A 57,671-nucleotide genomic window follows, 5' to 3' on the forward strand; every position below is an offset into this window, starting at 1 on the left:
GACAGTTTATATCAACAGTTTATCGATAAAGCAATTGATTCTCAAAATTTAGCTCATAAAGAATCTATTCAACTACCTAAAGGCGACGACACTTTTAACCACACCTATGAATATGTTGCACCAGCTATTGAAAAAGGTCGTTATGTGGTGATGGCAAAAACCGATAAAGCTGATGAAGTGAAATACGCACATACTTTTATAACAGTGACTAATCTGACTTTGTTTAAAAAAGATAGCGAACTAGGAACAGCATTACTTATAAAAGATAGAACTACCGGTAAGCCTATAGAAGGAGCTGTTATTCAAGTAACTTATAATAAAAAATCAAGGAATTTTAAATCAGATCGTGACGGCATAGCGATGTATAATATAAAAAGCATTAGAGGTCGTCAAGAAGTTTTAATTAGCAATAATGGAGATAGTTTATCAACAAACTACTATGGATATTATCGTGATAAAAATGATGTAGCTGTAGATCAAGAAATTTTTGATGTAAAGACATTTACTTACCTAGATCGAGCGATTTATAGACCAGGACAAACGGTTTATTTTAAAGCGATTCTATTAAAGAAAAAAGAAAGTGATAAGCAATCGAGTGTTGTCTCAAATGAACTTCTAGAAATCTATGCCGAAGATGTCAATGGGACAGAGATTTATAGAACTAAGTTAAAGACTAATGAGTTTGGTAGTATTCATGGATCTTTTGAAATTCCTAAAGATGTACTTACCGGAGAGTTTACTCTATATATTGACGAGCCTGATGAAGAAACGGCTTTTTACAATACAGTAAATGATTGGGAAGATGGTGAAATCAACTTTAAAGTAGAGGAATATAAACGTCCTACTTTTGAAGTAGATTTTAACGAAATCACTGAAACTTATAAGTTGGGTGATAGTGTTACGGTTTCTGGATTTGGGAAAGCCTTTTTGGGTAGTAATGTAACTAACGCAACAGTAACCTATAAAGTAATAAGAAGCTATAATTATGCAAGATGGCGCAGTGGTTATTACGGGAATAGTGAAAAAGTGATTTTACAAGGAGAAACCACCACAGATGCAGATGGAGTTTTTAAAATAAAATTCCTAGCCGAAAACGATAAAGATGCCGACTCAGAATATCAACCGCTGTACACCTATAAAATAGAAGCAGATCTTACTGATCTTAATGGAGAAACTAGAAGTGCTAGCACAACCATGCGAGTGGGAACAAATGCTATTCAAATAGCTTCTCAATTGCCTTATCAATTTACAACAGAAAAAAACACTTTAAAGGTAGGCGTTAAAAACTTGAACGGTCAGTTTGTCAATGGTAAACTTATCGTGGAATTACGCAAGCAACCGCAAGCATCTCATGTTATAATAGCTTCAGGATTACCGCAAGTCGAGTTTCAAGAACTAGATGATAAGACTTACCGCAACACATTCCCGTATGCCGAGTTAAGAAAAGACGAATTAGAAACCGACTGGAAAAAAGCACCTATTGTTTTCAAAAAAGAGCTCACTACAGATTCGTTAACAACTGTAGAGCTTCCAATAACAGAGAACTGGGATAATGGTGCTTATTATGTTTACATAAAAGCTGTAGAATCGGATCAAAGTTTTGATAATGAAGATGATGTAATAGATTCTAGAACAGAAAAGACAATTTGGGCAAATTTAGAGCTGCCATTAAAACCTGAAATTATTTCTGTATATAGTGACTACACAGAGGAAGCCGCTATTTTTAATGCCTTTACTTCCATGAACGGTGTTTATGCAACTCTTACCTTATGGACGGATAAAGAGTTGATAGAAGAAAAACTCATTTTCCTTAAAAAAGGAAAAACAGAATTAAAATATCCATGGTCTCAAATTAACGGAAAGCAAATAAGTATTCAATTACAAGTTCAAAAAGAAAATGGATTTGAACAAACTAATATGGCTACCGTCGAAAAACCAGTAGATCCAGTAGCTCAGTATCAAATCAAAACACAAAGCTTTAGAAATAAATTACAACCTGGTGGCGAAGAAACTTGGTCATTTACCATAAAAGATGATAATCAAATTCCTATGCAGGCTGAGGTGCTAGCGAGTATGTATGATAAGAGTCTGGATGAGTTTGCAACGGCAAATTGGAGTGCGCCGTTTATTAGAAATAATCAGTATTCTTTTTCTCCTAGTCTTTATCAAAACACTTCTTATAATAGATCTCAATCGCTCTATGTTCAGTTTCCTAGAAATAATAATTACAATAGCTCTTTATGTTATGATTCATTTAATTTTTTTGGATTAAGTTTTAATAATTTTTATGGCAACTATAATTATTATAAAGAAATTACTAGAAGAAAATTTAAAAAACTGGAGGCTAAAAAGGGTTTTATCACGGGTCAAGTTATGGATACCACTGGCGAGCCTGTTTTAGGAGCTACCATATTAATTAAGGGTTCTGAACGTGCTGTAACTACTGACTTTGACGGTGTGTTTTCTATCCAAGCTATTCCAGAAGATGTATTAGCGTTTTCGTTTGCTGGGTACACTCCTCAAGAAATTACAGTGGGAAGTCAGGAAGTTGTCAATGTTGTTATGAAAGAAAGTTTAAATGCAGTAATCGTAACGGCATATGGAACAGCAATGATGTCTAGTGAAATGATTCAAAATGAGCCTGTTGGTGATTTTGAGATGATTATAGATGGCAAAGCTCCAGGATTATTAGTAAATGCAGGTTCAGGTCAACCTGTTGTAGCTGCCAAAGTAAGAATAAGAGGAACTGTAAGTATAGATGGTGCAAATGATCCACTATACATTGTAGATGGTGAAGTAGTTACAGGTGGGGAATTTGCAAAAATGAATGCTAATAGTTTCAATTCGGTTAGTGTTTTAAAAGATGCACAAGCCACTGCTCTTTACGGTAGTAGAGCTGCGGCTGGTGTTATAGTTATTTCTACTAAAGATGGAGTCACTTCAAATGATTTGATTCTACGAGAAATGAATTTAAATAATGTTCAAGCCCGCAAAAACCTTCAAGAAACCGCTTTCTTTTTTCCTGAATTAAGAACTGATAAAAAAGGGTATTTAAAATTCTCATTCACTTCTCCAGAGACATTAACCCAATGGAAACTACGACTACTAGCGCACGATAAAAAAGGAAAAACAGCACAATTAGAACAACTTGTGGTGACTCAAAAGGAACTCAACGTTATTCCTAATGCGCCACGTTTTTTAAGAGAAACAGACACCATACGTTTCTCTGCAAAAATCGCAAATTTGTCAGACGCTGCTATGGATGGAACAGCGCGACTGCAGCTCTTTGACGCCATGACTATGAAAGCGATTGATGTAGAATTAGGCAACGTAAATAACAACAGAGATTTTACCATAGAAAAAGATGGCAACACCTCAGTAAACTGGACTTTTAGAATTCCGCTAGGGACGCAAGCGGTGACGTATCGAGTGGTGGCTGCTGCAGGAAACTTTTCTGACGGAGAAGAAAATACATTGCCAGTACTATCTAACCGCATGCTGGTGAGTGAGTCGAGAGCGCTTTGGGTACGTGCTGGTGAAACTAAAACAGCCGTTATGGACAACTTGTCAGCGAGCGATTCTGGTACGATGGCACATCATCAAATGGTGTTTGAATACACTTCTAACCCGTCTTGGTATGCGATTAAATCATTGCCGTATTTAATGGAATATGAACATGAATGTGCAGAGCAAACTTTTTCTCGCTACTATGCAAACGCTATGGCACATCATATTTTAACGAGTAATCCTAAGGTGAAAATGGTTTTTGATAGTTGGGCACAAAACGGCACCAATGTAAGTGCGCTTGAGAAAAATGAGGAGTTAAAAACAGTGATGTTATCGCACACGCCATGGCTGCGTGATGCACAAAGTGAAGCGCAAAAACAACAGCGAATCGCCACATTATTTGATCTGGCCGAAACTGCCAAACAGAAAAAGAAAACACTTGCAAAATTAGAAAAGCTGCAAGGTGATTCTGGTGGTTTCCCATGGTTTAATGGTGGATATACTAATGAGTATATCACGCGTCACATTGCCGCTGGATTAGGTCACATGAAAAAATTAGGTATTAAAAATGATGACACGCCACAGACCGATCGCATGTATAAAAATGCGATAGATGCACTGGATACAGAGTGGAAAAAAAGATTTAATCGCTATCTAGAAAACCATCAAACACTTAAAGATTATAGTTATGGAAATGCGTTTTGGCATTATCAGTATGCGAGAAGTTTTGATGTTTCTATTACAGAAAACAGTGACGAAGTATTAGAGAAGGCTATGGAGTACGCTTTCGCGAAAGCGGAAAAATCATATTCCTCACAGCCACTATATACTAAGTTGCTTATGGCCATCACACTGCATCGCAATGGTAAGACCAAACTAGCCAGCTCCATCATGGAAGGATTGAAACAAACTGCCGTTAAAAGCGATGAAAATGGAATGTACTGGAAAGAAAATAAAAATAGCTGGTACTGGTACAGTAGCGATATCCAGACGCAAGCTCTTGCCATAGAGGCATTTCAAGAAGTCACCGCCGATTTAAATAGTATCGAAGAACTTAAAATATGGTTACTTAAAAATAAAAGAACTAACCAGTGGAAATCCACAAAAGCAACTGCCGATGCTACATATGCATTATTGCTACAAGGTGGAAAATGGCTGGACGTTGAAGAAAATAACAAAATCACATGGGGAAATAAACCATTGCCAGTAGATAAGATGAAAGCAGTAGAGAAAGAAGCCGGAACGGGTTACTTTAAAATCACCATGAATGCGCCTGAGGTTTATAAGGAATTTGGAACGGTAACGGTAAAAAACAAGAGTGATGTAACAGGTTATGGTGCGCTTTACTGGCAGTATTTTGAGGATCTAGATAAGATTAAAGTAGATGATGATTTGCCATTATCTGTAAAGAAAAAACTCTTCAAAAAAGTAATGACCGATAGTGGAGAGAAGCTAGAGGAAATAACTAGTGAAGATCCTTTAAAAATAGGCGATCTAATCACAGTCAGATTGATTATTAAAACAAATGCTGATATGGATTTTGTCCATTTAAAAGACATGCGTGCCAGTGGTTTTGAACCTGTAGATGTGATTTCAAAATATAAATGGCAAGATGGATTAGGCTATTATCAAAGCACTAAAGATGTAGCAACGCATTTCTTTTTTGATCAGATGAATAAAGGAACTTATGTTTTTGAATACGACGTGCGAGCCAGCAATGCTGGACAATTTTCTAATGGTATTACACAACTAGAATGTATGTATGCTCCAGAATTCTCAAGTCACAGTGAAGGAATGAGAGTGAAGATCGAGGAATGATTTTAAAACATCTTAAAATAAAAGCAACATGAACTTGGACGTCGTATTTCGAGTGTCTCAATGCTCACTTAATTGAACTTGAAGAGCCACGTTAAGCAAGTAGTGGGCAGTTGGAAGAATAATATTTAGGTTGACCAACGGTTTTTTAAAATTTAAAAATAAAATTTTTCACCAATTACCAAATCTAAACTACCTCTTCATCTAGCCTCATAGGCTCTGTAGTAATAGGGCTTATCGTAGGATAGTAATTGCGTTTATAGTGATCGCGTTCATCTTCGCCTAGTTTTTTGATTACTTGATTAGCAAGGTTTTTAGTTACGAGCACTTCTTCTTGATTTGGGAAGTGTGGGAACTTTACTTTCCAGCCTAGTATTTTTTTAGATTTACGTTTAATGTATTCCTGAGGAGTGAATTGCTCATGGTATGCATGTATAAACTCATGACCTAGAAGAGAAGCGCTGGAAACTCTACCTGTATTATGTTTAGACCACGGTTTTCTTAAGTTTTTACGAAACATTGCTCCGTCAGTATCAAAAAAAGTTATCGTATCTGTTGATGGGCTATAAGTGTTTTTTTCTCCGTCACGTATAGTGATGCTTTTTCCGTGTCGCTGGATAAACTCTTCTAAAATGTTGACTGTTTTGCCATCATTAAATTCTACTTCTAGTGCTTTAGTTTCATACAGAAAGTCTAATGTCATCATGCAATTATTGTAAAACAATGTTGCATTAGCATCTGGTTGACGATTTGGATAATAGTGATATGGCGAGGTGTGCCACTGCTTTCCATCGTGCCATAAAATTTTAATATTGCTTTCTAACATGATACTCATAAATGCTATGTATTATTTCCCGTATTTACGGATGGCTTCTTTAATGCGTTCAACACGGTTTTCTGGATCTGGATGTGTGCTTTGAAACTCTGGAGCACGATTGGGTCCAGCGGCATTTTTTAAAATTTCCATGACGCCTATCATTTCATAAGGGTCATAACCGGCGTCTATCATCATTTTAACACCTAGATCATCACTCTGTAATTCGTCATCACGTCCATATTTCATGGTTAGCATTTGAGCGATAGAGGCTGCTGCCTCGCCGCCGCCATCTGTCCCAACACTTACACCAGTGATAACGCCTTGTGCCAGTCCTTGCTGGCTCATACGCTCTGCACTATGTCTTGCAATGACGTGACCTATTTCGTGTCCCATGACGCCTGCTAGTTGATCTTCATTTTCTAGCTGACTATAAAGAGCTGCAGTAATGAAACACTGTCCACCAGGTAATGCAAATGCGTTTATTGTTCTGTCATCTGCGAGGAGATGAAAGTCGTATTGATAGTCTGTATTTCTACCTATGCTGCTATTGACTAACTTTTTACCTACACGGTCTAGTTGAGCTTGTGCATTTTGATCTGGATGCAAGCCGCCGTATTCAGCAATCATACTAGGAGCAGCACTTAATCCCATGGCGATTTCTTGATCTGTACTCAAGTCTACATATTGGGTTTCGCCAGTGAAGTTGTTCGTTTCTGCACTTGAGCAATATTTAAGAACAGCAAAAGCAACAATGGCTAGTCCTATAAATAATCTGATTTTTCCTGATCCGCCTCTCATGATGGTTAGTTTTATAACATGCCTAAATTAGAAAAAAAATAACGGAATCATTTTTTTATTGAAGTGAAGGATTCACTCCTTTAATGTGTTCGTTATAATACCTTAATAAACGTTCATCGCTTATTTTTTCCATCCCTAGAATGTCTTGACTTCTTAAAAAGATCAAGAAGTCGGTTTCTGAAAGGTATTCTTTGAGCAACTTACGCGAAAGCGGTGCATAGCTATAATGCCATGGTTCATATTTAAAACCTGTTCGATTTTCATTTAGTGTATAGACCAGTTCAAAACCATAGGTGGCTGCGTGTTGTTCCATCCAGTCTTTCATCTTGCAAAAAGGTCCTTCTCCGTGGAATTTATTGGGTACTAGTACATCACCGCTGTATGAAGCGCCTTGATCTATAATGTCCATGTCTGTTCCCCAGTGATGTCTACTCGTTCCTGGAACGGTTGAATATTCTACGATTTTATCAAATATAGCATCTGGAGCAAGGCTTTGAGCGGCATATTTTTTATATTTTCTATTCCAGATTTGCCGCTGTCTATTAAAACTACGATACCCAGAGACGATTTTTAGATCGATACCATCTTTAAGTGCAGCGGCTCGCATTTTATTGAACGCACTTTGTGCATCTGACTCTAGCGCATTCTCAACATTTGTAGTTTGTCCAGTAAGTTGCTGAGTGCTTATTTGCGCAGTAGTGCTTGCAAAGAGGAATAAAAAGAATATGGTTGTTAAATTCATAATGCTTTATACATTTTATAATGGATACCTACTGTAGCAATTTCAAATGGTTCACTTACTATTTGATATCCTTTTTTCTTATAAAAAGATACCGCGCTTTCACGAGCGTTGAACCATAATGCGAGCACATTTTTATTTTTCAGCATTTCTTCGGCATGATTAATTAGTTGACTACCTAGTTGTTGACCTTGAATTTCTGCCTTTATCGCCATTCCTCTTAATTGATAACACTGTTGATGTTCTAGCGAAATTAATTCTTCAATATTAAGATCTTTATTCATTAAAAATGTTGCAACGCCATGGAGTCGTTCTTCTACAAAGATGCCTAAATGAATGGTCGTATTTAAATCATCGCCCTCAAAATAACAATCTGTTATAGGTCTACCAGCTCTTAAGACTGGATGACGTACTGGATAAGTCTCAATACCAGAAATATTACGAATTTCTAAATTCATTATTTGTGATTTTATAGCATCGCGCAGGTTTAACTCCAGACCATAAAAATCGATGGTCTAACTTCATTTTTAATCGTTGTGCTACTTTTTGTGAACCATAATTATGCTCATGTATATGAGCTTCAACAACTTTTAAATGATGATCTTCAAATGCGTGTTGTAATACGCGTCTAGTTGATTCTGTTGCATATCCTTTACCCCAATATTTTTTCATAAAACGATAGCCAGTATCCACAAAGTCGCCGTCTACATGATATTTTAGTCCCGTCCAGCCTATAAATACATCATCTTCCTTACGTATCACAGCCAGTCTACCCATATGATATTTTCTAATCTGACCTTGAGGATTATTACTGTAGTCTATAGCAAATTTGCGTGCGTCTTCTACATCTTTAAAAGGTATGTCACCTGTGTAACGCATGACCTCTTCATCATCATTAAGTTCAAATAAATAGGGTGCATCAGACTCTTCAAAAGGCCTTAGAATTAATCGATCTGTTTCAAATCTTAGTATCATACACGAGTATCACTCCAGTCACTATGTCTGTCAAAAACAACTTCGGCAAATGGACATAATGGATTGATTTTTAAGTTTTCCGCTTTCGCGAAAGTATAACTTGCTTCTATCAATTTACTACCTAAACCATTACCTTCCATACTTGGGTTAACTTCAGTATGATCAATGGTCATGATTTGATTTTCTAAGGTGTAAGTTAGTTCAGCAACAGTGTTGCCGTCCTTCTTCATGTAAAAGATTCCTCTTTTATCGTTCTGTTTATGTTGAATAGGAAAGTCCATTATTTTTATTTTAAAATTACTTTATTACACTAATTGCGCAAAATTATATCCGGTTTTCACTTCTAGAGGCTCTTGATCTTTAAGGAATACACGAGCTGTATGTGGTCCATGTAAAATTTCTTGGTCATTTTTCACTCTAATATAACTACCTTCTCTAAGTCCTATTACTGGAATGGCGTTGTAAAAATGAAATTCCTTAATACGTTGCTCGCGTGTTTCTCCCATATGCGTAGAGCCTTCAATAGGGTCTAGATAATGTGGATTAATGTTGTATCCTAGGGCACCTGTGGTTTTAAAGGTTGCAGGTTCTACAATAGGCATGTCATTTGTTGTGCGCATGTTAAGACCACAAATGTTACTACCAGCACTAGTTCCCATGTAAAAGGTACCATTAAAAATAACTTTTCTTAATGATGTCATTAATTCTAGATCGTGAAGCGCTTTTACTAGTTGAAATGTATTACCACCACCTGTAAAAATTGCTGTTGCTTGCAATAGCGCATCTTCTTTATCTTCTGCGGTATGTAGGCCAGTAACACTGATTCCGTGAGGTTGTAAAACTTGGTGTACTTTTTGAGTATACGCATCATGTGATATGCCACCTGGTCTTGCAAATGGAATAAACAATAGGTCTGTGATATTTTCTTCTTTAAAAACAGTTAGTAAATCTTCTAGCAAATATTGAAGGTAACCACTGCCATGTATGGTTGATGTACTTGCAACAATCATGTTTCTCATAAGAAAGCTTTTGAGCAAAGGTATTTAACAATTAATTGGATAATGTTATCGTTATCTAAAAGGCAATTTGATTTAAATTGCTTAACATAAATTCAACTATGAAAAATTTCATTTACATATTTCTGTTTTTGGGAATGTTATCTAATGCCCAAGTACAACGTGTACAGATCAAAGGAACCATAAGTTCAGAACTAAATACAGATTTAAGCGGTATTACAATTTTTAACAACAGTTCTCTAGAAGGTACAGTTACAAACGATAGTGGAGTGTTTTATATCGATGTAAAAAAAGGAGATCAACTATCCTTTAAGGCAATTCAATTTGAATCATTCTCTTTAAACGTGTCTGAAAAGGTTGTTGAAGAAAAGAGAATTGATTTAGGTCTTAATCCAGACGTTAAAGATTTAGAGACCGTTAATTTAAGCACCACTAGTTTTATGATTCCGGTTAAAAGAATAGAAACCGTAGATTCTGGATTAGAGAAAGTGTCTCTTGAAAATATTAAAACAGCAGCAGTTGATCGTATCGATAACACATTTTCTAATCGTGTGAGACAACCAGAAGAGTACGAGGTGCGTGCAGAAGCCTTTCAGCAAAGTCAGCCACGATTTAATATGGTAGGTCTTTCAACTACTATAAATACTGCTAATATTGCGAGAAGCCTTGATGTAAAGAATATATCTAAAGATGATAGTGTGCCCATTGAGACTAATGCGCTAGTATTACTCAAAAATAAATACAGTAAAGAATACCTTTTAAATTATCTAGATTTGGAAGAAAAAGACTTTATTGAATATGGGTATTTTGTGCAAGATAATGGTCTTACTAAAGATCTTGTTCAGGCCGATAATGAATTAGATCTTTTAGAGTTTCTATCTCAGCAAGCTGTTATATTTAAAAAGCGTAAAAAGAGAACAAATGAATAAGTTTCTACTTTTGTTTTTGATCTCTTATATGGCCATAGGCCAGCAAGAGCGCGTTCAGATTTCTGGTTATATTCAAAATGAGCTAGATGAACCTGTTGAAGGGATTACTATTTTCAATGAAAACAGTTATGAGGTAACAGTAACATCTGCAACAGGTTCTTATCGAATAGATGTTATGGCTGGCGACAAAATTGTTTTTAAATCTGTTGATCATGAGCCGGTCACACTTATAGTTACAGATCGTACCATAAAAGAAAAAGTAGTTGCAATTACATTAGGTAGTGGAGTGAATGTGCTGGATGAGGTACTCTTAGAAGGTGATCAAAACATCAGCTTAAACCTCAAAAGACTTGAAACGGCAGACACTAGACTCGAAAAAATTTCTGGACAAAACATGTGGACACCAGCAATCGATAGAACTGAGAATACATTGTCTGATATGGTGCGCCAGCCAGAAGATTATGATTTACGCCATGAGGCTATGATGCAATCCCAGCCACGTTACAACATGTTTAATCTGGTAGGTTTGCTAGCAGCAGTAGTATTAAACACGGCACTTAATGCTATTAATTTTGATTTTGGATCAGCAAACACGGTTGAAGAACGTTTTGATGTTGCAGTTTTGAAAAATCAGTTTGATGCAGATTATCTAGTAGAGTTTTTAGATATTGATAAAGAGAATCTTTACGATTTCATTTATTTTGCAACAGATCGAGGATTGAATAATCAACTCATGCAACCAGAAAATGAACTCGTTTTACTGCAGTTCTTGTCAGACACTGCAACAGCCTATAAAGAAAGAAAGCAATAATTAAAAGATACAATGATGAAAAAAATAACCACATTATTATTCATGGCAGTTGCCTTGGTAATGACGACATCCTGCGATAGTGATGATGACTTACCGGTCTCGCAACCTATTCAAGTAAATACTTTTTGCTATGGAGACCAGACGACTGATTTTGAAACCATAGGTGCCATTAGAGAAGAGCCTCAACTTAGTGGTGGCACAGGCGTATTAACAGAAGTTACCGTATTAGGTGACGGGTTACAACTCAACGATATGGATGAAATAGAAGGAGCTGGCGTTTTGATGCGAATCAATTTTTATGGTAATTCTGTAGATAATTTTCAAACAGGACTCTATCAGATTGCAAGCACTGAAGAGCCAGTAGACGCATCCCTAAGTTACAGTCTTGATTTTGATTCAACTTCAATGTTAAATGCTTCAGTTGCATTAGAAAGCGGATTCATAAGAGTGGAGACTTATCAAACTGGATATGCTATTACGGTAGATGGACTAGATACAAACGGTGATGAATTTCATGGTGTTTATCTAGGAAACGTAGCTCTTTTACAATAGACTAATTTTAAAAGGATTAAATCCTTACTTCTATATGAAATATATATTCCTATTCTTATTGATGCCATTTCTATCACAGGCATCTTATGGAAATCATGATGCTGATGAATTACACTTTCGCGAAAGCGTAAACATTACAGCTCATAAATATTACTTGTCAGTATCAAATCTAAAGTATAATGCAAAGGCCGGAGCACTTCAAATGACCTCTCGTTTTTTTATTGATGATTTAGAAGATGTACTGTCTGCAAGAGCAGATGAGAATATCATACTGACGGAAGATGGTAACTTAACAAAGCATAAACAATTAATAGGTGATTACTTTACTTCTAGATTACGTGTCAAAGTTGATGGAGATTTAATACCTATCGATTACTTAGGGTCGGAGATAGATAACGATCAATTAGTATTATACATTGAGATACCTGTAGATCGAGAACCTTTAGAAATCGAGATGCGATTTACAGCACTTATGGAGCTATTTGAAGATCAAAAAAATATGGTTCATCTTAAAATAAGAGGTGAACGTAAGACATTACTTATGGTTGCAAAAAAGAAAATAGACTCTGTGAAGTTTTAGTTAAATTTCTTTTGAGTAATCTATTATTCTTATTTTAGCAACTCTATAAACTAAATCAAAAAAATGAAAGCTATTAAACTATTGTTTATCAGTATGTTGATGGTTTCTTTTTCAGGTTTTGCTCAAGAAGCAGAACAAGCAGAAGAGCCTAAGGCAGAAGAACATTACAACATTAACAAATTCCGCCAGCTATATCAGGAGTTTTCTACTCCTAATCAATATCGTAGTGCTAGTGGTGCTCCAGGTCCTAAATATTACCAGCAACGTGCTGATTATGAAATGGATATTAGATTAGATGATGAGAATCACCACATCTATGGTTATGAAACCATTACTTATACTAACAATTCTCCAGATGTTTTAGATTATCTATGGGTACAGTTAGATCAAAATATGCGTGCTAAAGATTCTAAAACACCTTTAATTGAAGGTGGTGGAGTAGCTCCATTTGCACAGCCTGCAGGTTTTGTAGGTGAGTATCTTTCAGAGCCTTTTGATGGTGGATTTAATATTAAAAAGGTTTTGGACTCAAAGGGTAATCCTTTAAAGTACATGATCAATCAGACCATGATGAGAGTTGAAATGCCTAAAGCACTTGCTCCAGGTAAGAAATTTGAATTTGATATCGAATGGGATTATAATGTTAATAATCATGTTGAAGGTCGTGGTCGTAGTGGTTATGAAGAATTTCCTGATGGACACAGAGCTTATGTGATTGCACAATTCTATCCACGTATGTGTGTTTATAATGATGTTGAAGGATGGCAAAACAGCCAGTTCTGGGGACGTGATGAATTTGCATTACCATTCGGTTCTTTTGAAGTTAATATCACAGTACCAGAAGATCACTGGTTAGATGGAACAGGTAAATTGACTAACCGTAAAGATGTTTACAGTAGTGAAGAGTTGAGAAGATATGAAATGGCTCAACGTACTTATGATGAGCCTGTAGTGATACGCACGCAACAAGAGGCTGAAAAGCTAGCGATGATGCCAGGTGCAACTAAGATGAAAACTTGGAAGTTAAAAGCAGATTATGTTCGTGACTTTGGGTGGACTTCTTCTCGCCGCTATATTGCAGATGCTATGGCTGTAAAAGTAGGAGATAAAGATGTGATGGCTGTATCTATATATGCACCAGAAGGTAATCCTTTATGGGAGCAATGGTCTACTAAGGCTGTAGCTCAAACATTAAAGTCTTATTCTAGAATGACATTCGACTATCCTTATCACAAGGCGATATCAGTTCACGCAAAAAATCAAGGAATGGAATATCCTATGATTTGTTGGAACTATGGACGTCCAGATGCAGAAGGAAACTACAGTGATCGTGTTAAGTTTGGTATGATATCAGTTATTATACATGAAGTAGGTCATAACTATTTCCCTATGATTGTGAATAGTGATGAACGCCAGTGGACATGGATGGATGAAGGATTGAATACATTTGTTCAATATGTTGCAGAGCAGGATATGGGAGAAAATTATCCAGCGTCTATTGAAGGATTGGATGCATATCCATCTCGTCGTGGACCTGCAGCAGCAATTGTTCCTTACATGGCAGGAGATCAAAGGTATATTGCTCCTATAATGAGTAAAGGTTTGAATACTTATCAGTTTGGTTCTAATGCTTATGGTAAGCCAGGTACCGCTTTAAATATTTTACGTGAAACGGTAATGGGACGTGAGTTATTTGATTACTCTTTCCGTACTTATTCTCAACGATGGATGTTTAAGCACCCAACACCAGAGGATTTCTTCCGTACTATGGAAGATGCAAGTGCAATGGACCTAGACTGGTTCTGGAGAGGTTGGTTCTATACCACTCAATTCAATGATATGGGAATTAAGTCTGTAGATAAATTTTATGTATCTGCGGATATGAATCAAGAGATGAAAGACTACCTTGAAGAAAGAAATATTCCTAAAGATCGAGTTCCACAACTTGTTTACATGGTTAAAGAAGGTAGTGAAGACTATAAAGAAGAAATGAAAGGAAAAGCTCCTAGTGAAGTTGTAAGCGATTTAAAAGATTATCTGATGGACAACTTTACTGCAGAGCAACGTGCTGCAATGAAAGAGCCTAAGTATTTCTATCAAATCACGGTTGAAAAGCCAGGTGGATTAGTAATGCCTATTATCATTGAGTACACTTATGCTGACGGTACTACTGAAACAGCTACTCATCCAGCAGAAATCTGGAGATTGAATGATAAAGAAGTAAGTCTATCTAAAGCGACTCAAAAAGAGATTGTAGGAATCGTTATCGATCCTAAGTTAGAGACTGCAGATATTGATACCTCTAATAACTCATGGCCACAAGAACCAAAAGTGGATAAGTTTGAAGAGATGAAACAATAAGAAGTATTTAATTAATATTTTTAAAAACCAGATTCACAATGAATCTGGTTTTTTTGTGTTATAAGGTTAAGCATTATATTCGTCATATGAAGTACAGCATTATTTTTATACTCAGTTTTTTCATATTTAGTTGTGATGATCCATCATTAGAGGATCCAAATTCTGGTATAGATGAGGTAATAGAGCCTAAACAAGACTTAAGGCAGCTATCTTCAATACAGGTAGCTATCAATACACCAACTAACATTACTCGTGACATAAATTTTATATATAATGGGCTAGATTTACTTTCTAGTATAATGGAGACAGGTAACCTTAATCAATCTACAACTGCCAATTATAGTAACGGTAATAAATTAGAAAACTTAATTATCGAGGAAGCTGTAGTGCCTGCGGTTAATGTTAATGTAGCTTACGGAAACGATGACAGTGTGCAAGCCATATCAACTGTTGAGTTAAGCTATATAGACATGGCAGGTGTTACGCATCATAAAACTTTGTATATAGATCCGCAAAATAGATTTAATAGGGTAGTGACTACAGAAACTGATCTGTCTGGCGTTACATCACAAGTTGAGGAGTTGAGACTTGAATATTCTCAAAATTTTAATGTTTTACGTATTGAAGAAATTGCAAATGATGGCTTTACTATAACGGGATATTCTGATTTCACTTATAACTTTAATAATAATCCGTTTACAGATATGAATGATATCATCAGGCTTTATATGTTTGATGAGTTTGTTCCTTATAGTCGTTATTTGCCAGCAACTCGTTTAGATTACGATCTTTCTACTGGCACTGCTATATTAGAGCGCAGTATTGATTATCAATATGTACTAGATTCTGAAGGTTATCCAGTTTCTAGAGAGCTATCCGTGACAGAAGGGTTAATGTTTACTTTTTACTTTGAATTCTTTAATTATCGATGATAAATTATAACATTCTTAAATAACTATGAATGGTGCAAATAGTATATTTGCAATATGATAAGTCTACCTCTTTTTATCAGTACACCAGAGCTTATGATAGTAGGCCTAGTGGTTATTTTGGTCTTTGGGTCAGATAAACTTCCAGAGATCGCTCGTGGAATTGCTCGCGCAATGAATACGGTGCGTAATGCCACAGATGATATTAAGAACGAAATTTCTAAAACGGCAGATGAGCACGGCTTTACAGAAGACGTAAAACAAATCACCTCTAAAATAGAAGAAGTAAAGGACCAAATCGAAGAAACTGGCTCTATTAAAAGAAGGTTTTAATGTGGGAATGGCTTGTTGAATTAGATCAGCAAATTTTTAGATACATTAATGGTTCTTATTTTAATCGATTTGATGCCTTCTGGCTATTTGTGACAAGCTTAGAAACTTGGTTGCCGCTATATATTACCTTTTTTATTTTACTTATTGTAAAATTACCTAAGCGGTTAAACTACATCGCTTCACTAACTGTTATTGTAGCAACCCTTACTGCGATAGGCTTAACAGACCTAGTTAAAAATGCTGTTGCACGGTTAAGACCTAATAATGAGCCTATTTTACTGGATAGTATTAATATTTTACAGCGACCAGAGAATTTTAGCTTCTGGTCTGGACATACTGCAGTAAGCATGACGGTAAGTTTACTTATGTATTTGATATTGTCAAAATATAAGAAGTCCAAGATGTGGTTGTTGTTTTTTATATGGCCTTTACTATTTGCCACATCGCGCATTTTTGTAGGTGTTCACTATCCATTAGATGTGCTTGTAGGGGCTCTTGTTGGATTGTTTTTGGGAGCTGTCTTTTATAAGTTGTTGATGACTTTATTTAATCGATTACAACACACGACTTAAAGTTAATCCATCTCTGATAGAAAAAAGTACGGTCTGCAGACGAGGATCTTCCTTTAGTAGTTGATTAAACTCTAGTAAAATAGGAGTAGAATTATCTTTAGGATTAACCGTTTCTACAACCTTTCCATGCCATAGCACGTTGTCAGATAATATTAAAGCGCCAGGATTAACTTTCTCCATAATGGCGTGAAAATAATTGATGTAATTAGGCTTATCAGCATCTATAAAAACCATATCAAACTTACCTTCTAACGATGGGATAATGTCTAATGCTGGACCTACTTTCTGTGTAATAGTGATGCTGTGATTTGCGCTTTCGCAGAAGCGTGTAAAATATCCTCCTGCCAGATCTTCAAGCTCTTCATTAATATCTATTGTTATGAGCTCACTGCCAGCAGGCATACCTTCAGCAATACAAAGTGCTGAGTAGCCTGTAAAAGTTCCTAATTCTAGGACACGCATTGGTGCTTTTAAATGGGAAATCATACTCAGTACACGTCCTTGATAAGCTCCAGATAACATAATGGCCTGTAAGACCTTTTGATGTGTCTCGCGAGTAAGATCTTTTAAAATTTGTGGCTCATCTTGGGTATGCGCTACAATGTAATCGTCTAGGTCGGTTGGTAGGAAAAACATGTTTATTCTCTAACTTGAATTGTATTATTGGAAATGGTTAGTAAGTATCTACAAATGTTTAATATCAATCTATCCAGTAATCCTATTGTAAAACTCTTTTTTGGCGGTGTCGTTATCTCCAAATAACCATCGCACCACATGTTCATCCCACATGCCATCATAATCTTCTTGACTTATGATTTTACGATCCATAGCAAGGTCTAAAATTTTACCAGGATAACTAGATTGTTTTTCGCTATCCATTTCTCCTAATGGGTAAGGATCATCTAGTCCCATAAGAACTTGTTTTGCTCCTTGATTTTCTACCAGTAGTTTCAGTGAACCAGTGTCGTGTACTAACGTGTCAAAAAAGATATTAGGATGACCTACTGATTTACGTGGATGTGTTTTACCTTCAAACAAATCAGGTCTACCGTCAAAACCTTGAATTCTACGACCGAGGTTCATTTGCGCAAGCTGTCCACCATGGGCAAAGCATATGCGCATACCTGGATATTTAAAAGCATACCCATTCAAAGTTAGAAAGTGGTAAGCATCTGCACACTGAGCGAGCATCCATATCAAATGAAAACGCCAAGAGGTATTTTGTAATTTGATAAATTTCTCACCATCATAAGGGTGAATTTCTACAGCTAGATTTAGTTCGCTAGCTAATTCAAAAATGGGTTCGTTTTCCTCATCAAAAATACATCGCCAGGTACCTATTGTATCCATGTAGTGTGTTGGTAAACAAAGCAGTTTCATGCCTAGCACTTTTACACAACGTTCTATTTCCCATAAAGCACCTCTTACAAAACCTGGGTGAACCACAAAACCACTCGTGAATTTAGAAGGATGATCATGTTGCACCTTTGCATTAAAATCATTTTGAAAACGCAAGGCCTGTTTCATTTCTTCTAGGCGCAAACCGTTTCCATATAGCTGGCTTAGATTCAAGATAACAGCATGATCTATTTTGTACTTATCCATCCATTCTAGTTTTTCATCTAGAAAAAAGCTGGAATCCGTAACAGGACGTGACCAATCCTTTTGTAACATGTTCTTGCGTTCAGGATCTACCCAAAAAATTCCTTTTTCACGCATGAAATCCGGAATCTGCTCTGGATATGGAAGTAAATGCGAGTGACCGTTAATGCGTAGTTTTTTTGACATGTTGCTAATTTAATACTATTCTTAATACCTTGAAATATGAATCTACAATAGGTTCATAAGAAGAAAAGAGTTCGTCATCAATAGTGTCTAAGTTTAACTTTTTTTCTATTTCTATTAGAATCTCTGTTTGCTCTGCTCCGTGGTTGCTGATCAGTAGATCGTTATAAATATGGTCTTCGGGAAACAAGGCTTCTTTTGCTACGGCAGAATAATCTTGAATACTTGTTTTAACGGCATCTATTTGCTGCTGATGAAATCCTTGGGCTAGATAATGATTGTTAAATTCATCCCAGTCGTAATTCATAAGTTGACGTTCTTCAACGTACCCATTAATGAGTTTCTTACGTCTTTTAAATTCTCTATTTCTTCTGTAACTAAAAAGAAGAAGTAGAACTGCAACTAGGATAAAGTAAATCATCGTTTAAAATCTGCTTTGTATTTTACGCCTTGCCTTATTGGGCTATAAAAAATAGTGCTGAAAAATTGTAAAATCTCTTTATTAAAGACTTTTAGTTCTTCCTCCATCCACAGGTAAATTAATACCATTGATATAAGAAGCTTTTTCACTTGCTAGAAATGTGATGGCATTTGCCACCTCATCAGCTTCTGCAAATCTTCTTACTGGCACATAACTTTTCATTATGGCTGCAGCTTCATCTTCACTATGATTAGCACGTTGTGCTTTACCTTTGATAATAGCGTCTAGACGTTCCGTCGCTGTAAAACCTGGTAGTACATTGTTAACAGTAATACCATGAGGTCCTAGTTCGTTGGATAAAGTCTTAGCCCAATTTGCTACCGCGCCGCGTATAACATTAGAAACTCCTAGAAAGTCGATAGGTGCTTTCACGCTAGTGGAAATAATATTGATAATACGTCCATATCCAGCTTCTTTCATGCTAGGGAAACAAGCTTTAGCCAGAATTTGGTTGCATTTTATATGTTGTGTAAATCCTGATTCTAGCGCACTCACCTCTGCATCGATAAGCCATCCAGCGGCAGGTCCACCAGTGTTATTGATAAGGATGTGTATAGGGTTCGCTTTCGCGAAAGCGTTTATTACATCACTTAACTCATCTGGTTTTGAAAAATCAGCTACTAGGTAATCGTGGTTTTGACCGTGTGATTGATCTAGTGTTTTTAAAACATCCTTAAGCTTATCTTCATTACGAGCTAAAAGTATTACTCGTGCACCAGCACTTGCAAATTGTTGCGCTGTCGCTTTTCCTATTCCGGCGCTGCTACCGCAAACTAATGCCGTTTTATTGTGTAAATTAATCTCCATGCCGCTAAGATAATGATTTGGGCATACTGGACTCAAAAACGAGGTGCTTAATTGTTCTAGAAATAATGTGATTTACATTCCTGTACGTATCGCCTCTACTGGATCTAAGCGAGACGCAGTTATTGCGGGAATAATTCCTGCAATAAGACCTATAATAGCACTCACGCTAGTACCTAGAATGATGTTTTTAGTAGATAGGATAAAGTTAAAGTCTTCAACCATTGAGTTTGCGACTACAGTACCTAGCCACACAAATAGAAGACCAAATAAACCACCAAATAATGCTAAAATCACAGCTTCAAATAAGAATTGAAATAATATGAAGCTATTTTTTGCGCCTAGTGATTTTTGAATACCAATCAAGTTAGTACGTTCTTTTACACTTACAAACATGATGTTTGCAATCCCAAATCCACCAACTAACATAGAGAATCCAGAAATGATTAGACCTATAATAGTGAGTGTTCCTGTAACCTGATCAAGAAAGTCTGCAAAACCTTTTAATGGATTGATAAAAAAGGTACTGATTTCATCATTTTTCAAACCTCGATAATTACGTAGTTTTTGCTCTAGTGTTGCAATAAACTCATCTTGATCCACACCTTTTTTAGGTTTTAATATCAGTGCAGTCGTCTTAGACTTATTGTTGTCACCATAAATTTTTCTAACAAAATTTACAGGGATAAACGCACTTTCGTCCTTAGGAGCACCTAAGTCTAGACCAGATCCTTGCTTACTGATCACGCCTATAATTGTAAATTTATTACCATACAGGCGTACTCTTTTGCCTAATGGATTAGTGTTTTTAAATAAATTTTGTGCCACCTCATAGCCTATAACAGCAACTGGTGCGCCGCTCACACTCTCGCTCTCACTGAAAAATCTACCTTGGTCTAGCTTTAGGTTTTCTAGATCATAAAACTCATTAGTGCCTGGTACGATGCTAACTCCGGTAGCTATTTTATCTTCATACTTAATGCTTTCTGGTGCAGAGAACATGGTAAAAGTCATGGCGTCTATGTCTTCCATACTGCGTTTAAGCATTTGAAACTCGTCATAAGAAACGTTAGGAAAGTTTTCATATTGATAGCGCTCGAGTTCAGTAGGTCCAAAAGAAACTTTTAAAACATAAATAGTAGAAATGTCTAGAGAACTTAATCCGTCGTTGATTTCTTGTTCTAAAGAATCTACAGCAGCAAGTACACCGATAATAGAGAAAATCCCAATGGTAACACCTAGTAATGAAAGAAAAGTGCGCAACAAGTTAGTGCGCAATGCACTCCATGCAAAAGAGAAACTTTCTTTTAAAAGACTTAAATAAATGAGCATTACTGCAGCCGGATTTTAGAATGGTTAAATCTACGTTATCTCATTGGACTATGATGTTGTAGAAATGTTACATAATTATACTTCTAAATGTGAAACTTGTTAAGTAATGGTGCAAAAGAAATGGCGCTTTGTTTTCCAATAAATAAATTAAAACCATAACAATCCATTACTTTTGCAACTTACTTTTTTAAGCATTTCACAACATGAGCAACATCACCGCAAAATCTGCATTAATTTCTGTTTTTCATAAAGACGGATTAGAACCTATTGTTAAGAAAATGAGCGAATTAGGAATCGCTATTTATTCAACAGGTGGTACTGAAAAATTTATCAACGACTTAGGGATACCTGTGATTCCAGTAGAGAATGTGACGTCATATCCATCCATTTTAGGTGGTCGAGTTAAGACATTACATCCTAAGGTGTTTGGAGGTATTTTAAATCGTCGTGATCATGAAGGTGATGTGGCTCAACTTGCAGAGTATGATATACCGCAAATTGATATTGTTATAGTCGATTTGTATCCCTTTGAAAAGACGGTAGCTAGTGGAGCACCAGAACAAGATATTATTGAAAAAATTGACATAGGTGGTATCTCACTTATACGCGCAGCTGCAAAAAACTTTAAAGACACACTTTGTGTATCTACCATGGATGATTATGGCAAGTTGTTAAACGTGCTAGAAGAAGGAAATGGAACAACAACTGTAGATCAGCGCAAAGAATTTGCCGCAACAGCCTTTGATATTTCTTCTCATTATGACAGTGCGATATATAATTATTTTGCTGGTGATTCTGTGAATAAGTCTCTTAAAATGAGTCAACAAGATGTCATGCCATTGCGTTACGGAGAAAATCCTCATCAACGTGGCTGGTTCTATGGTGATTTTGAAAGTATGTTTACTAAATTACATGGTAAGGCGCTTTCTTATAACAATTTACTAGATGTAGATGCCGCTGTTAATTTAATGAGTGAGTTTGTAGATGATGCTCCAACATTTGCAGTGTTTAAACATAATAATGCTTGTGGAGTTGCTCAAAGAGATTCAATTCACCAGGCATATGTAGACGCTCTTGCTGGTGATCCAGTATCTGCATTTGGAGGGATTTTAATATCTAATGTGGAGATTGATGTAGACACAGCGACAGAAATCCATAAACTTTTTTGCGAGGTGGTAATCGCACCTTCATTCGATCCTGCAGCACTTGAGATTTTAAAAGGTAAGAAGAATAGAATCATGCTGGAGCTTGTTGGAGATGCGCTTTCGCGAAAGCGTAATACTAACGCTCTAGAAGTAAGAGCTAGCTTAAATGGTTATCTAGTCCAAGATGCTAATCTAAAAACAGATACTAAGGAAGATTTAAAAACGGCAACTGAATTAGCTCCAACGGAAGCACAAATAGAAGATTTATTATTTGCTTCAAAGCTTTGTAAACATACTAAGTCTAATACCATAGTACTGGCAAAGAATAAACAATTGTGTGCTAGTGGAACCGGTCAGACGTCACGAGTTGATGCGTTAAATCAGGCAATTCATAAAGCGCAGTCTTTTAAATTTGATTTACAAGGTGCTGTGATGGCAAGTGATGCATTTTTCCCTTTTCCAGATTGTGTAGAAATTGCAGATAATGCAGGTGTTAAAGCCGTGATACAACCAGGTGGATCTATAAAAGATGAATTATCGATAGATTATTGCAATAAAAATGATATTGCGATGGTTTTCACCGGTACAAGACACTTTAAACACTAAGAATTGTGTTAGCTTTGTAAAGCTCAAGTAATTAAACCCTTTTTCCTCCTTAACACTTATGGGATTTTTTGATTTTCTAACAGAAGATATTGCTATCGATTTAGGTACGGCAAATACTCTTATAGTCCACAACGGTAAAGTCGTTGTAGACAGTCCATCTATTGTTGCACGCGATCGCACTACTGGAAAAATTATTGCAGTAGGTAAAGAAGCGGCAATGATGCAAGGAAAAACGCATGAGAACATCAAAACTATAAGACCATTGAAGGATGGCGTTATTGCAGATTTTGACGCAAGTGAGAAGATGATCTCGATGTTCATTAAAGAAATACCTGCGTTAAAAAAGAAGCTTTTTACTCCATCATTGCGCATGGTGATTTGTATTCCATCAGGTATTACAGAAGTGGAAATGCGTGCGGTAAAAGATAGTGCAGAGCGTGTTAATGGAAAAGAAGTTTATCTAATACACGAGCCTATGGCTGCGGCCATAGGTATAGGTGTTGATATCATGCAACCTAAAGGTAACATGATCGTTGATATAGGTGGTGGAACAACTGAGATTGCAGTAATCGCTTTAGGAGGAATTGTATGTGATAAGTCTGTAAAGATTGCAGGTGATGTATTTACTAATGACATTGTTTACTACATGCGTACACAACATAACTTATATGTTGGAGAACGTACTGCTGAGAAAATTAAAATACAAATAGGTGCCGCAACTGAAGATCTAGAGGTGCCGCCAGAAGAGATGAGCGTTCAAGGACGTGATTTACTTACTGGGAAGCCTAAAGAGGTTAAAATTGGATACAGAGAAATAGCCAAAGCTCTGGATAAATCAATTTTACGAGTAGAAGATGCTGTTATGGAGACGTTATCACAAACTCCACCTGAACTTGCTGCAGATATATATAATACAGGAATATATCTAGCAGGTGGTGGATCGATGTTGCGTGGTCTTGATAAGCGTCTTTCTCAAAAAACAGATTTACCTGTTTATATTGCAGAAGATCCACTACGAGCTGTAGTGCGTGGTACTGGTTTGACTCTTAAAAATATCGAGCGTTACAAAAGTGTATTAGCTAAATAAAAGTTACTAGATGCAGCAAATTATCAATTTTCTGATCAAGTACAGAAACTTGCTGCTCTACCTGAGCTTATTATTGATTGCACTTGTTTTTACGGTTCAATCGCATAGCTATCATCGCAATTCATTTGTACATTCTACAGGTAATATAACGGGTTCTTTTTTAAGTTCTCGTAGTGGAATTTATGATTACCTAAATCTAAAAGAAGAGAATGATAAACTGCGTAAAGAAAATGCGATGCTACGCATGAAAGCTTTAGTTACAGCAGATACCTTACTAGGTGATGAGACCACATTTTTATTTTCTGAAGATGTCCCTTATCGAGTATTTCCTTCTCGCGTGATTAAAAATGATTATTCAAAACGAGATAATTTTATCACGTTAGATATAGGAATTGATCAAGGTATAGAACCAGATATGGGTGTGGTTACTACTAATGGTATTTTGGGGATTATTGATATTTCAAGCAATCGTTTTTCAAGGGTAATCTCGATTTTAAACTCTGAAATTTCTCTAAACGCGCAAATTAAAGGTAGTAATGTCATAGGATCGTTGACATGGGATGGGAATGATCCTTATATGATGTCCTTAGTAGATGTCCCTAGACTTGCTAAAGTAACTAAAGGAGACACTATAGTTACAGGAAGACAAAGTACTACATTCCCTCCAGATATTCTTATAGGTACTATTAGAGATGCTCAACTGGTAGAAAATGGTAGTCGCTATAAAATAGATGTTGCTCTGTTTAATGATATGACAGATATAGGGACTGCATATGTGATTAAAAGTCGCGATGTGAAACCATTACAAATTATTGACACACTAACTATTAATGTCAATGAATAGCACATTGTTAAATAACGTCGTACGATTTATAGCCTTACTATTATTACAAGTATTTGTAATGGATGAAGTAAATTTTATGGGCTATATCAGTCCATTAGTTTATTTGTTATTTATTGTGTTGTATCCTGTTGATAATAACAGATGGTCTTTTTTAATTCTATCTTTTTTACTAGGCTTAATTGTTGATACTTTTCAAGACACCGGTGGTGCTCACGCCGCCGCTTCATTAACACTTGCATTCGTGAGACCAGTACTGCTTAAACTGGTTTATGGAGAAGGATATCTTACCAAGAACCTTAAAATCTTAAAATCACCATTAGATCGATTTTCTTTATTACTTGTACTAGGTGTTTTAATACATCATTTAATATTGTATTTGCTCATATATTTTAACATCAGTCAGGTACTTCAGGTGTTGCAAATGACGTTGTTTATAGGCTTGTCTTCTGTCTTTATGGGAGTCGTTTTGTTTGTTTTATTTGGATGGCGCAATAAATCATGAAAAGATTATTATTCTTTTTCTTAGTTACCATAGTGGGACTTACTTTGATAGGTAGGGTTTTCTATCTTCAAATAATTAAGGGTGATTCATATAAGCTTAAATCAGAATTAAATGCTGTTAAAAGTATTTATGACATCCCAGAACGAGGCTTTATTTACGATCGTGATGGAGATTTAATGGTTGCAAACCAAGTCGCTTACGATATCATGATGATTCCTAAGGAACTTAAAAAATTTGATACCCTACAATTATGCACGTTATTGCAAATGGATAAGACTAGATTAAAGTCTAAAATTCAGGATGCAAAAGATTGGTCATGGCAAAAAGGAAGCGTAATCGTTCCTCAACTCACACAAGAAGAGTTTGCGCCCTTGCAAGAGAAATTACGTAAGTTCCCTGGGTTTTATGCTCAGAAAAGATCCTTGCGTAAATATATGGTAGATCATAGCGCTAGTGTATTGGGCTATATACGTGAGGTAAGTCCTGAGAAAATTAAAAAAGATCCTCGATATCAATCTGGAGATTTATCTGGTAAAGCAGGAATTGAACTCCAATATGAGCAAGAATTAAGAGGTAAAAAAGGAGTGAAACACTTTATAAGAGATCACTATGGGCGACCTAAAGAATCTTATGAAAATGGTAGATATGATACCATACCTAATTCTGGATTAGACCTTACGGTAACATTAGATAATGACTTGCAGGCATATGCGGAATTATTGATGAAAAATAAACGAGGTGGAATAGTTGCGATTGAACCACAGACTGGTGAAATTCTAACTCTAGTTACTGCACCATATTATGATCCTGCACTGTTGATGGGACGTGATCGTTCTAAAAACTCTGTTCTGATTTTTAATGATACTATAAAAAAACCTGGCGTTAATAGAGCTCTTCAGGCAGAGTATGCACCAGGCTCACCTTTTAAAGTTATTAATGCGTTAGTAGGTCTACAAGAAGGTGTAATAACAACAACGGAGAAGTTGAGGTGTAATCATGGATATGATTATGGCGGTAGAAAACCATTAGGATGCCATAGTCATCAATCACCTCTTGCTTTAAATACCGGTATTGCCGAATCATGTAATGCTTATTTTGCACAGGTTTACCGACGTATTATAGAAAAAGGAAGCACTCCTGAAGAAGGAATGGATAATTGGAATAGGCATGTTACTAGTTTTGGTCTAGGGGATTATTTAGGTTACGATCTTCCGGTAGGTCGAGCAGGATTAATACCAGATGGCAAATACTATTCTAGCCGATATAAATATAAATGGTATGCACCTACTACGATTTCAAATGCGATAGGGCAAGGTGAGGTAATCACAACACCTATACAACTGGCTAATATGACGGCTGCGATAGCAAATCGTGGATATTTTTATAGACCACATATTATTAAAGCTATTGATGGCGAACCTATTGATAATCCAGATTATACAGTAAAAAATTACACCACCGTTGAAGCTCGACATTTTGAACCAGTAGTGGAAGGAATGACAGCCGTTTATAAAACTGGAACAGCAAAGTATGCACAAATCCCAGGAATAGAAATTTGTGGTAAGACTGGTACCGTAGAAAACTTTGTTAAGATTGATGGTAAACGCACACAACTTACAGATCATTCCGTATTTATAGCTTTTGCACCAAAGGATAATCCTCAAATAGCGATTGCAGTATTTGTTGAAAATGGTTATTGGGGTTCTCGATATGCTGCAAAGATTGCTAGTTTACTCATTGAAAAACATATCAAAGGTGAGATTACTCGTAAAGATTTAGAAGAATATTTACTTACGCATAGCTTAGAGTATGAGTATGAAAAGCAATATAGTGGCGAGCCCTTTGAAATAAACCCTAAAGTGGATAAAGGCCTTATTGCACCACAACCTAATGCTTTAAATCCGTAAAATGGGAATAGGAGATAAGCCTAAGTTTGATATCTATATCATTTTAATCTATCTAGCCTTACTATTGATAGGTTGGTTGACCATATACTCTGCTGCTCAAGTTTCTCAATACCATGGTATTCTAGATATGGATCAACTGTATGGCAAGCAAATCTTATGGATTGGATTAGCGTTTCTAATTATCAGCTTCATACTGGCAATGGATGTGAAGTTTTTTGAACGTTTTGGAAGTATTATTTATATTATTTCACTCTTATCATTATTAGGCTTGTTCGTTTTTGGTAAAGAGTTAAATGGAGCAAAGTCTTGGTACTCTTTAGGTAGTATGACCTTACAGCCAAGTGAATTTGCAAAGGCGGCAACAGCTCTAGCCGTCGCAAAATTTTTAAGTGGTATTAATATATCACTTAAAAATACTAAAGACTTACTACTAGTAGGTCTTATCATAGCATTACCAGCTTTGTTTATTATACCACAGCCAGATCCAGGAAGTGCACTAGTCTATGGCGCATTTTTCTTTGCTCTTCATAGAGAAGGTTTATCCTTGTGGTATCTCAGTCTGGTATTAGTAGCAATAGGTTTGTTCTTGGGGACTTTAGTTTTAGGAACATGGTGGATTGCATTGATTATTTTAATCGCGATGACTGTTATTTACTTGCTTTCGCAAAAGCGTAGACATAAAAAGCGATTGCCTAAACCTAGAATCATTCTGTTTTTAATCATATCTGGTGTATGCGTTTTGTATTCTCTTTCCACAAATTATATATTTAATAACTTGTTAGAAGACAGACACAGAAATCGTATCGATATCGTATTAGGTAGGGTAGAGGATAATCAAGGTGTAGGTTATAATATTAATCAAAGTGTTATTGCTGTGGGAAGTGGCGGTTTTGCTGGTAAAGGACTTTTAGAAGGTACACAGACGCAAGGTGGATTTGTGCCGGAGCAAGAAACTGACTTTATCTTTAGCGCCATAGGTGAAGAATGGGGATTTATAGGTGCGTCGTTAGTCATTATCTTATTCATGTCCTTATGCTATCGATTGATTATTATGGCCGAAAGACAGAAGAATCAATTTGCCCGTATATATGGTTATAGTGTGGCAGGAATTTTCTTTATACATTTTTTCGTAAATATAGGTATGGTATTGGGCTTACTACCTACCGTTGGAATACCTTTGCCATTTATGAGTTATGGTGGTAGTGGTTTATGGGGTTTTACCATATTATTATTCATTTTTGTGAAATTAGATGGTCATAGAATGAGCTATGAACATTAATGAGTTCACATGAAGATTTTAAAAGTCTTATTGCACGTGTTTATAGTCATTGTATTGACACTAATTACTCAAGTAGGTGGATTGATATGGATTTTAGTTTTTGGCTATTTTAAATATTGTAAATCAAATTTGATTTTATGGAAAAGACTTAGTGTTTTCTGTGTCGTTTACATCTTTTCTATTTTTACTATAGTACCTATAGCGGCAAGTATCGATAATCGTAAAATGTTGCCAGTGTTTCATGAAACCATACGACCACATAACATGGGGTACGTTCTATTATGTCGCAATTATGTGCGCTATGATTTGTACACAGTTCTAGAAGATGTTTCTGATAATTATAGAGATTCAAAATATAACGGATTGCAATTGGTGTACCTAGATGCAGGCTTTCCTTTCATAAATGGTTTTCCATTATTACCACATCTAAGTCATAATGATGGGCGCAAAGTGGATGTGGCTTTTGTATATAAGGATGGAACTAGAGGTTCTCATTACAATTTAAATCCTTCGTTAATTGGATACGGAGTTTATGAAGAGCCTCGAGATAATGAGTTCAATCAAACACAGGCTTGTGAAGATGCTGGTTACTGGCAGTACGGTTATGCTAAAGCGCTAGGATTCAATGTAGATAAAGATGTGTCGTTAAATGAACAGCTTACCAAACAACTAATTGAGCAAATACAGTCGCATCCTAAGGTGCAAAAGGTATTTATCGAGCCTCATTTAATCAAACGCTTAAATATTAAAAATATAAATACTAAATTAAGGTTTCATGGCTGTCATGCGGTAAGGCACGATGATCATATTCATTTTCAAGTAATACCTTAATTGAGGATTACCATCCTTTACTACTATTTGAGGCTTCTAGTTGGTTCTCTACATGGTCGGGTATTTGAGAGAAGAAATCTATACCAGTTTGTTTTTCTATTTCGTCTACTGACGTAACATAATCGTAGATAGGTTTACTACTAGCTTTATGAGGCATTAAAAAGGCTAGTATTTTTTCATTACCATTTTTATCTTGTCTATAAATTATTTTATAAAATGCAGATGGTACCGTCACATTTTCTGTGCCTATTTCATCCATGTTACCTTTAAAAATAGGTCCGGTCACTACATATAGCTCATCGTATCGTTTTGCATAGTATCGTGTTTTTTGTTCTAGTCGATTCCATATACCAGCATTGAACTCGTGTTCTTGTGGACTTATATTTGATGTTAGGAAGGTTTCTTCATATACCTTTTTGCTACCTGTTCTATCACCTGCTGGTACTAAATGACCTCTATCATATCCACTTTTTTTATAATTGCGCCAGTGCGCAGCACCAGTTTTTACTGAGTTATCAATTTCAAAATAAGGTCTTTTAAAGTTATTATTAGTAATGTCGCTTTCTCTTAGTACATGAGCTGTCCATTCGGCTTGCTCATGTTTTTCACTATAAGAGAGGCTGTAGGTACTGTGGTGTATGACCTGATTGTTTGAACTAGGCAAAAAGTCTTTACGTGATAAAGGTTTGAATCCATCAGCATCTTGATCATTTATAGTCTGCTGATTTTCTTGTTCAAGTATATGCTGAGAAGCTTCTTCATTACGGTGCGTTTCATAAAAATAAAAACATACAGCGATAACTATAAGTATGATTGCGTAGATCGATTTTTTCATATTAAGTAGTTTTTACATCTAGCGCATCTCTTAAGGCATTTCCTAAGAGCATGAATGCCATTACTAGTGTCATGATTGCTATTCCAGGTACAAGCGCAAGATAAGCTTTATCTAAAATGATGTATTGATAATGATCTTTTATCATACTACCCCAACTAGGCATAGGTGGTTGTGCTCCTATTCCTAAGAAGCTTAAACCACTTTCTATAAGAATTGCTGCTGCAAAGTTAGCTGCACTGATTACAATAATAGGTGCCATGATATTAGGTAAGATATGTTTTGTAATAATTCGATAACTGTTGAATCCTAATGCTCTTGCTGCGGTAACATACTGGAATTCTTTAGCGACAATTATTTGTCCTCGGACTACACGGGCTACTTCTACCCACATGGTGAGTCCTACAGCTATAAAAACTGTAAAGAAGCCTTTTTCTAAAGCGATGCTTATAGCAATAACCATTAATAAAGTAGGTATGGACCAGGTAACATTAATCAACCACATAATGATGGTGTCTATGAAGCCGCCAAAATATCCAGCTATTGCGCCCAGTGTAATACCTATGATTAATGATATAAAAACGGCGATAAAACCTATCGAGATGCTAATTCTTGCACCTATCATCATGCGGCTTAATAAATCACGACCATATTTATCAGTACCTAATAGAAATGTTTTATGCGAGGTGTAGCTTTCGCGAAAGCGTGATAATTCCATCCCATCTGCTACAGCAAAGTTTGCATCTACAAAATCTAGTTGGGAACCATTAACATCATAAGGTCTATAATAACTCCGACCATTTTCAATTTTTAGTTCGGAATAAGGTATTTCTTCTTGATTTGATTTGCGGCCATTCCACCAGTCCCAAATACTAGAAGGAAGACTAGCCACAGGAAGCTCTAACATGTTTACTTCAAAACCGGGTGGTTGTGAGTGAATAGATAGGTGCATCTGGTTGGCAAATGCTGTGTTGTCTGGTGCAATGACATAAGCAAATAAAGCGATTACTATATAAAAAGCAATCACGCTTAAACTCAAAACGCCCCAAAAATTCCTCTTGAATTTTTGGAGCGCTAAAGTCGTTAATGATGCCGATTTATGTGACATTAATTTTTAATGGTAGATACTCTTGCATTTTGAATATTAGAAACTTTCAAATCTTTGAGTACGTTAATTGCTTCTGCAAGATACACATCTTGAGAAAGACTCTTGTGCCAGCGTTCACGCTTTTCTGCAAGTAAGCTATCTTTTGCAATTAATTCTTTTTCATAATTTACATATTCAAAAGATAAATCGTTTTTATAGTCCTCTAGTTTTTCAAACTTTTCTGTTTCTTTTTCTAAACGATGAAGTCTTTCTTTGTAAGCTGTATAGTTTAATGGTATTATATTTTCTTCTCGTTGATCACTCATCCATTTTGCATTTTCATCGATAAGTTGAAACGTTTCATTAGAATTAATTCTAGCTTGGGATTTTGCAATGGTGCTATTAAAATCTATATACTTATTAAATTTAGTATACGATGCAGCTGGAATTTCATCATAAGGTAATGGGAATTCCTCATCACGTTCACCTATGTCAATATAGCTATAACGATCTGGAGTTATGATATCACTTTTTACACCTTCTAATTGGGTGCTTTTTCCATTGATTCTATAGAATTTTTGAGTAGTCAATTTAATGGCTCCTAGGTCACCTAGATCGCTATTGCGCACCCATCTATTCAAATCTTCAAAATTTTGAACAGTTCCTTTTCCAAATGTTTGCTTAGACCCAATGATAACAGCACGTTCATAATCCTGTAATGCGGCTGCTAGAATTTCTGAGGCACTTGCCGATAATTCATTAACCATAATTACTAATGGACCATCCCATATAATACTTGGGTCATCATCACTATATGTTTGAGTACGTTCATTTTTAAGTGCCACCTGCACAACAGGTCCTTTTTCTATAAAAAGTCCTGCCATTTCTATTACTTCTCTTAATGATCCACCACCATTATTACGCAAGTCTAACACAAGACCGTCCATGCCCTGCATTTTAAGACGCTCGATTTCTTTTTTAATATCATCTCCAGACGCACGACCATTTCTATTTTCCATGTCAAAATAAAACTTAGGTAGATTGATCAATCCATAGTTAATACTGCCTTCAGGATCTTTTACAATTACTGACTTTGCAAATGTTTCTTCTATTTCTACTACATCACGTGTTAGAGTTACATCTTCTATTGTACCGTCAACACGTTTAAGAGTTAAAATCACTTTAGTTCCTTTAGGACCTTTAATAAGATCCACTGCATCACTAATACGCATTCCGACAATACTTGTTGCCACAGTATCTTTTTCTTGTGCTACTTTTAAAATTACATCACCTACTTCTACATCTTGACTTCTCCATGCTGGTCCACCAGATATAATTTCTAAAACCTTGATGTAATCCATTTTCTTTTGTAATCGAGCGCCTATACCTTCTAACTTACCACTCATTGCTGTGTCAAAACGATCTTTATTTTGTGGAGCAAAGTAACTCGTGTGAGGATCAAAGTAAGCCATTACGCTATTTAAGTATAGGGAGAAATAATCTAATCTTTCAATGTCTTTACTGAAGTCAAAGTTTTCTTCCATAGAACGCTTTACTTCATCACGTACTTCTTTTTCAATGGCAATTGCAGTTTTTCTTTCATTTACAGGCTTGTCTTCCTGCTCTTCCATTTTGTCATAATAACTACCCAAAGCACTCAATTTTAACAATTTGCGCCAGTGGTTTTTAAGTTCTTTTGAGTCTTTTGCATAAGGGATGTTTTCATAATCCGTATCCATAACCTCATCTTTATTAAAGTCAAAAGGTTCTTTGATAACCTGAGAAAATAGCTTCTCAGCTTCTTTGCGTCTTTGCTCTAATCTCTCATAAGTAAGTGTAAATAACTGCACTCTACTATCTCTGATTTCATCATCTAATAAAAACTCATAGTTTGCAAACTCTTGATAATCAGATTCTATAAAATATCTTTTTGCTGGATCTAAATCATTGATATAATTTTTAAAAACCTTTTGAGAAAATTCATCTGTTAGATCAGCAGGTGAGTAGTGATTGCGTTGTAATACATGTGATATAAGGTTTACTAAAAGCTCTTCCTTATCTTTATCTCCTGGATCGATATCTTTAGTAAAACTACAACTGGCAGTAGCTGCGAGCAAAACTAATATGGCAATTGCCACGTTATTTTTTATAAAATTCATAAGTCCTTTCATTTGTCTATTCTAGTGATGTAAAAATCGTGCCACTTTACATTGCACAATGTATAACAAGAGATTGATATGCTATCGCTAATTTACTTAATTTTAACCTCGATAAAAATTTTATGGATAACATTAAAAAACCACTTATTCTCGTTACTAATGATGATGGTATCACAGCTCCAGGAATAAGAATGCTAATTGAAATAGCTAGAGAATTAGGTGAGGTTGTTGTAGTAGCACCGGACAGTCCTCAAAGCGCAATGGGTCATGCAATAACGATTAATAATACTTTACATGTAAAAGAATTTAAAGAGCATAGTCATGATCATAAGGAATACACAACGAGTGGTACGCCTGTTGATTGTGTAAAAATGGCTAGCCACGAGATTTTAGATAGAAAACCAGATTTGTGCCTTAGTGGTATTAACCATGGAAGCAACAGTGCTATTAATGTTATATATAGCGGTACTATGAGTGCAGCGGTAGAAGCAGGTATTGAAGGTATACCAGCAATCGGTTTCTCACTATGTGACTATGACCATGATGCAGATTTTGATGCTGCAAGACCATTTATTAAAACAATTATCGAAAATGTTATTCATAATGGAATGGCAAGAGGAGTGGTTTTTAATGTAAATATTCCTAAAGCAAAAAGAGAAGAAATAAAAGGAATAAAAATTTGTCGTCAGGCAAATGCTTATTGGGTAGAAGAATTTGATAAGCGCACGAATCCATATGGTAGGGATTATTACTGGCTTACCGGTAAATTTGTTAATGACGATAAAGGAGAAGATACAGATGAATGGGCACTAGCTCATAATTATATTTCTATCGTACCTACACAATATGATCTGACGGCACATCATTATATAAGCGAACTTAATACTTGGGATTTTGGTAATTAAAATTATAAAAGGTTTTCTATTAGGTCTTTTAGCAAATTTTATAGGTACATATCTATATGTATACTTCTTTGCTCCTTACAGTTTTGAAACAATGATGGAAAGCGCGGTAGAAAAGGGCTTTATGGGCGGACTTATAGGTCTGGGAGCAGTATTAAATCTGTTGCTGTTTTTCTTTTTCTTGACTACAAAAATTTATAAATTTAAAAAAGTAGCTCAGCCTTATGAAGCACGTGGTGTTTTAATGGCCACAATACTGGCAGCTCTAGCAGTTATGTACTTTGAATTCTAGAATATGAAATACTATATCATTGTAGGTGAGGCTAGTGGCGATTTGCACGGTTCTAATCTTATGAAATCTTTACGTCAGCAAGATCCAGATGCACAATTTAGGTTTTGGGGTGGTGATCTTATGGAAGCAGTAGGTGGCGAGCAGGTCATGCATTATAAAGAACGTGCAATAATGGGTTTTACTGAGGTGATTAGAAAACTGGGTACAGCTCTCAAAAACATCAAATATTGTAAAGAAGATATAGTGCGATACCAGCCGGATGCGCTCATATTTATGGATTACTCTGGATTCAATCTACGTATTGCAAAGTGGGCAAAACCTCAAGGCTTTAATACACACTACTATATAAGTCCACAAGTATGGGCTTCTAGAGAAAGCCGTGTAAAAACCATTAAGGCAAATATCAATCACATGTATGTGATACTTCCTTTTGTAAAAGATTTTTACGAGCAAAAACATAATTATCCAGTCGATTTTGTAGGGCATCCTATCATAGATGCGATTGATCAGCATCATCAAGTTAATCATGTTGAGTTTCTAAAAGAGTATCAGTTAGACGATAGACCATTAATAGCATTATTGCCAGGTAGTCGCAAGCAAGAAATTAGTAAAATGCTAGGTGTTATGTTACAAATGGTAGATCAGTATCCTGACTATCAATTTCTAATTGCAGGATCTCCTGGTCAGGAAGCAAGTTTTTATAAGCCATTTTTAAAAAAGAATGTTACCCTAGTGATGAATCGTACTTACGATATTTTAAGCCTTTGTCATGCTGCACTAGTGACCTCTGGTACGGCAACATTAGAAACAGCATTGTTTAAAGTACCTCAGGTAGTTTGTTATAAAGGCAGTTCTATCTCATATCGTATAGCAAAATTAATTATCAAACTAGATTATATCTCGCTAGTTAATTTAATTATGGATAAAATGGTCGTTACAGAGTTGATACAGAAAGATTTTAACGCTACAAACCTTAAGAAGGAGCTTGATATGATACTTAATCCCACACAGCGCAATCGCGTTTTTGCTGACTATTATGAGCTCGAAAAGCGTCTAGGCGGCATAGGTGCTAGTGATAAAGTAGCTTCTTTAATTATTAAAAACTCACAGAAGTAGTATGATGATGTTGTTCTCGCTTTCGCGAAAGCGTATTTATAAAGTCAACTTAACAAAAATATTTGTTGTTAGTTTAACCAGCATGATGCTCTTAGGGACTTCATCTTGTAAGAGCTCTAAGCCTAGAATAGTTACCACAAAAAAAGAAGCAGCAAAACGTTATCCAGATAGAGTATACACTTCTTCTCGAGAGGTGAAGGCAGAGTCTGTAGAGAAACCCGTATCTAGCACAGCGCCTTCTCGAGTAGATGATAAAAATACAGCGCCAATACTGAAAGACGCCATTGAAACTGCGCTAAGTTATAAAGGTACAAAGTACAAATACGGTGGTAGTTCACGCAGTGGTATGGACTGTAGTGGTCTTATACATGTAAGTTTTAAAGAAGCTGGTAAATCGGTGCCTCGTACAAGTGCTAGTTTATATAATGCTGCTAGTACTATTGATTTTAAACAAGTGGAGAAAGGTGATTTATTATTCTTTGCTACAGGAAAGAACAAAACTAGAGTGAACCATGTAGGACTAGTAGTAAAAACGACACCTGCCGAAATTAGTTTTGTTCATTCTACCACCTCACGTGGTGTAATCGTTTCTACCATGAATGAAGGTTACTGGCTCAATGCTTATTTGAGCGCTGGTAGGTTAGAGTAGGGCATTTCTTTATTTTCTGAAATTATTTTGTTAAATTCATCTAATGAAGTGGTTAGGATATCCTATTTATAGGTTACTGTTAGCATATGTGATAGGATTGTTGATTGCGATGTATCTGCAAATTACTATAGATATTGCTTTAATAGTTCTATCCACATCTTTTCTTATCTTATGTTTTTCCATTTTTTTCAGTAGAACTAATACCGTATTCAAGGCGCTTTTTAGTTTTTCAGTAATATTCTTCCTTATTGCCTTAGGAGTGTTAAATATGGTAAGTAAGAGACCTATTAATCAATCCCATCATTTTTCTAATCACACCATACACGGTAAGGAGCAAATGATTACCTTTCAATTAACGGATCAGTTAAATCCTAATGCTTACAATGATCGATTTTATGCGCATATTAATGAAATCGATGGTAAAAATGTTACAGGTAAGGTTCTGGTCTTATTTAAAAAATCAGATAGTGTTGAATACAAAATAGGTCATAGACTTACTGTTTATGATGATATTAGTCAAGCTAGTGATGAGCGCAATCCAGGGGATTTTAATTATAAGGAGTATCTCGCTTTGATTGATGTCCATGGGCAAATTTATGTCGATGATGATCATATACTCAATGTCTACGTCGGTGAGAACAAATCGTGGATTATTGCTTTAAGAAATCAATTAATGAATTCTCTTGAAACATCAGGCTTACAAGATAAGCCACTAGGAATAATTCAGGCCTTGATATTAGGACAACGCAATAATGTGGAGTCATCAGTCACGCAAAGTTTTAGAGATGCTGGTGTTATCCATATACTTGCTTTAAGTGGTTTACACGTTGGTATTATCTTACTCATTTTGTGCTGGTTTACGAATTGGTTAAAAGTTGTAAAAAATGGTCGCTGGCTACAAAGTGCCGTTATAATAATATTGTTATGGATTTTTGCTCTAATTACAGGCATGTCACCTTCTATAATGAGAGCGGTAACTATGTTCTCTTTTATTGCGATAGGTATGAATGTGAATCGTAAAACTTCCATTTTTCATAGCTTAGCACTATCTGCTTTTTTATTGTTATTAATTAATCCTAAGCTACTATTTCACGTAGGTTTTCAATTAAGTTATACTGCGGTAATAGCTATCGTGCTAATCCAGCCTATTTTATACAATTTAATACAACCACGGTGGAAGGTGATTGATTACTTCTGGAAAATAGGCACTGTAACCATTGCTGCTCAAATAGGCGTTGCACCATTAAGCCTTTTTTATTTTCATCAGTTTCCAGGGCTGTTTCTTTTAGGTAATATGTTATTACTTCCTGTATTGCCATTAATAATAGGGCTCTCAATCCTATTATTAGCATCTTTGTGGTCAGGTATTCCGTCTTATTGGTTAGTTGAAATACTTAATTTAAGCTTGGATTGGATTGTAACTATCATTGAAAAAATTAGCTCTCAAGATCAGTTTATTATTAAAGGAATACATCTTGATCTCATAGAGCTTATTTTGATTTACATATTGATGATAAGTAGTGCGTTGTTTTTCTATCGTTCTGTAAGAAAAAGTAGGAGAGAACGAGTGCTCATTAAAGAACCAGGTTATAATTTACATATAGCTATAATTAGTATTATATGCTTTACAGGGTTTCAGTCTTTCAAAAAGTTGAAAACTGTAGACTCTAAGGTGGTAGTAATGCATCAAGCATCTGGTAGTGTAATAAGTATCAGTAATCGTGAAGAGGTTTTACTACTAGTTGATTATCACGCTATGGATTCAATTAGGTCCATGGCAGCTCTAGATCGTATTAAATCTTCTTCATTACATAGAAATAAAATTATAACTATTGATTCTTTGAGTAATAAAGTGAAGTTTAATGATACAGAAGTAGTTGTTTTAGATGAATCTGGTGTGATATTAAAAAGCGCCGAAACCCCAATTTTACTTTTGTCTCACTCTCCAAAAATACATTTAGATAAAATAATAACAGCCTTAAGACCGCAAATAATTATTGCAGATGGTTCTAATTATAGAACTTATGTAAACCGTTGGAGGTTAACTAGTGAAAAAAGGAATATTGAATTTTTAAGTACTTATGAAGAAGGTGCTATTAATTTGTATCGCCTTGAAGCTCATAAACAAAATTAGCTTGGTAATCCGACCACTTTTGACCGGTGTTTATTGATTTATACGTTTCATCTGCCAGCATGGTAATATAGATCTCTAGTTTTTTAGGTCCCATTTTTCCTGGTACTGGATTGATAATACGTCCGGTTTCATCAAAGAAAACTAATGTAGGATATTCAAAAATGCGCATAAATCCTGCAAATTCATGTTGTGAACGTTCATTACGTTGTTTCATCGGGTTACCATAAGTAGCTCCTTTATAGTTGATCACTTCTGTACCTTCTGCGTCGAATTTTACTGGGTAATAAGTTTCATTAATAAAGGCAGCAATTTCTGGTTTGTCAAAGGCATATTTATCCATCCACTTACAGTTGGTACACCATTCTGTATATGCTTTTAATAAAATCTTTCTAGGTTCTTTCTTTTGAGCTGCAAGCGCTTCATCCATGGTCATCCAGTTCACTTGTGCGGTAGCAAATGAACCTATTAATAACATCATTACAAACATCCATTTCATAGGTATCCTTCTTTTGAAAATTCAAGGTAACAAAAAACGCACCACTATGGTGCGTTTTTTATAAAATATTAGGAAGATGTGGTTATCTGATTCCGTGCATCATTTTTACCAATAGTCTACTAAGTGCCAACATTATAAAACCAGCGGCAATAGGAATGATGGTAAATATCATAAAGAATGTAGCCATACCATAATCTTCAACAATAGGATCAATATATCGACCTGTTAGTCCAGCTGCTGTATTTGCAATAAAGTTTGCAACAAACCATATACCGAACATTAACCCGACTAGTTTTCCTGGTGATAGTTTACTTACATAGGATAACCCTACAGGTGAAACACATAGTTCACCTAGTGTATGGAACAAATATGCTAGTATTAAGAAAATCATGCTTACCGATGCCGTTTTTGCTCCTAACGGAATTCCCATAGAACCAAATGCCAAAATTCCGAAACCAATACCTAGTAGAATTAGTCCGATAGCAAATTTTACGGGTCCAGAAGGATTTAATTTACTTTCCCAAATTTTAGAAAAAATAGGTGCAAATGCAATGATGAAGAATGAGTTTAAAATTCCAAACCATGAAGCAGGAACTTCAGGAGCAGGATCAGTGAATTGACGATATAACATCCATATTACAATTGCCCAAATGATAACAAAACTTAAACCTAGTAATATGTTGGATAAAGCAAACTTTGCATATGTCTGTTTGAATAACATACCTAATACCCATGTGATAATTATCATAGGTATTACTGTTAATAGTGTATTGAAAATCTTAAATATTAATGCACCATCACCTTCTAATACACGATCTGTATAGTCTGCAGCAAAAATAGTCATAGATCCACCAGCTTGCTCAAAAGCCCACCAGAAAAAGATGGTAAAGAATGCTAGTACACCGATTACAATTAGTCGATCTGATACAACTTTAGAGCTTTTTGCTTCTTCAATAGTGTCTTCAATGGCGTCTTCAGTTTCTTCTAAGGCGTCTTCCATCGCATCATCAAAATCTTCAGCGCCTTTAGGAGATAATCCTATTTTACCAAAAATTTCTTGAGCAAAATAGAATTGCAACATTCCGACAAACATAAATATTCCAGCTAGTCCAAAACCATAGTGCCATCCAACAGATTCACCTATGTAGCCACAAAGTAAAATACCCAAGAAAGCACCAGCATTAATACCCATATAGAATATCGTGTATCCAGCATCTTTCTCTTTGTCTTCTGTTTTGTATAATTTACCAACCATCGATGAAATGTTTGGTTTAAACATTCCATTACCTATAATAAGAAGAACGAGACCTAAATAAAAGAAAGTTCCTGTAAGTCCTTCAAGTGCCATAGAAGCATGGCCTAAAGTCATTAATAAAGCCCCTATAACAACGGCTTTTCTATAGCCTGTAATCTTATCTGCTATTAATCCACCAAAAATTGGAGTTACGTAAACAAGACCTGTATAAAAAGCATACAAAGTCAAAGCGTCAGCTCTATCCCAGCCCCAACCTTCGTCAAAGACTGATGCGACTAAGAAAAGAACAAGTAATGCTCTCATTCCATAATAAGAGAATCGTTCCCACATTTCAGTAAAGAAAAGAACAAACAATCCTGATGGATGTCCTAGAACTGTTTTTTGGTTCGTAAGTGAACCACCAAATTTATATTCCATTTGATTATTAATTAAGATTAGTGTTATTAAAGGTTATTATGAATAAAGTTTGTCATCTTGTTAAATAAATGGATGCGTGTATTGCCTCCATAAATTCCATGATTTTTATCTGGGTAAATCGCCCAGTCAAATTGTTTGTTAGCCTGTACAAGAGCTTCAACCATGCGCATGGTGTTTTGTACATGAACATTATCATCTGCACTACCATGTATAAGTAGGTACTTACCTTTGAGCTTATCTACATGACTCATCGGGCTATTGTTATCGTATCCACTTGCATTTTCTTGTGGTGTTGTCATATAACGTTCTGTATAAATGCTATCATAAAACCTCCAAGACGTAACCGGAGCAACTGCGATAGCAGTGCTAAAAGTATCATTACCTTGAAGAATACAGTTAGAACTCATAAATCCACCATAAGACCAACCCCAAATCCCTATTCTAGAACTGTCGATATAATCCACTGCGCCCATTTTTTTAGCTACCGCAATTTGATCTTCAACTTCATATTTACCTAACTCTTTTTGAGTCACTCTTTTAAAGTCGGCTCCTTTGTAGCCGGTACCTCGACCATCTACACATATTACTATATAACCGTCATTTGCTAGCATACTGTGCCAGTAATCATTTGCACCATACCAGCGATTAGCCACTTGTTGTGATCCAGGACCACTATATTGAAACATTAATAAAGGGTATTTCTTGCTAGGGTCAAAATCTGCAGGCTTCATAGTCCACATGTTCAAATCATTCCCGTTAATGTTGATTGTAGAAAACTCTTTTTGAGCAAACTTGTAATTATCAAGTTTATCTAATAATGCATTGTTATTTTGAATTTCTCGAACCTGCTCGCCTTTTTTAGAAGTATGTAAAGTATACATAGGTGGAGTAGTAGCGCTCGAGTAAGTGTTAATGAAATAACTGAAATCACTACTAAAAGAAGCACTGTTCGAACCTATTTGGTTCGACAACTTCGACTTTTTCTTACCTTTTAAAGAAATAGAATAAATTCCGCGATTAATACTTCCGTCTTCTGTACTTTGGTAAAAAATGCGCTTGTTTTTAGCATCATAACCATAATAAGAAGTGACATCCCAATTACCCGTTGTGATTTGTTTTTTTTCATTTCCATTAGCATCATAGTGATAGATATGTCTCCAGTTGTCTTTTTCGCTGGTCCATAAAAAACTACCATCTTCTAGGAACGTTAAGTCATCAGTAACATCTACATAAGCTTTATCTTTTTCTGTAAATGCAATGCTGGCATTACCCGATTGGTCTACATAATAAAAGTCTAGTACATCTTGATGTCTATTCAATACTTGCGCCGCAAGTTTACCATTAGGCGAGTAATTAATTCTTGCAATGTAAAATTCTTCATTACGATTTAAGTTAATTTTATTACGCTTTCGCGAAAGCAGATCATACACATGCAATCCTACTACGGCATTCTTTTCACCAGCTTTAGGGTATTTAAAAACGTCTTGTTTTTGATATAGTCCGTTACCATAAACATCCATAGAAAATTCTGGAACATCACTCTCGTCAAACGAGATAAAAGCGATTTGCTTACTGTCTGGACTCCATTGGTAAGCACGTACTATAGCAAATTCTTCTTCATAAACCCAATCAGAAACACCATTGATGAGTTTATTGTCTATACCATCAGTAGTTACTTGAGTAGTTTTTCCTGAGGCTAAATCTTTGTAATAAATATTGTTCTCAAACACATAAGCCACTTTTTTACCATCTGGAGAAAGTGCTGGACTGCGCACCAACTCTTCACTAACGAGCGTCAATTCTTTAGAGTTCATGTCATAAACATGTACTTTATCATGTGAACTGTATCTAAAAATAGGTTGACTTTCTGAAACGATAAGCATTTGAGATTCATCATCACTTAAAGTGTAAGAACGAATCGGTAATTTAAGATCTGTACTGCTTACTAACGTACCTGTTTTTTCACCAGTCGCATAACTATATTTATCTATGGTTTGTGTACGATCGCGATTATAATTTAGGACAATGTACTCTTTTCCATTGTTTAAAGATTCTAAAGATTGTAAACCAGCCGTACGGAATTGACCTGTGTAAATATCTTCTACAGTAATGTTTTGCTGTGCAATCATCACTGAACTGGTCAATAAAAATAGGGCAGCAAAAAGTGTTTTCTTAATCATGTAATTGCAAAATGGGTTAAAGTATCAAGTATACAGAAAAAATCGCAAAAATCCCGCCGATTATTGCATTATCCTTAAACTAGGATTAACGCTTGTAATTGTATCTTTGTCTCTTAAATTTTTTTCAATGGATGCACCCGTAATCGGTTTTTCAAAACTCTCTAAAACAGAAAAAGTTAACTGGCTAGTAGATACTTATTTTGATGGTGATATCATAGCACATGATACGATAACACGTTACTGGAATCAAGACCAAAAACTACAAGAATTACATGATGGTTTTAGTGAGAATACGATTACTAATTACTATTTGCCGTTTGGACTAGCTCCTAATTTTTTAATTGATGGGAAATTGGTGACCATTCCTATGGCGATAGAGGAAAGTTCTGTGGTGGCTGCAGCAAGTAAAGCAGCTAAGTTTTGGTTAGAACGTGGAGGATTTAAAACTACTATAAAGTCGACGATAAAATCTGGTCAAGTGCATATTATGTACAAAGGTTTACATGGTGAGATGGATGCGTTTTACGCTTTCGCGAAAGCGGATTTACTACAATCTATCCAGTCCATAAATGCCAGTATGAAAAAACGCGGCGGTGGATTATTAGACGTACAATTGATGAACAAGACTGATGTGCTATCTGGTTATTATCAACTGCATGCTACTTTTGAGACAAAGGATGCGATGGGTGCAAATTTCATCAATACTACACTGGAGCAGCTAGCAAACACGCTAAGAGAAAAAGCAAATGAGTTTCAAGGGTTCTCACTGGGAATACCTGAAGTAATTATGAGTATATTAAGTAATTATGTGCCAGAATGTGTGGTGAATGTATCTGTATCGTGTAAAATTGATCAGATAGGAACAATTAATGGTGTGAGCGGTGCAGACTTTGCCCGTAAATTTACTCGTGCCGTAGATATCGCTACGGTAGAACCTTATCGAGCGGTAACTCATAATAAAGGGATTATGAATGGTATAGATGCTGTAGTGATCGCAACGGGTAATGATTTTAGAGCCGTTGAGGCAGGCGTGCATGCTTATGCGGCTAGAGATGGACAATATAGAAGTTTAACTAGAGGAAGAGTAGAAAACGATGTCTTTACTTTTGAAGCAGATTTTCCACTAGCCTTAGGTACGGTAGGTGGTCTCACATCGCTACATCCACTTTCTAAACTTGCCATGCAGATTCTAGAAAATCCAAGTGCGCAGGATTTAATGAAGGTAACTGCCGTTTGTGGACTGGCGCAAAACTTTGCCGCTTTACATTCACTTGTAACTACAGGAATACAGGCGGGACACATGAAAATGCATTTAGTGAATATGTTAGAACAAATAGGAGCAAGCGATGATGAAAAGTTATTGCTCAAAAAAGCTTTTCAAGATAAGACACCTAGTTTCTCAGGATTGCGAGAAATGCTAGCAGATATAAGAAAAAAATAAAGAGGTTATGGCTAATTCAAATGTCCTAGCTGATCGCTTGAGAGAAGTTTTTCTCAATGGAATGTGGATTGCCAATACTAATTATAAAGACCAGTTAATAAGTCTAGATTGGCAAGTTGCAATTACTGAATTACATTCATTTAATACTATAGCCGCACTTGCTCAACATATTCACTATTATGTCGCAGGTGTTAAGAATGTATTTGCAAACGGTAGGTTAGAAATTAGTGATATATATAGTTTTGATTTTCCTGAAATCAAATCACAACAAGATTGGGATCGTTTTTTAAATCGGTTCTGGCAGGATTGTGAGGATCTAGCCTTGTATGTCGAGCGATTAACTGACGAGGAACTTAAAAAAGATTTTGTAGATCCTAAGTATGGTGATTTTTATAGAAATATCGATGCTATTATCGAGCATAGTTACTATCACTTGGGCCAAATAGTTTTAATTAAAAAAGCGCTAATCGATTAATAAGTATCAATAGTATTGCACTTTAAAGAAAACACAACGACAAATAAAAACAATTGAATAAAGAAGTCATCAAAAAGAAATATAGCGCTCATGGTAAATTCCTTATCACAGGTGAATATGTCGTGCTCGATAACGTATCTGCGCTAGCGATGCCTTTGAAGTTAAATCAGTATCTTAATATTAATTCTAGAAATGATGGTCAGTTCGCTTGGAAAAGCTATGACCATGATGGTAGTTTGTGGTTTGAAGATACACTTGATTTAAATGTTTTGAAAAATCTAGACACTTTTAAATCTGATAATGCTGTTACAGTTAAACTTGTTGAGATTTTAAGAAAAGCAATAGAGTTGTATCCTCAAGCGCTGGATAAAATGGCTGATGGATTCAATGCAATCACGACATTAGATTTTAATCGAAAATACGGTATGGGAACTAGTTCTACATTAATTTCCCTTATAGCGCAATGGCTAGAATGTGATGCCTATATGTTACAGTTTGCTTGTTTCGGTGGTAGTGGATATGATATAGCTTGTGCTACTGAAAATAGTAGACTGATCTATAATTATAATAACGGGCTACCAATTGTTGAACCATTTGATTGGAATCCCACTATAATGGAATCTATTTTCTTTGTGTATCTCAACAGAAAACAAAATAGTAGAGACTCTATAGCACGTTTTGATAATTCATTAATTACGGATGAATTAAGGAAGGAATTGGATGAGATGCCACAAAGATTTAAGGATGCCTCTAATGATCTAGCTCACTTTAATGAGGTTATCAATAGACACGAAGCTATCATTTCTAGTTTAATAGGATTAGAGCCAGTAAAGCAAAAGCTTTTTCCAGATTATACACAAGCCATAAAAAGTTTAGGTGGTTGGGGTGGCGATTTTATAATGTGCACTGGTGATATTGAAGAACGAGCTTATTTTAAATCTAAAGGATTTGAAATTGTTCTGGAATGGGATGATGTTGTTTTAGGAAATTGAAACTCAAATAAACTTAAGCTTGAGGCCTAGAGAATTGAAATGATTTTATAATATCTCACCTTTTGTTTTGATAAGTAGTATATTTTTAAGGTTAAAAACACTTGTCTATGAAAGCCATAAAGAAACTGCTGTTCTTACTTCTATTAAGTTATTCAGTTTTATTACATGCTCAAATCGAGTATCAGATAATAGATAACCAGTCTAAAGAGCCTATTTCAAATGTCCTAGTTTATTATGAGGATAATAGTATTTACTCAAATGTTGACGGTTCATTTTTTTTACCTGAAGAGTTAAAAGATGGGGAATTATATCTAGATGGTTTAGGTTATGAGGTCTTAAAAATAAAAGTGTCTGATATAGATGATTATCAGATTATTTTGATAAAAAAAGATCAGTTTCTAGATGCAGTCGTACTTAAAGGTGAACCTATAAAGACTAAGAAACTTAAGCAACCACCATCTAGAAAGAAACATTGGTTAGATGGTATGCCGCATTATCACGGGCAAGAATATGGGTTGTTTCTTATCAAGGAGAATGATAGAACTGATGTGAGGTTAACCCAATTAACAGTGCCAATTATTAAGAAAAATGCTGATTGGGAACAATCAAATGAATTGATGAAGAAAAAACCTGGCAAGAAATCATATCCTGTTAAAAGTAAAAGACTTGAAACTAATTTTTTGTTTCGCGTTCAATTTTATGAAATGCTTTCCGATTCTTCATTTGTAAAATTGAATTATCCTACTAAAGATTTTATAGTTTCAGGTAAGAAATTTAAGTATGAGTTGGATTACTCAAATGAGGAAATAGTATTTCCAGATAATGGTATTCTTGTGAGTATATTGAATATGGGTCCTTGTGACGAAAATGGTGATATGCTTGCTATTCCTAGGTTTAAATATTTAGAACGTAATGGAGATACCATTAAGACGATCAACAATATATATGATGTACCTTTAATTGCACTACATCCAAAAAAGAAGAATGAGTCTATTGATTATTTTCATTCTAGGTATTCCGATAAGGCTGAATGGAGTGAAGTATCGGAAAGACAATATCCCAGAACGATTGGTGGACCGATGAAACAATTAGGGTTAGGATACGAGTTAGAGATATTTTATTATTAATATAATATGGAATGAGTCATCAATAAAAAAAGCCACTCATTGAGTGGCTTTTTTTAATATGCTGTAATCTGCTTTCTAGTAAAAAGTAGATCTATTATCTGTAATCTCTATAGACTTCTTAAGAGCCTCTACTAACTTAGATGTCGCTTGGTTTGCAGTACGATTAGCAACCTCATTAGCATCTGCTTTATAGCTTCCTAGATCTGGTGCGTTTTCAATTGCCGTTACTTTAACAACAAATACACCTTTTTCACCAGCAATAGGTTTTGAAGTTTCTCCTTCGGCAAGACCAAATGCAGTACCTACTACTTTAGGCTCTTCACCAACTCCTGGTATTGTAGGCGATTTACGATTAACAGCAGTTGCTGCTCTAGCATTTAAGCCTTGTGCAGATGCGATGTCATTGACTTCAGTAGCTGTGATTTGATCCATGATCATTTTTGCCTTCTTCTTGTTACGTAGGATAGGAGTAACAGTTGCGCTAGCTTCTTCAGCAGACATAAGTCCTGATTCAGCTTTTCTAGTCAATTGCACGATTACATATCCTTCAGGAGTTTCAAAACGTTCTGTATCACCTATGTCCGTTCCTTCTTTAAAAGCCCATTGAACTACAGAACGGTTTCTCTGTAAGCCTGGTAAATTCTCATCCATTGCTTTTAAGTTTTTTACAGGCTTTACATCCAGTGTGAATTCTTTAGCAACTTCTGTAAAATCTTTTTCAGCAGCACCTTGTTGGAATTTTTGAGCATCAGTAAATAATTGCTTTCCAGTCGCTTTAGAAGCTTCTACTTTCTTTGCAATAGTCGCTATTTTAACAGCTTCAGTTGGTGCTTTAGTGTCTTGTATATGGATAATGTGGTAACCGAAAGAGCTTTCTGATATACCTACAGAACCTTTATCATTTTCAAAAAGAAATTTTGTGAATCCAGGCGCAAAGTTTCTAGCATTTCCAGAGTAAACTACCCAACCTATGTCTTCACCTTTAGCTACTTCAGTATTCTCGTTGAAGTAGTCCCACTTAGCATTAAACTTACTATTACTTTGACCTATTGTTGCAAAAATACTGTCTGCTACCTTTTTTGCATCTTCTTTTGATCGTGTAGAAGCTGAGCGCGTTGCACCAGCATATGCGACAAGGATGTGTTTAGTTTGAACACTATCCATGATTGTTTTCTTGTCTTCAAGACGTGATATTTTCATGTGTTCACCATCCTCATAAGGACCATAAGTAGATCCTTCTTCTAAAGCAGCTATAGCTTTTGCAGTTGCTGGTAACTTAGAGGTTAATAAATAAGAGCCGTCATATGGCAGGTCAGATTGAGAGTTTACAAACGTTTCAACGTCTTCCACAGTGTTAAGACCTTGGTATGTTTCGGTTCTGTTAGTATTTTCACTAAACTCTTCATAAGAGCTTAATAGCTTAGTCATATCAGATTTCATGGTTGCTTTATCTGCCTCAGAAGCTTTGTCTTCAAATACTACATATTGAATGTCGCGTTGTGCTTCAGACTTAAACTTAGATTCGTTCTTTGCGATATAAGAAGAAATCTCAGATTTTGAAATTTCTACTTCTGAATCTGCAATGCTGGTGTAAGGTATGTTTACAAAAGTAAAGCTACGATTATCATTTGCCAGGCGATATTCCATTTCTCCTGCCGCCTGTGTACCAATAATACCAGATTTTAAAAGATTAAAGAATTGAGTTTGCTTAGCCTGATCTGCTGCATTCTCAACATCCTGTAACCATAATTGATAACGTTCTGGTTGATTATTTTTTAAGTCTGCAACAAATGTGTTCATTTTAATTTCAGAGAACTGTCCGTTTTCATCTAAGAAAATAGGAGCATTTGCATACATGCTTTTTACTTGATTCTTCACAGCCTCGTCAGATACTTCAATACCTGCTTCGTTGATTTGCATGTTTAAAACAGCATCTCTAACCTCTGCATCCCATACGCTATTTACTGCTTGAACGGTAGATGTGCCAGCGCCACGTTGTTGCATTGTCGTCTCAACTCTACGAGCAAATGCTTCTCTGTCTAGCTCAGTACTTCCTACTGATCCTAATGAAGACGCCTTTGCAGCACCGTTAGAGGTCAGTAAACCTTGAATAATAAATGCAAATAATGCAAGAGCGATTACTAGAATAAGGATTAATCCTTGTGATCTGATTTTACCTAATATGGCCATCTTAAATGGGTTTAATTTTAAAGTGTCGGCGAAAATAGTGTTTTCCCTCTAATAATTAAAGCTTAAACGGTGCTTTATAGCAGTAAGTTGGGTGATAAATATGCTTTCGCGAAAGCGTATTCTCAAACGCTCGATAACTCCTTAACTTATTCCTTGTCTAAAATCTCTAATTCAACAAGGTCAATCTTGTTATTTGAGGTCTCAAGAATCGTGAATTTGTATTGTTCAATAGTGACAATGTCACCTTCTGTAGGGATACCTTCAGTTTCAAATACAATAAGTCCACCTAGTGTCTCGTATTGTTCGTTTTCTGGTAGGTCTAGTTTGTAGTTCTCATTGATGGTGTCTACCTCTAATCTAGCGCTGAATTTAAATTCTGTATCACTAATTTGAGTGTCGATTAGAGTATCAGAATCATGCTCATCTTCAATTTCACCAAAGAGCTCTTCAACAATATCTTCTACGGTTATTAATCCCGATGTACCACCGTATTCATCTAATACAATGGCAATACTTTTACGTCGTTTCATTAATAGATTAAGAACGTCTTTTGCAAGCATAGTCTCTGGGACGTTTATAACACTGCGCACGATGCTATTTAAATCATCTGGAGATTTAAATAAATCAAAACTGTGTACATATCCAGTAATGTCATCGATGGTTTCATGATGAATTAAAATCTTTGAAAGCCCGGTATTTACAAATTTTTTGTTTAGTTCTTTAATGTCAATATCTTGTTGTACTGAGATCATTTCGGTACGTGGCACCATTACTTCACGAGCTTTAACAGCAGAGAAGTCTAATGCGTTTTGAAATATCTGAATTTCAGTATCCACTTCATCCTGTTCTTGAGCGCTTTCCATTTGTTCGGTAATGTAATTACCTAGTTCAATTTTTGAAAATGATAACTGTATATTATCACCATTAGATTTAAAAAATATGCGCAGGAAAAAATCAGATATTTTTATGCAAATCCAAGATATCGGAGTGAATAATAGGTAAAATATATAAGCTGGTAGCGCAAAGAATTTTAGTAATTCGTTAGAGTAAATTTGAAAAAATACTTTAGGAAGAAATTCAGCAGTTAGTAAGATGACTAAGGTGGAAATGATGGTTTGAACGACTAATTGTAAACTTTCTGTCAGTTCTAGGTGCGGTATAATAAGCTCTTCTGTAACTAAATCTCCCATATATAATCCATAGACAACAAGCGCGATACTGTTGCCTATTAGCATGGAGATAATGAACTTTGATGGGTGAGCTGTAAGATTGCGCAAAACTCGACCTATAAAGTCTTCTTGACGTTTTTCTAGCTCTATGTGTATCTTATTAGAAGATACATAAGCTATTTCCATACCTGAGAAAAAGGCGCTAAGAACTAGCATGGTGAATATAATCAGTACCGCTGTAAGCATTATTTTGAATCGCTGTTATTATTGCGATTATCAAATTTACTGATATATCTTCTCCTAAAGAAAAACATGAATAAAACTAATGCAGCCATAGCCCATAATACATAAGCCATGTTAGGATTTTCTTCAAGTTCATAAAAACCGCGAACTAAAAAGAATCCAGCAAAAATTAGATAAGCGTATTGGAAGTATTTAAAGAATTTTGTCATTTTTTCAAAGGTGTTCTGTAAAACTGGTCGTTATTATCTCGTACAGTTATTTTATTGTACTCCTCATCTGCGTCGAGCATGGTGCCAGATGTTGATGCGTTTTTAAGTTGGGTAGAAAATGACTGATCAGTAAAAATCCACTTTGCAGTTTGATCCCAGTAAAGTTGTTCTCCGTGAAAAGTATTTCCGTCATGATTGACTATAGTCACATTTCCTTTCAAATCTACTAAATCTGATTCACTATACATAATAGCATAGTCTGCAGTTATATTGGTTTCTAGTACACTGTCTTTTTTATGTTCATAAACGACGACATGAATGCCGTCAGGGAACTCTGTGTAGGGATAAATATCGTTAGAGAAATCTAACATAGTTTCACCGCTCATTTTCACTTTGATTAAACCGCTATCAGTATGTTTAAGAAGCATTTCTTTTACTTCTCCCATAGGCTCATTAGATGCGATTTGCATCTTTTGAATAGCCTTTAAATTATCATCACAGGATAAAACACAAATCACGGCCATAGCCGTGATTGTAATTTTTAATAAGTGAAAAAGTTGTTTCATTCTTAAGGTATTCTTACAGAATCTCCAACCCAACAGTTAAATCTAATAGTGTCACCAGAATTGTAAGCTTTCTCCATGAAAATCTCAGATTTTTGTGGAGCTCTACCTCTGTAACTAGCTGCAGTCTTTGCTGCTGTAGATTTTAAACTTGCGTCTACACTTCCTGCTTTATCAGCATAACGTGCCGCTAGCCAATTCACAGCTCTTTTTTCAAATGGAGTAGTACCACAGCTGTTTGCACTGCTAGCAACTAGGTTTGCAATTCTTAAGAAAGGTAATCCAAAAGAAGGTTTTGCAGCGTTAGAGGCAAGATATTCTTTCTTTGCACTACCATATTGACCTTTACCTTTAAAGATTTCAGCTTTCTTGTAGTGAATTCTTGATTTTGTATCATTATCAGCGCCTAGTTCAATCGCTTGATCCCAGTATTGAAATTTTTCCGATTGAGTAGTTGCTATGTTTCCTAGTCCGTAAGCGGTCTTCCAACTAGGCTTTAATACATGTAAAGCTTTTACTGATCTTACATATAAAGGTGCATCCGTACAATCTTTACTTTGCAATCTTCTTAATACATTACCTAACCATTTCTCATCGCTTTGCTTTGAGTCAAAATCTTGCTCATATAATGGGATTAGTTTATCACAATCTGCTAATTGTCCTAGTGTACCATTAACACTTTTGTTAACTATGTTGTAGTTTTTCAAGTTTTTTTCTTGATTAACAATAGTTTTTTCTTCTTTTTCAGTTAATGAACCTTCAGTTTCTTTTTTGTCAAGTAATTGTTGAATAACTGTAGAACGTTCATCTTGTACTTGTGCTATTCTTTCAGTTAAAGCATCATAAGTATCAAATAACTTCTGAAGATCTATTTTATTTAATTTGTATTCTTTCTCTGCTAACTTGAAGTAAGTAATCATTCCGTTAGGGTCTGTAAAGTTGTCTGGATCTTTTGTGAAAACATCTTCTAACATCATGTATTGATTAGACTGCTCACCAATTCCGTACTTATACATTTTACTAGCCATTTCAATTTTTTTCTTGCTAGTATTTACCTTATCACCAAATTTTGTAATTTGAGCGTTTAGCATATCAATTAATCCTTGAGCATTTGCTCCTTCATCACCTATTTTTTTTCTTAAACGGTGTTCATAAATTATTTCACCATATTGATAAATGGCTGCACTAGCATCTGGACAATTAGTTACTAAGTCTCCAAGTTGCTTATAGGCTTCGTCATAATTTTTTGCTTTTGCATTTTCTGCAAATATGCTCAACATGACATTACAGTCTCCTGCTTCTTGCGCTTTCGCGAAAGCGATACTGATAACAGCAACAAAAGTTAAAAATGTAGTTTTAAGGTTCATAATACTTAATTTATCGTTCTTAATTATATTTTCTTTTCTGGAACCACCTGTCATTTAAAGATAACCCTAGGGAAATGCTAAAGAAGTCTTCTTTAACTAAACCATTTGATGTAGTTCCTCTTTGACCGTATTCTAATCCAATATTAGCATTTGAAAAGGCTCTTGTTTGTCCTACAGGTATACCCATTCCAAAAGATATGCCAAACTCAGTTATGTCTTCTCCATTAAGTTGTAAGCCGGTTTCTTCAAACCGTATTCCTGCACGATAAGTTGCTCTTTTCCAGTAGCTTGAGATGCTGTTGTAGTCAGGTATGAAATATCCTCCTAATTTATAAGAGGCAGCGTCTGTAAAAGTTGCTGTAGCGGGAGCAAAGGATCTGTTTGTTGTACTGCTGGTGCCTTGTAATGTGTACTCTGCAGCAGCAAACCATTTTAATCGTTCTCCTATACCAATACCTAAAGAGATTTCGGAAGGTAATTTGAATTTTTCTCTAGGGATATCAAACTCTTCAGAATTGACGATGATTTCTGTTGACGGGCCGGTTAATGATATTGTAGAGAGAGTTCTATTGTTATCACCTGTGATATCGCTTTCTGGAGAGTAGGTGGCGCTTGCTTGAAATTCATATTTATCGTTAAATGTACCATTGTAATGAAGCCCAAAATTATAAGAAACACCGCTAAAGTCTGTTTCATTAAGTTCATTGGTCCCATATTGCACATCTGCTAGAACTACACTTGAAGAATTTGTTTCTTGACCAAAATTATATCTTAGCTCTCCACCGACGTTAAACCCTTTAAAGGGTTGGTAACCAAAACCGAAATATGCTCTGTTAAGACTTCCTTCACCTTTGAAGTTTGTGTAAATATCCTCAGTTAAGGTTCCTAATTCATAGCCGACAGATTGAAAAGGCACCAGTCCAAATCCGAAAGCCGCTTTTTGGCTTACAGGAATACCGATGCTTACATACTCAATAGTAGTATTGTCATAAGTTTCGTTAGCCGTATTTGTTTCGGCCCATGTCTCAGTGTGAACAGCCCCAACTGTGTAGGTTGTAATTCTTAAATTACCGTAGGAAGCAGGATTTCGTAAGTTGACATGTATACTATCACTGTAGGTTCGAATTCCTCCCATACTGCGATTTTCAATTGTGCCTTTAAAGGTTTGTTGACCTAAACCAAAGAAGGAATAGGGAGATGAAGTACGCTGTTGTGCCATTCCTGTAAAGCAAGTACATGCCACTAAAACGATTAAAATACTTCTGATCATAAGTCTTTATTAAATTGATATAAATAATAGATGCCCTCGAGCATCAAAAAAGGCGTGGCAAAGAAACGGCTTTTTAGTTGAGTTGACAATAGTTGAGCGTCTCCACCGGTCATAAAAACTTTAATGTCTTTGTTTTTTTGTTCGTACTGTCTAATGCAGCCTTTTATTTCTTGTGTTAAACCATTAATAACACCACTGTGAATGCTTGTTGTGGTAGAATTGCCAATGAAGTTATCTATAGTTTGTGCAGTTAATAACGGAAGGTTTGCTGTAAAATTATGAAGTGATTCATAACGTAATCTTAAACCTGGTGAAATTGCACCGCCGTGATAGTTTAAATTCTTATCAATGTAGTCATAGGTCACGCAGGTCCCTGCGTCAATTATTAAGCAACTTTCTTCTTTTTCAATTCTCGAAATGGCTCCAGATACTAGTGCTATTCTGTCATTTCCTAAAGTTGTTGATTGATACAGATTTGTAAAAGGTAGTTTAATGTGGTTCTCAATCTTGAAAACAGACACTAGCTTTTCTAACTGTTGGATTGTGTCTAGATTGATTCTACCTACTTGGCATAGGGCTGCGTTTTTTATTTGCGGAAATTGTGTAATAACAGTTTTACAGTCATTAATGAAATCGATCTCAGTTGTTCTCTGGTAAGAAATGATTTTATAGTTATCCGTTGCAGCGATTTTAATCGAAGTGTTGCCTATGTCTATAACTAATATCATGTATATAAAGTTGTGTGAAATACTGGATTCGAACCAGTGACCTTTACGATGTCAACGTAACGCTCTAAACCAACTGAGCTAATCCCACATTTTAAGGTGATAAATATAAACTGACTTTGTAATAATAAAGTTATAGAAAACAAAAAAGGCTGTCTAAAACAGACAGCCTTTTGTGGTACCTCCAGGAATCGAACCAGGGACACATGGATTTTCAGTCCATTGCTCTACCAACTGAGCTAAGGTACCTTTTGCTCTAAAGCGGTGGCAAATTTACATAATTTTATTTTTGTAAAAAGCTTTTTGCAAATTATTTTCATTTTTTTTTAAATCTACTCAATTATCTCTAATATCCGTTCTAATGCCATGCCTCTAGATCCTTTTATAAGTAGTACAGATTCTTGTGTTTTGTCAATGTTAAACTGCTTATTAAAACTCTCGAGGTTTTCAAATAATTGAGCTTGTTCACAGCTTACTTTTGAAAAGGCTTCACCAATTAAATAAGTTTGGTCTATTTGAAGCTGTTGTGTTAACTCAGCAATATTTTGATGTTCTGTCGTCGAGTATGTCCCCAATTCAAACATATCGCCCAGAATGGCTATTTTTTTACGTTCTGATTGTTTACTTAGGTTTTTTAAAGCAACAACCATGCTGCTAGGGTTTGCATTGTATGCGTCTAGTATTATTTTAAGATTTCCTTTTTGTATGATCTGAGATCTATTGTTATTAGGTGTGTAATGAGCGAGCCCTTTTATTATGTTAGTCGTACTCATGTTAAAAATCTGACCTACTGCAGCAGCGAGTAGCATGTTGTGATAATTGTATTCACCTACTAACTGTGTGTCGCATTGTTTGCCTTCAAATTCTAGACTGATGTAGGGCTCAGCTTTGATAAGCTTACTATCGCTACTTGTTAAAAAACGCTCGATTCCTTTAGATCTTTTTAATTGTTCTTTGTTCCAGTGACCTACAATCGCTGTTTTGTTATGTTTTCTCAAGTGTTCAAACAATTCGCTTTTGCCTATTCTTATATTTTCTTCACTACCGAAACCTTCTAAATGTGCTTTACCGTAATTAGTTATCAAGCCATAATCGGGTAAGGTGATGTTAGAGAGAGTTTCAATTTCTTTTAAATGATTAGCTCCCATTTCTACAATACCTATGTCTGTAGACTCATTAAAACTTAAAAGAGTTAATGGAACGCCTATATGATTGTTAAGGTTGCCTGCAGTTCCTTTAACATTAAATTGCTGGCGCAAAACTGATATGATTAACTCTTTGGTTGTTGTTTTTCCATTGCTACCTGTTAGAGAGAGAATGGGTATGTTTATTTTTTTTCTATGGTAAGTTGCTAATTGTTGTAGGTTTTTTAAAGTGTCTTTTACAACAGTGACTCTAGAATCGTTCTCCCATTTCAGATCACTGGAAACTGCATGGATAGCTCCTTTGCTTAAAGCTTGTTCTACATAGCTATTACCGTCGAAGTTCTCCCCTGATAAGGCATAGAATAATTGACCGTCAATTATCTTACGAGTATCAGTTTGAACGCCATTGCTGGTTAAGAATATTAGGTATAATTCCTTCATAAAAGTAATGCATAAAAAAAGCCCTTAAAAATAAGGGCTTCTTTTTAATTTATAAAGATTCGCAGAATTAATTACGAGGTCTTTTGTTTTTCTTTGATTTAGAACCTACACGTGACATTGCGCATCGGAAACCTAGGTCATCTTTTGCCATGTCTTGTGGATAGAATCTGCGGGATGCAGGATCTAACCAATAAGCTCTATCTCTCCATGAACCACCTTTGATAACACGAACTTCATTATCGATAAGTGTTGTACGAGTGTTTTCTTGATCGTATTGTCTGTCTAAAGTACCTAAGGAATCAGAGTCCACTGTATGCAATGGAGAATCATACATTCTTTTGTTATCTTCTAATTGATCAGTGTTGTCAAAATACTTAGAAGAACGACGATCACCATCACGGAAGTCACGGTTGTCACTTCTGTCAAAGTTTGTTCTTAAATAAGTTTCGTTTTCATCAACTTCTACCTGTTGGATTTCACCAGGTAATGCTCTAGCAATAGTTTTACCATTGCTTAAAGTGTCATAAACGATAGAGTCAGCTTCTACGACAGCAATCATACCATCAGCACCAATTTTATTTTTTGTGTATTGGTTACCACGATAGTAATTAAAGTCATTAAATTCATCATCAACGATAGGACGATAAACATCAGCTACCCATTCAGAAACGTTACCAGCCATGTCGTATACACCAAATTCATTAGGTTCATAAGTCATAACTTCAGCAGTAATATCTGCTCCATCATCACTCCATCCTGCGATACCACCATAATCTCCATCACCTTGCTTAAAGTTTGCCATGTGGTCTCCACGAGTCTGTCTCTTACCGCTACGAGTATACTGACCATCCCATGGGTATTTCTTTCTACCACGATAAGCGTTATATTCTCTTTGAGAAACTTCAGCAAGTGCTGCATATTCCCATTCTGCTTCGGTAGGTAGTCTGTATCCTGGTAAAATAATACCGTCTTTACGAGTTACGTAAAGTCCAGATGCCTCGCCGCCACCTTCACCTTGCTTTGCAGCTTTTTGTGTTTTTCTTTTTTCTAATGATTCACTTCTTTTTCCTCCACGAGTCTTTTCGTCATCTCCTCCATAAGCTAGAGTAGGCGCATTTAAATAGGTCTCAGTGCTGAATGTAGATCCAGCATCTTGATTAGCTAAAGCGTCTTTAGACGTAAATCCTTCTTGATTAAGAATTAATTCATTTACACGATCTGTTCTCCATTCTGAAAATTCAACAGCTTGAATCCAAGTCACACCTACTACTGGGTAGTTTTGGTATGCAGGGTGACGTAAGTAATTCTTAGTCATCTCTTCATTGAATCCTAATCGGTTTCTCCATACTAGAGTGTCAGGTACCGCACCATTATAAATATTACGATATTCTTCATCTTCTGGAGGGAATACACCTTTGATCCAGTCTAGCATCTCAAGATACATACCATTAGTAACTT

General features: G+C 35.7%; 52 protein-coding genes and 2 tRNA genes (2 of these 54 only partly in view). 25 read left to right on the forward strand and 29 right to left on the reverse strand.

Going from position 1 to position 57,671, the window contains the following annotated elements:
• Positions 1-5,325, forward strand: partial view of an alpha-2-macroglobulin family protein gene (locus R1T42_RS13875; protein ID WP_317290749.1) — the 3' portion only. 1,239 nt of this gene lie to the left of the window's left edge; only the last 5,325 of its 6,564 coding nucleotides appear in the window; its start codon lies off the left edge, out of view; the stop codon is at positions 5,323-5,325.
• A gap of 184 nt (positions 5,326-5,509) precedes the next feature.
• Here the strand turns inward: R1T42_RS13875 and R1T42_RS13880 are convergent, their stop codons facing one another.
• Genes R1T42_RS13880 through pepE form a run of 7 tightly spaced genes read right to left on the reverse strand, consistent with a single transcriptional unit; the run spans position 5,510 to position 9,670 of the window.
• Positions 5,510-6,157 (reverse strand): hypothetical protein, encoded by a 648-nt coding sequence (locus R1T42_RS13880; protein WP_317290750.1) that lies wholly within the window; start codon positions 6,155-6,157, stop codon positions 5,510-5,512.
• A 12-nt stretch (positions 6,158-6,169) separates the two neighbouring features.
• The gene (locus R1T42_RS13885) at positions 6,170-6,937 is read right to left on the reverse strand and encodes a M48 family metalloprotease (RefSeq protein WP_036582405.1); all 768 of its coding nucleotides are present in this window, start codon (positions 6,935-6,937) and stop codon (positions 6,170-6,172) included.
• Between the two features lie 55 nt (positions 6,938-6,992).
• Positions 6,993-7,679 (reverse strand): M15 family metallopeptidase, encoded by a 687-nt coding sequence (locus R1T42_RS13890; protein ID WP_317290751.1) that lies wholly within the window; start codon positions 7,677-7,679, stop codon positions 6,993-6,995.
• Positions 7,676-8,134 carry a GNAT family N-acetyltransferase gene (locus tag R1T42_RS13895; protein WP_235183331.1) on the reverse strand — a complete coding sequence of 153 codons (459 nt, stop codon included), beginning with the start codon at positions 8,132-8,134 and terminating at the stop codon, positions 7,676-7,678. Before R1T42_RS13895 ends, R1T42_RS13890 begins: the two co-directional genes overlap by 4 nt.
• On the reverse strand, positions 8,115-8,651 hold the full coding sequence (locus R1T42_RS13900) for a GNAT family N-acetyltransferase (protein WP_317290752.1): 537 nt from the start codon (positions 8,649-8,651) through the stop codon (positions 8,115-8,117). The genes R1T42_RS13895 and R1T42_RS13900 overlap by 20 nt, the downstream gene beginning before the upstream one ends.
• Positions 8,648-8,932: a GNAT family N-acetyltransferase gene (locus R1T42_RS13905; protein ID WP_036582396.1), complete on the reverse strand. Its 285-nt coding sequence runs from the start codon at positions 8,930-8,932 to the stop codon at positions 8,648-8,650. The genes R1T42_RS13900 and R1T42_RS13905 overlap by 4 nt, the downstream gene beginning before the upstream one ends.
• A 24-nt stretch (positions 8,933-8,956) precedes the next feature.
• Positions 8,957-9,670, reverse strand: a complete 714-nt coding sequence (pepE, locus tag R1T42_RS13910; RefSeq protein WP_317290753.1) for a dipeptidase PepE — start codon at positions 9,668-9,670, stop codon at positions 8,957-8,959.
• Positions 9,671-9,768: 98 nt separating this feature from the next.
• On the opposite strand from pepE, the gene R1T42_RS13915 reads away from it, so the two are divergent.
• The 8 genes from R1T42_RS13915 (at position 9,769) to R1T42_RS13950 (ending at position 16,734) form a co-directional block, all read left to right on the forward strand.
• A complete protein-coding gene (locus R1T42_RS13915) occupies positions 9,769-10,596 on the forward strand; it encodes a carboxypeptidase-like regulatory domain-containing protein (RefSeq protein WP_317290754.1) in 828 nt (275 codons plus the stop codon).
• Entirely contained in the window at positions 10,589-11,407 is an 819-nt protein-coding gene (locus tag R1T42_RS13920) for a hypothetical protein (protein ID WP_036582387.1), read from the forward strand. The genes R1T42_RS13915 and R1T42_RS13920 overlap by 8 nt, the downstream gene beginning before the upstream one ends.
• A gap of 12 nt (positions 11,408-11,419) precedes the next feature.
• The gene (locus R1T42_RS13925) at positions 11,420-11,959 is read left to right on the forward strand and encodes a hypothetical protein (protein ID WP_317290755.1); all 540 of its coding nucleotides are present in this window, start codon (positions 11,420-11,422) and stop codon (positions 11,957-11,959) included.
• Positions 11,960-11,993: 34 nt separating this feature from the next.
• On the forward strand, positions 11,994-12,539 hold the full coding sequence (locus R1T42_RS13930) for a DUF6702 family protein (protein ID WP_317290756.1): 546 nt from the start codon (positions 11,994-11,996) through the stop codon (positions 12,537-12,539).
• A gap of 63 nt (positions 12,540-12,602) precedes the next feature.
• Positions 12,603-14,900: a M1 family metallopeptidase gene (locus R1T42_RS13935; RefSeq protein ID WP_317290757.1), complete on the forward strand. Its 2,298-nt coding sequence runs from the start codon at positions 12,603-12,605 to the stop codon at positions 14,898-14,900.
• Positions 14,901-14,986: 86 nt separating this feature from the next.
• Complete coding sequence (locus R1T42_RS13940; protein WP_317290758.1) at positions 14,987-15,832, forward strand: hypothetical protein; 846 nt, start codon at positions 14,987-14,989, stop codon at positions 15,830-15,832.
• A gap of 54 nt (positions 15,833-15,886) precedes the next feature.
• The gene (locus tag R1T42_RS13945) at positions 15,887-16,162 is read left to right on the forward strand and encodes a Sec-independent protein translocase subunit TatA/TatB (protein WP_036582374.1); all 276 of its coding nucleotides are present in this window, start codon (positions 15,887-15,889) and stop codon (positions 16,160-16,162) included.
• Complete coding sequence (locus tag R1T42_RS13950; protein ID WP_317290759.1) at positions 16,162-16,734, forward strand: phosphatase PAP2 family protein; 573 nt, start codon at positions 16,162-16,164, stop codon at positions 16,732-16,734. The genes R1T42_RS13945 and R1T42_RS13950 overlap by 1 nt, the downstream gene beginning before the upstream one ends.
• On the opposite strand, the gene R1T42_RS13955 is transcribed toward R1T42_RS13950, so the two are convergent.
• From R1T42_RS13955 to R1T42_RS13975, 5 genes are all read right to left on the reverse strand, one after another.
• The gene (locus tag R1T42_RS13955; RefSeq protein ID WP_317290760.1) at positions 16,717-17,370 is read right to left on the reverse strand and encodes an O-methyltransferase; all 654 of its coding nucleotides are present in this window, start codon (positions 17,368-17,370) and stop codon (positions 16,717-16,719) included. The genes R1T42_RS13950 and R1T42_RS13955 overlap by 18 nt on opposite strands.
• A gap of 69 nt (positions 17,371-17,439) precedes the next feature.
• Positions 17,440-18,522: an amidohydrolase family protein gene (locus R1T42_RS13960; RefSeq protein ID WP_036582367.1), complete on the reverse strand. Its 1,083-nt coding sequence runs from the start codon at positions 18,520-18,522 to the stop codon at positions 17,440-17,442.
• Between the two features lie 4 nt (positions 18,523-18,526).
• Complete coding sequence (locus R1T42_RS13965; protein ID WP_036582364.1) at positions 18,527-18,940, reverse strand: hypothetical protein; 414 nt, start codon at positions 18,938-18,940, stop codon at positions 18,527-18,529.
• A gap of 81 nt (positions 18,941-19,021) precedes the next feature.
• On the reverse strand, positions 19,022-19,807 hold the full coding sequence (locus R1T42_RS13970) for an SDR family oxidoreductase (RefSeq protein ID WP_036582362.1): 786 nt from the start codon (positions 19,805-19,807) through the stop codon (positions 19,022-19,024).
• A 72-nt stretch (positions 19,808-19,879) separates the two neighbouring features.
• Positions 19,880-21,136, reverse strand: coding sequence for an ABC transporter permease (locus R1T42_RS13975; protein WP_036582359.1), 1,257 nt, complete (start codon positions 21,134-21,136; stop codon positions 19,880-19,882).
• A 203-nt stretch (positions 21,137-21,339) separates the two neighbouring features.
• Between R1T42_RS13975 and purH the strand changes: the two genes are divergently transcribed.
• The 7 genes from purH to R1T42_RS14010 are packed head-to-tail and all read left to right on the forward strand — an operon-like array spanning position 21,340 to position 29,337.
• Positions 21,340-22,887, forward strand: coding sequence for a bifunctional phosphoribosylaminoimidazolecarboxamide formyltransferase/IMP cyclohydrolase (gene purH / locus R1T42_RS13980; protein ID WP_317290761.1), 1,548 nt, complete (start codon positions 21,340-21,342; stop codon positions 22,885-22,887).
• A 58-nt stretch (positions 22,888-22,945) separates the two neighbouring features.
• Positions 22,946-23,974: a rod shape-determining protein gene (locus tag R1T42_RS13985; protein ID WP_036582354.1), complete on the forward strand. Its 1,029-nt coding sequence runs from the start codon at positions 22,946-22,948 to the stop codon at positions 23,972-23,974.
• 10 nt (positions 23,975-23,984) lie between these two features.
• On the forward strand, positions 23,985-24,818 hold the full coding sequence (mreC, locus tag R1T42_RS13990) for a rod shape-determining protein MreC (protein ID WP_042245829.1): 834 nt from the start codon (positions 23,985-23,987) through the stop codon (positions 24,816-24,818).
• Entirely contained in the window at positions 24,811-25,320 is a 510-nt protein-coding gene (locus tag R1T42_RS13995) for a hypothetical protein (RefSeq protein ID WP_042269646.1), read from the forward strand. Before mreC ends, R1T42_RS13995 begins: the two co-directional genes overlap by 8 nt.
• Entirely contained in the window at positions 25,317-27,227 is a 1,911-nt protein-coding gene (gene mrdA, locus R1T42_RS14000) for a penicillin-binding protein 2 (RefSeq protein ID WP_317290762.1), read from the forward strand. The genes R1T42_RS13995 and mrdA overlap by 4 nt, the downstream gene beginning before the upstream one ends.
• 1 nt (position 27,228) lies before the next feature.
• Positions 27,229-28,506, forward strand: a complete 1,278-nt coding sequence (gene rodA, locus R1T42_RS14005) for a rod shape-determining protein RodA (protein ID WP_036582344.1) — start codon at positions 27,229-27,231, stop codon at positions 28,504-28,506.
• Between the two features lie 9 nt (positions 28,507-28,515).
• Positions 28,516-29,337 (forward strand): hypothetical protein, encoded by an 822-nt coding sequence (locus tag R1T42_RS14010; protein WP_317290763.1) that lies wholly within the window; start codon positions 28,516-28,518, stop codon positions 29,335-29,337.
• A gap of 7 nt (positions 29,338-29,344) precedes the next feature.
• Here the strand turns inward: R1T42_RS14010 and R1T42_RS14015 are convergent, their stop codons facing one another.
• From R1T42_RS14015 to R1T42_RS14025, 3 genes are read right to left on the reverse strand one after another with little or no spacing between them, the layout of a single operon-like run.
• Positions 29,345-30,172: a DNA/RNA non-specific endonuclease gene (locus R1T42_RS14015; protein WP_317290764.1), complete on the reverse strand. Its 828-nt coding sequence runs from the start codon at positions 30,170-30,172 to the stop codon at positions 29,345-29,347.
• A 1-nt stretch (position 30,173) separates the two neighbouring features.
• Entirely contained in the window at positions 30,174-31,277 is a 1,104-nt protein-coding gene (locus R1T42_RS14020; RefSeq protein ID WP_317290765.1) for an ABC transporter permease, read from the reverse strand.
• Complete coding sequence (locus tag R1T42_RS14025; protein WP_317290766.1) at positions 31,277-33,415, reverse strand: carboxy terminal-processing peptidase; 2,139 nt, start codon at positions 33,413-33,415, stop codon at positions 31,277-31,279. Before R1T42_RS14025 ends, R1T42_RS14020 begins: the two co-directional genes overlap by 1 nt.
• 122 nt (positions 33,416-33,537) lie before the next feature.
• Here R1T42_RS14025 and surE point away from each other — a divergent pair, with 122 nt between their 5' ends.
• From surE to R1T42_RS14050, 5 genes are read left to right on the forward strand one after another with little or no spacing between them, the layout of a single operon-like run.
• Positions 33,538-34,320, forward strand: a complete 783-nt coding sequence (gene surE, locus R1T42_RS14030) for a 5'/3'-nucleotidase SurE (protein WP_317290767.1) — start codon at positions 33,538-33,540, stop codon at positions 34,318-34,320.
• Positions 34,310-34,609 (forward strand): hypothetical protein, encoded by a 300-nt coding sequence (locus R1T42_RS14035; RefSeq protein ID WP_051788698.1) that lies wholly within the window; start codon positions 34,310-34,312, stop codon positions 34,607-34,609. Before surE ends, R1T42_RS14035 begins: the two co-directional genes overlap by 11 nt.
• Before the next feature lie 3 nt (positions 34,610-34,612).
• Complete coding sequence (gene lpxB, locus R1T42_RS14040) at positions 34,613-35,725, forward strand: lipid-A-disaccharide synthase (protein WP_042295998.1); 1,113 nt, start codon at positions 34,613-34,615, stop codon at positions 35,723-35,725.
• Between the two features lies 1 nt (position 35,726).
• Positions 35,727-36,374 carry a C40 family peptidase gene (locus tag R1T42_RS14045; protein ID WP_317290768.1) on the forward strand — a complete coding sequence of 216 codons (648 nt, stop codon included), beginning with the start codon at positions 35,727-35,729 and terminating at the stop codon, positions 36,372-36,374.
• Positions 36,375-36,417: 43 nt separating this feature from the next.
• On the forward strand, positions 36,418-38,508 hold the full coding sequence (locus R1T42_RS14050; protein ID WP_317290769.1) for a ComEC/Rec2 family competence protein: 2,091 nt from the start codon (positions 36,418-36,420) through the stop codon (positions 38,506-38,508).
• Here R1T42_RS14050 and R1T42_RS14055 read toward each other — a convergent pair.
• The 3 genes from R1T42_RS14055 to R1T42_RS14065 form a co-directional block, all read right to left on the reverse strand.
• On the reverse strand, positions 38,471-39,004 hold the full coding sequence (locus tag R1T42_RS14055) for a thioredoxin family protein (protein ID WP_317290770.1): 534 nt from the start codon (positions 39,002-39,004) through the stop codon (positions 38,471-38,473). The two genes, R1T42_RS14050 and R1T42_RS14055, sit on opposite strands and share 38 nt — an antisense overlap.
• An 82-nt stretch (positions 39,005-39,086) precedes the next feature.
• Positions 39,087-40,676, reverse strand: coding sequence for a peptide MFS transporter (locus tag R1T42_RS14060; protein ID WP_317290771.1), 1,590 nt, complete (start codon positions 40,674-40,676; stop codon positions 39,087-39,089).
• Between the two features lie 26 nt (positions 40,677-40,702).
• The gene (locus R1T42_RS14065; protein WP_317290772.1) at positions 40,703-42,856 is read right to left on the reverse strand and encodes a S9 family peptidase; all 2,154 of its coding nucleotides are present in this window, start codon (positions 42,854-42,856) and stop codon (positions 40,703-40,705) included.
• Between the two features lie 127 nt (positions 42,857-42,983).
• On the opposite strand from R1T42_RS14065, the gene R1T42_RS14070 reads away from it, so the two are divergent.
• From R1T42_RS14070 to R1T42_RS14085, 4 genes are all read left to right on the forward strand, one after another.
• Positions 42,984-44,297, forward strand: coding sequence for a hydroxymethylglutaryl-CoA reductase, degradative (locus tag R1T42_RS14070; RefSeq protein WP_317290773.1), 1,314 nt, complete (start codon positions 42,984-42,986; stop codon positions 44,295-44,297).
• A 7-nt stretch (positions 44,298-44,304) separates the two neighbouring features.
• Entirely contained in the window at positions 44,305-44,772 is a 468-nt protein-coding gene (locus R1T42_RS14075; RefSeq protein WP_317290774.1) for a DUF1572 domain-containing protein, read from the forward strand.
• Positions 44,773-44,825: 53 nt separating this feature from the next.
• The gene (locus R1T42_RS14080; protein WP_317290775.1) at positions 44,826-45,764 is read left to right on the forward strand and encodes a GYDIA family GHMP kinase; all 939 of its coding nucleotides are present in this window, start codon (positions 44,826-44,828) and stop codon (positions 45,762-45,764) included.
• Between the two features lie 107 nt (positions 45,765-45,871).
• Positions 45,872-46,891, forward strand: coding sequence for a hypothetical protein (locus R1T42_RS14085; protein ID WP_317290776.1), 1,020 nt, complete (start codon positions 45,872-45,874; stop codon positions 46,889-46,891).
• 75 nt (positions 46,892-46,966) lie between these two features.
• Here R1T42_RS14085 and R1T42_RS14090 read toward each other — a convergent pair whose 3' ends face one another.
• From R1T42_RS14090 to gldJ, 11 genes are all read right to left on the reverse strand, one after another.
• The gene (locus R1T42_RS14090) at positions 46,967-49,081 is read right to left on the reverse strand and encodes a peptidylprolyl isomerase (protein ID WP_317290777.1); all 2,115 of its coding nucleotides are present in this window, start codon (positions 49,079-49,081) and stop codon (positions 46,967-46,969) included.
• A 146-nt stretch (positions 49,082-49,227) separates the two neighbouring features.
• Complete coding sequence (locus R1T42_RS14095; RefSeq protein WP_036582308.1) at positions 49,228-50,496, reverse strand: hemolysin family protein; 1,269 nt, start codon at positions 50,494-50,496, stop codon at positions 49,228-49,230.
• The gene (locus R1T42_RS14100; RefSeq protein WP_042245854.1) at positions 50,496-50,702 is read right to left on the reverse strand and encodes a hypothetical protein; all 207 of its coding nucleotides are present in this window, start codon (positions 50,700-50,702) and stop codon (positions 50,496-50,498) included. The genes R1T42_RS14095 and R1T42_RS14100 overlap by 1 nt, the downstream gene beginning before the upstream one ends.
• Entirely contained in the window at positions 50,699-51,268 is a 570-nt protein-coding gene (gene lptC, locus R1T42_RS14105; RefSeq protein WP_317290778.1) for an LPS export ABC transporter periplasmic protein LptC, read from the reverse strand. The genes R1T42_RS14100 and lptC overlap by 4 nt, the downstream gene beginning before the upstream one ends.
• Before the next feature lie 2 nt (positions 51,269-51,270).
• The gene (locus tag R1T42_RS14110) at positions 51,271-52,632 is read right to left on the reverse strand and encodes a hypothetical protein (RefSeq protein ID WP_317290779.1); all 1,362 of its coding nucleotides are present in this window, start codon (positions 52,630-52,632) and stop codon (positions 51,271-51,273) included.
• 19 nt (positions 52,633-52,651) lie between these two features.
• Positions 52,652-53,902 (reverse strand): hypothetical protein, encoded by a 1,251-nt coding sequence (locus R1T42_RS14115; RefSeq protein WP_317290780.1) that lies wholly within the window; start codon positions 53,900-53,902, stop codon positions 52,652-52,654.
• Positions 53,899-54,630, reverse strand: a complete 732-nt coding sequence (locus R1T42_RS14120) for a type III pantothenate kinase (protein ID WP_317290781.1) — start codon at positions 54,628-54,630, stop codon at positions 53,899-53,901. The genes R1T42_RS14115 and R1T42_RS14120 overlap by 4 nt, the downstream gene beginning before the upstream one ends.
• A gap of 13 nt (positions 54,631-54,643) precedes the next feature.
• A tRNA-Val gene (locus R1T42_RS14125) sits at positions 54,644-54,718 on the reverse strand.
• An 85-nt stretch (positions 54,719-54,803) separates the two neighbouring features.
• Positions 54,804-54,876 (reverse strand) — tRNA-Phe (locus tag R1T42_RS14130).
• An 83-nt stretch (positions 54,877-54,959) separates the two neighbouring features.
• Positions 54,960-56,213, reverse strand: coding sequence for a UDP-N-acetylmuramoyl-tripeptide--D-alanyl-D-alanine ligase (locus R1T42_RS14135; RefSeq protein WP_317290782.1), 1,254 nt, complete (start codon positions 56,211-56,213; stop codon positions 54,960-54,962).
• Between the two features lie 67 nt (positions 56,214-56,280).
• Positions 56,281-57,671, reverse strand: the 3' portion of a protein-coding gene (gldJ, locus tag R1T42_RS14140; protein ID WP_317290783.1) for a gliding motility lipoprotein GldJ. Its footprint extends 301 nt past the window's final position; the window shows 1,391 of its 1,692 coding nt (coding positions 302-1,692); its start codon lies off the right edge, out of view — the gene reads right to left on this strand; the stop codon is at positions 56,281-56,283.

This window comes from Nonlabens ulvanivorans (assembly GCF_032922765.1).
Lineage (GTDB): Bacteria > Bacteroidota > Bacteroidia > Flavobacteriales > Flavobacteriaceae > Nonlabens > Nonlabens ulvanivorans.

Bases quoted from the DNA above. Each gene is read 5' to 3' on its own strand.
- R1T42_RS13880 (WP_317290750.1), bottom strand. From the start codon at position 6,157: ATGAGTATCATGTTAGAAAGCAATATTAAAATTTTATGGCACGATGGA.
- R1T42_RS13885 (WP_036582405.1), bottom strand. From the start codon at position 6,937: ATGAGAGGCGGATCAGGAAAAATCAGATTATTTATAGGACTAGCCATT.
- R1T42_RS13890 (WP_317290751.1), bottom strand. From the start codon at position 7,679: ATGAATTTAACAACCATATTCTTTTTATTCCTCTTTGCAAGCACTACT.
- R1T42_RS13895 (WP_235183331.1), bottom strand. From the start codon at position 8,134: ATGAATTTAGAAATTCGTAATATTTCTGGTATTGAGACTTATCCAGTA.
- R1T42_RS13900 (WP_317290752.1), bottom strand. From the start codon at position 8,651: ATGATACTAAGATTTGAAACAGATCGATTAATTCTAAGGCCTTTTGAA.
- R1T42_RS13905 (WP_036582396.1), bottom strand. From the start codon at position 8,932: ATGGACTTTCCTATTCAACATAAACAGAACGATAAAAGAGGAATCTTT.
- pepE (WP_317290753.1), bottom strand. From the start codon at position 9,670: ATGAGAAACATGATTGTTGCAAGTACATCAACCATACATGGCAGTGGT.
- R1T42_RS13915 (WP_317290754.1), top strand. From the start codon at position 9,769: ATGAAAAATTTCATTTACATATTTCTGTTTTTGGGAATGTTATCTAAT.
- R1T42_RS13920 (WP_036582387.1), top strand. From the start codon at position 10,589: ATGAATAAGTTTCTACTTTTGTTTTTGATCTCTTATATGGCCATAGGC.
- R1T42_RS13925 (WP_317290755.1), top strand. From the start codon at position 11,420: ATGATGAAAAAAATAACCACATTATTATTCATGGCAGTTGCCTTGGTA.
- R1T42_RS13930 (WP_317290756.1), top strand. From the start codon at position 11,994: ATGAAATATATATTCCTATTCTTATTGATGCCATTTCTATCACAGGCA.
- R1T42_RS13935 (WP_317290757.1), top strand. From the start codon at position 12,603: ATGAAAGCTATTAAACTATTGTTTATCAGTATGTTGATGGTTTCTTTT.
- R1T42_RS13940 (WP_317290758.1), top strand. From the start codon at position 14,987: ATGAAGTACAGCATTATTTTTATACTCAGTTTTTTCATATTTAGTTGT.
- R1T42_RS13945 (WP_036582374.1), top strand. From the start codon at position 15,887: ATGATAAGTCTACCTCTTTTTATCAGTACACCAGAGCTTATGATAGTA.
- R1T42_RS13950 (WP_317290759.1), top strand. From the start codon at position 16,162: ATGTGGGAATGGCTTGTTGAATTAGATCAGCAAATTTTTAGATACATT.
- R1T42_RS13955 (WP_317290760.1), bottom strand. From the start codon at position 17,370: ATGTTTTTCCTACCAACCGACCTAGACGATTACATTGTAGCGCATACC.
- R1T42_RS13960 (WP_036582367.1), bottom strand. From the start codon at position 18,522: ATGTCAAAAAAACTACGCATTAACGGTCACTCGCATTTACTTCCATAT.
- R1T42_RS13965 (WP_036582364.1), bottom strand. From the start codon at position 18,940: ATGATTTACTTTATCCTAGTTGCAGTTCTACTTCTTCTTTTTAGTTAC.
- R1T42_RS13970 (WP_036582362.1), bottom strand. From the start codon at position 19,807: ATGGAGATTAATTTACACAATAAAACGGCATTAGTTTGCGGTAGCAGC.
- R1T42_RS13975 (WP_036582359.1), bottom strand. From the start codon at position 21,136: ATGCTCATTTATTTAAGTCTTTTAAAAGAAAGTTTCTCTTTTGCATGG.
- purH (WP_317290761.1), top strand. From the start codon at position 21,340: ATGAGCAACATCACCGCAAAATCTGCATTAATTTCTGTTTTTCATAAA.
- R1T42_RS13985 (WP_036582354.1), top strand. From the start codon at position 22,946: ATGGGATTTTTTGATTTTCTAACAGAAGATATTGCTATCGATTTAGGT.
- mreC (WP_042245829.1), top strand. From the start codon at position 23,985: ATGCAGCAAATTATCAATTTTCTGATCAAGTACAGAAACTTGCTGCTC.
- R1T42_RS13995 (WP_042269646.1), top strand. From the start codon at position 24,811: ATGAATAGCACATTGTTAAATAACGTCGTACGATTTATAGCCTTACTA.
- mrdA (WP_317290762.1), top strand. From the start codon at position 25,317: ATGAAAAGATTATTATTCTTTTTCTTAGTTACCATAGTGGGACTTACT.
- rodA (WP_036582344.1), top strand. From the start codon at position 27,229: ATGGGAATAGGAGATAAGCCTAAGTTTGATATCTATATCATTTTAATC.
- R1T42_RS14010 (WP_317290763.1), top strand. From the start codon at position 28,516: ATGAAGATTTTAAAAGTCTTATTGCACGTGTTTATAGTCATTGTATTG.
- R1T42_RS14015 (WP_317290764.1), bottom strand. From the start codon at position 30,172: ATGAAAAAATCGATCTACGCAATCATACTTATAGTTATCGCTGTATGT.
- R1T42_RS14020 (WP_317290765.1), bottom strand. From the start codon at position 31,277: ATGTCACATAAATCGGCATCATTAACGACTTTAGCGCTCCAAAAATTC.
- R1T42_RS14025 (WP_317290766.1), bottom strand. From the start codon at position 33,415: ATGAATTTTATAAAAAATAACGTGGCAATTGCCATATTAGTTTTGCTC.
- surE (WP_317290767.1), top strand. From the start codon at position 33,538: ATGGATAACATTAAAAAACCACTTATTCTCGTTACTAATGATGATGGT.
- lpxB (WP_042295998.1), top strand. From the start codon at position 34,613: ATGAAATACTATATCATTGTAGGTGAGGCTAGTGGCGATTTGCACGGT.
- R1T42_RS14045 (WP_317290768.1), top strand. From the start codon at position 35,727: ATGATGATGTTGTTCTCGCTTTCGCGAAAGCGTATTTATAAAGTCAAC.
- R1T42_RS14050 (WP_317290769.1), top strand. From the start codon at position 36,418: ATGAAGTGGTTAGGATATCCTATTTATAGGTTACTGTTAGCATATGTG.
- R1T42_RS14055 (WP_317290770.1), bottom strand. From the start codon at position 39,004: ATGAAATGGATGTTTGTAATGATGTTATTAATAGGTTCATTTGCTACC.
- R1T42_RS14060 (WP_317290771.1), bottom strand. From the start codon at position 40,676: ATGGAATATAAATTTGGTGGTTCACTTACGAACCAAAAAACAGTTCTA.
- R1T42_RS14065 (WP_317290772.1), bottom strand. From the start codon at position 42,856: ATGATTAAGAAAACACTTTTTGCTGCCCTATTTTTATTGACCAGTTCA.
- R1T42_RS14070 (WP_317290773.1), top strand. From the start codon at position 42,984: ATGGATGCACCCGTAATCGGTTTTTCAAAACTCTCTAAAACAGAAAAA.
- R1T42_RS14075 (WP_317290774.1), top strand. From the start codon at position 44,305: ATGGCTAATTCAAATGTCCTAGCTGATCGCTTGAGAGAAGTTTTTCTC.
- R1T42_RS14085 (WP_317290776.1), top strand. From the start codon at position 45,872: ATGAAAGCCATAAAGAAACTGCTGTTCTTACTTCTATTAAGTTATTCA.
- R1T42_RS14090 (WP_317290777.1), bottom strand. From the start codon at position 49,081: ATGGCCATATTAGGTAAAATCAGATCACAAGGATTAATCCTTATTCTA.
- R1T42_RS14095 (WP_036582308.1), bottom strand. From the start codon at position 50,496: ATGCTTACAGCGGTACTGATTATATTCACCATGCTAGTTCTTAGCGCC.
- R1T42_RS14100 (WP_042245854.1), bottom strand. From the start codon at position 50,702: ATGACAAAATTCTTTAAATACTTCCAATACGCTTATCTAATTTTTGCT.
- lptC (WP_317290778.1), bottom strand. From the start codon at position 51,268: ATGAAACAACTTTTTCACTTATTAAAAATTACAATCACGGCTATGGCC.
- R1T42_RS14110 (WP_317290779.1), bottom strand. From the start codon at position 52,632: ATGAACCTTAAAACTACATTTTTAACTTTTGTTGCTGTTATCAGTATC.
- R1T42_RS14115 (WP_317290780.1), bottom strand. From the start codon at position 53,902: ATGATCAGAAGTATTTTAATCGTTTTAGTGGCATGTACTTGCTTTACA.
- R1T42_RS14120 (WP_317290781.1), bottom strand. From the start codon at position 54,630: ATGATATTAGTTATAGACATAGGCAACACTTCGATTAAAATCGCTGCA.
- R1T42_RS14135 (WP_317290782.1), bottom strand. From the start codon at position 56,213: ATGAAGGAATTATACCTAATATTCTTAACCAGCAATGGCGTTCAAACT.